47 protein-coding genes and 1 pseudogene are annotated in these 50536 nt (G+C 69.1%); 29 read left to right on the top strand and 19 right to left on the bottom strand.

Annotated elements, in window-relative coordinates; genetic code table 11:
- The first annotated feature begins 181 nt into the window (after positions 1-181).
- On the top strand, positions 182-832 hold the full coding sequence (locus ADK67_RS41875) for a M23 family metallopeptidase (RefSeq protein ID WP_231648620.1): 651 nt from the start codon (positions 182-184) through the stop codon (positions 830-832).
- Here the strand turns inward: ADK67_RS41875 and ADK67_RS41870 are convergent.
- Positions 825-1682 (bottom strand): F510_1955 family glycosylhydrolase, encoded by an 858-nt coding sequence (locus ADK67_RS41870; protein WP_053722150.1) that lies wholly within the window; start codon positions 1680-1682, stop codon positions 825-827. The genes ADK67_RS41875 and ADK67_RS41870 overlap by 8 nt on opposite strands.
- 134 nt (positions 1683-1816) lie before the next feature.
- Complete coding sequence (locus tag ADK67_RS51825; RefSeq protein WP_157621527.1) at positions 1817-2140, bottom strand: hypothetical protein; 324 nt, start codon at positions 2138-2140, stop codon at positions 1817-1819.
- A 205-nt stretch (positions 2141-2345) separates the two neighbouring features.
- Here ADK67_RS51825 and ADK67_RS41865 point away from each other — a divergent pair, with 205 nt between their 5' ends.
- From ADK67_RS41865 to ADK67_RS53105, 3 genes are all read left to right on the top strand, one after another.
- Positions 2346-2660 carry a transposase gene (locus tag ADK67_RS41865; protein ID WP_053722149.1) on the top strand — a complete coding sequence of 105 codons (315 nt, stop codon included), beginning with the start codon at positions 2346-2348 and terminating at the stop codon, positions 2658-2660.
- Positions 2661-2727: 67 nt separating this feature from the next.
- A complete protein-coding gene (locus ADK67_RS53110; protein ID WP_197289881.1) occupies positions 2728-2883 on the top strand; it encodes a transposase in 156 nt (51 codons plus the stop codon).
- A 139-nt stretch (positions 2884-3022) separates the two neighbouring features.
- Entirely contained in the window at positions 3023-3280 is a 258-nt protein-coding gene (locus ADK67_RS53105) for an integrase core domain-containing protein (protein WP_053722148.1), read from the top strand.
- Positions 3281-3618: 338 nt separating this feature from the next.
- Here the strand turns inward: ADK67_RS53105 and ADK67_RS41855 are convergent, their stop codons facing one another.
- Positions 3619-4134: a hypothetical protein gene (locus ADK67_RS41855; protein WP_053722147.1), complete on the bottom strand. Its 516-nt coding sequence runs from the start codon at positions 4132-4134 to the stop codon at positions 3619-3621.
- Positions 4121-4558 (bottom strand): MarR family winged helix-turn-helix transcriptional regulator, encoded by a 438-nt coding sequence (locus ADK67_RS41850; RefSeq protein ID WP_053722146.1) that lies wholly within the window; start codon positions 4556-4558, stop codon positions 4121-4123. Before ADK67_RS41850 ends, ADK67_RS41855 begins: the two co-directional genes overlap by 14 nt.
- 439 nt (positions 4559-4997) lie before the next feature.
- Here ADK67_RS41850 and ADK67_RS41845 point away from each other — a divergent pair, with 439 nt between their 5' ends.
- Positions 4998-5546, top strand: a complete 549-nt coding sequence (locus tag ADK67_RS41845) for a DUF4396 domain-containing protein (RefSeq protein WP_082404651.1) — start codon at positions 4998-5000, stop codon at positions 5544-5546.
- 323 nt (positions 5547-5869) lie between these two features.
- Here the strand turns inward: ADK67_RS41845 and ADK67_RS54315 are convergent, their stop codons facing one another.
- From ADK67_RS54315 to ADK67_RS41830, 3 genes are all read right to left on the bottom strand, one after another.
- Positions 5870-6352: a hypothetical protein gene (locus tag ADK67_RS54315; RefSeq protein ID WP_053722144.1), complete on the bottom strand. Its 483-nt coding sequence runs from the start codon at positions 6350-6352 to the stop codon at positions 5870-5872.
- Between the two features lie 441 nt (positions 6353-6793).
- Positions 6794-8788, bottom strand: a complete 1995-nt coding sequence (locus ADK67_RS41835) for a heavy metal translocating P-type ATPase (protein ID WP_053722143.1) — start codon at positions 8786-8788, stop codon at positions 6794-6796.
- On the bottom strand, positions 8781-9182 hold the full coding sequence (locus ADK67_RS41830; protein ID WP_053722142.1) for an ArsR/SmtB family transcription factor: 402 nt from the start codon (positions 9180-9182) through the stop codon (positions 8781-8783). Before ADK67_RS41830 ends, ADK67_RS41835 begins: the two co-directional genes overlap by 8 nt.
- A gap of 112 nt (positions 9183-9294) precedes the next feature.
- Between ADK67_RS41830 and ADK67_RS41825 the strand changes: the two genes are divergently transcribed.
- The 4 genes from ADK67_RS41825 to ADK67_RS41810 all read left to right on the top strand — a co-directional run bounded on the left by ADK67_RS41825 (position 9295) and on the right by ADK67_RS41810 (position 13399).
- A complete protein-coding gene (locus ADK67_RS41825; RefSeq protein ID WP_157621525.1) occupies positions 9295-9690 on the top strand; it encodes a hypothetical protein in 396 nt (131 codons plus the stop codon).
- Positions 9691-10024: 334 nt separating this feature from the next.
- Positions 10025-10693 carry a DsbA family protein gene (locus ADK67_RS41820; protein WP_053722156.1) on the top strand — a complete coding sequence of 223 codons (669 nt, stop codon included), beginning with the start codon at positions 10025-10027 and terminating at the stop codon, positions 10691-10693.
- On the top strand, positions 10690-11280 hold the full coding sequence (locus ADK67_RS41815) for a vitamin K epoxide reductase family protein (protein WP_053722140.1): 591 nt from the start codon (positions 10690-10692) through the stop codon (positions 11278-11280). The genes ADK67_RS41820 and ADK67_RS41815 overlap by 4 nt, the downstream gene beginning before the upstream one ends.
- Before the next feature lie 106 nt (positions 11281-11386).
- Positions 11387-13399, top strand: coding sequence for an ATP-dependent nuclease (locus tag ADK67_RS41810; protein ID WP_082404645.1), 2013 nt, complete (start codon positions 11387-11389; stop codon positions 13397-13399).
- Positions 13400-14159: 760 nt separating this feature from the next.
- On the opposite strand, the gene ADK67_RS41805 is transcribed toward ADK67_RS41810, so the two are convergent.
- From ADK67_RS41805 to ADK67_RS41775, 8 genes are all read right to left on the bottom strand, one after another.
- Positions 14160-14798, bottom strand: coding sequence for a prenyltransferase/squalene oxidase repeat-containing protein (locus ADK67_RS41805; protein ID WP_053722138.1), 639 nt, complete (start codon positions 14796-14798; stop codon positions 14160-14162).
- A gap of 69 nt (positions 14799-14867) precedes the next feature.
- Positions 14868-15329 carry a hypothetical protein gene (locus ADK67_RS41800; protein WP_053722137.1) on the bottom strand — a complete coding sequence of 154 codons (462 nt, stop codon included), beginning with the start codon at positions 15327-15329 and terminating at the stop codon, positions 14868-14870.
- Positions 15220-16263 carry a terpene synthase family protein gene (locus ADK67_RS41795; RefSeq protein ID WP_053722136.1) on the bottom strand — a complete coding sequence of 348 codons (1044 nt, stop codon included), beginning with the start codon at positions 16261-16263 and terminating at the stop codon, positions 15220-15222. The genes ADK67_RS41800 and ADK67_RS41795 overlap by 110 nt, the downstream gene beginning before the upstream one ends.
- A gap of 216 nt (positions 16264-16479) precedes the next feature.
- Positions 16480-17499 carry an SGNH/GDSL hydrolase family protein gene (locus ADK67_RS41790; RefSeq protein ID WP_197289880.1) on the bottom strand — a complete coding sequence of 340 codons (1020 nt, stop codon included), beginning with the start codon at positions 17497-17499 and terminating at the stop codon, positions 16480-16482.
- A 733-nt stretch (positions 17500-18232) separates the two neighbouring features.
- On the bottom strand, positions 18233-18679 hold the full coding sequence (locus ADK67_RS41785; RefSeq protein WP_157621523.1) for a hypothetical protein: 447 nt from the start codon (positions 18677-18679) through the stop codon (positions 18233-18235).
- A gap of 85 nt (positions 18680-18764) precedes the next feature.
- Entirely contained in the window at positions 18765-19691 is a 927-nt protein-coding gene (locus ADK67_RS41780) for a rhamnogalacturonan acetylesterase (RefSeq protein WP_231648619.1), read from the bottom strand.
- Positions 19655-20227 carry a carbohydrate-binding protein gene (locus ADK67_RS54310; protein WP_231648618.1) on the bottom strand — a complete coding sequence of 191 codons (573 nt, stop codon included), beginning with the start codon at positions 20225-20227 and terminating at the stop codon, positions 19655-19657. The genes ADK67_RS41780 and ADK67_RS54310 overlap by 37 nt, the downstream gene beginning before the upstream one ends.
- A gap of 93 nt (positions 20228-20320) precedes the next feature.
- Entirely contained in the window at positions 20321-21640 is a 1320-nt protein-coding gene (locus ADK67_RS41775) for an RICIN domain-containing protein (RefSeq protein WP_053722134.1), read from the bottom strand.
- 1418 nt (positions 21641-23058) lie between these two features.
- Here ADK67_RS41775 and ADK67_RS41770 point away from each other — a divergent pair.
- From ADK67_RS41770 to ADK67_RS41740, 8 genes are all read left to right on the top strand, one after another.
- Positions 23059-23481, top strand: coding sequence for a glycosyl hydrolase 53 family protein (locus ADK67_RS41770; RefSeq protein ID WP_197289878.1), 423 nt, complete (start codon positions 23059-23061; stop codon positions 23479-23481).
- 40 nt (positions 23482-23521) lie between these two features.
- Positions 23522-25150, top strand: a complete 1629-nt coding sequence (locus tag ADK67_RS41765) for a right-handed parallel beta-helix repeat-containing protein (RefSeq protein WP_082404639.1) — start codon at positions 23522-23524, stop codon at positions 25148-25150.
- An 11-nt stretch (positions 25151-25161) separates the two neighbouring features.
- A complete protein-coding gene (locus ADK67_RS41760; protein ID WP_197289877.1) occupies positions 25162-27363 on the top strand; it encodes a family 43 glycosylhydrolase in 2202 nt (733 codons plus the stop codon).
- Between the two features lie 144 nt (positions 27364-27507).
- Positions 27508-29418, top strand: coding sequence for a glycosyl hydrolase 53 family protein (locus ADK67_RS41755; RefSeq protein WP_053722133.1), 1911 nt, complete (start codon positions 27508-27510; stop codon positions 29416-29418).
- A gap of 599 nt (positions 29419-30017) precedes the next feature.
- Positions 30018-30692 carry a helix-turn-helix domain-containing protein gene (locus tag ADK67_RS41750; protein ID WP_063797909.1) on the top strand — a complete coding sequence of 225 codons (675 nt, stop codon included), beginning with the start codon at positions 30018-30020 and terminating at the stop codon, positions 30690-30692.
- The gene (locus ADK67_RS41745; protein ID WP_053722131.1) at positions 30689-33085 is read left to right on the top strand and encodes a VIT domain-containing protein; all 2397 of its coding nucleotides are present in this window, start codon (positions 30689-30691) and stop codon (positions 33083-33085) included. The genes ADK67_RS41750 and ADK67_RS41745 overlap by 4 nt, the downstream gene beginning before the upstream one ends.
- A 343-nt stretch (positions 33086-33428) precedes the next feature.
- On the top strand, positions 33429-33575 hold the full coding sequence (locus tag ADK67_RS51820; RefSeq protein ID WP_157621521.1) for a hypothetical protein: 147 nt from the start codon (positions 33429-33431) through the stop codon (positions 33573-33575).
- Positions 33576-33580: 5 nt separating this feature from the next.
- Entirely contained in the window at positions 33581-35368 is a 1788-nt protein-coding gene (locus ADK67_RS41740) for a hypothetical protein (protein ID WP_053722130.1), read from the top strand.
- 258 nt (positions 35369-35626) lie between these two features.
- On the opposite strand, the gene ADK67_RS41735 is transcribed toward ADK67_RS41740, so the two are convergent.
- The 3 genes from ADK67_RS41735 to ADK67_RS51810 form a co-directional block, all read right to left on the bottom strand.
- Positions 35627-36673 carry a hypothetical protein gene (locus ADK67_RS41735; protein WP_053722129.1) on the bottom strand — a complete coding sequence of 349 codons (1047 nt, stop codon included), beginning with the start codon at positions 36671-36673 and terminating at the stop codon, positions 35627-35629.
- 72 nt (positions 36674-36745) lie between these two features.
- A complete protein-coding gene (locus tag ADK67_RS51815; protein ID WP_053722128.1) occupies positions 36746-37048 on the bottom strand; it encodes an integrase core domain-containing protein in 303 nt (100 codons plus the stop codon).
- Positions 37049-37172: 124 nt separating this feature from the next.
- Positions 37173-37481 (bottom strand): hypothetical protein, encoded by a 309-nt coding sequence (locus ADK67_RS51810; RefSeq protein WP_197289876.1) that lies wholly within the window; start codon positions 37479-37481, stop codon positions 37173-37175.
- Positions 37482-37759: 278 nt separating this feature from the next.
- Between ADK67_RS51810 and ADK67_RS41720 the strand changes: the two genes are divergently transcribed.
- Together ADK67_RS41720 and ADK67_RS41715 are read left to right on the top strand one after the other, a co-directional pair.
- On the top strand, positions 37760-38275 hold the full coding sequence (locus ADK67_RS41720) for a DUF6326 family protein (RefSeq protein WP_053722152.1): 516 nt from the start codon (positions 37760-37762) through the stop codon (positions 38273-38275).
- 145 nt (positions 38276-38420) lie between these two features.
- A complete protein-coding gene (locus ADK67_RS41715; protein ID WP_053722127.1) occupies positions 38421-38960 on the top strand; it encodes a pyridoxamine 5'-phosphate oxidase family protein in 540 nt (179 codons plus the stop codon).
- A gap of 78 nt (positions 38961-39038) precedes the next feature.
- On the opposite strand, the gene ADK67_RS41710 is transcribed toward ADK67_RS41715, so the two are convergent.
- Positions 39039-40058 (bottom strand): carboxypeptidase-like regulatory domain-containing protein, encoded by a 1020-nt coding sequence (locus ADK67_RS41710; protein ID WP_197289875.1) that lies wholly within the window; start codon positions 40056-40058, stop codon positions 39039-39041.
- An 894-nt stretch (positions 40059-40952) separates the two neighbouring features.
- Between ADK67_RS41710 and ADK67_RS41705 the strand changes: the two are divergent.
- The 10 genes and pseudogenes from ADK67_RS41705 to ADK67_RS51790 all read left to right on the top strand — a co-directional run.
- A pseudogene (locus ADK67_RS41705) lies at positions 40953-42350 on the top strand (family 43 glycosylhydrolase).
- Positions 42351-42616: 266 nt separating this feature from the next.
- Positions 42617-44545 (top strand): alpha-L-fucosidase, encoded by a 1929-nt coding sequence (locus ADK67_RS41695; RefSeq protein ID WP_082404637.1) that lies wholly within the window; start codon positions 42617-42619, stop codon positions 44543-44545.
- A 72-nt stretch (positions 44546-44617) separates the two neighbouring features.
- Complete coding sequence (locus ADK67_RS41690; protein ID WP_053722123.1) at positions 44618-46885, top strand: glycoside hydrolase family 97 catalytic domain-containing protein; 2268 nt, start codon at positions 44618-44620, stop codon at positions 46883-46885.
- A 439-nt stretch (positions 46886-47324) separates the two neighbouring features.
- Entirely contained in the window at positions 47325-47738 is a 414-nt protein-coding gene (locus ADK67_RS41685; RefSeq protein ID WP_157621515.1) for a hypothetical protein, read from the top strand.
- Entirely contained in the window at positions 47708-48190 is a 483-nt protein-coding gene (locus ADK67_RS41680; RefSeq protein WP_053722121.1) for an alpha/beta hydrolase fold domain-containing protein, read from the top strand. The genes ADK67_RS41685 and ADK67_RS41680 overlap by 31 nt, the downstream gene beginning before the upstream one ends.
- Positions 48191-48358: 168 nt before the next feature.
- Positions 48359-48688 carry a hypothetical protein gene (locus ADK67_RS41675; protein WP_157621511.1) on the top strand — a complete coding sequence of 110 codons (330 nt, stop codon included), beginning with the start codon at positions 48359-48361 and terminating at the stop codon, positions 48686-48688.
- A 295-nt stretch (positions 48689-48983) separates the two neighbouring features.
- On the top strand, positions 48984-49187 hold the full coding sequence (locus ADK67_RS51800; RefSeq protein ID WP_157621509.1) for a hypothetical protein: 204 nt from the start codon (positions 48984-48986) through the stop codon (positions 49185-49187).
- On the top strand, positions 49187-49417 hold the full coding sequence (locus ADK67_RS51795; protein WP_157621507.1) for a hypothetical protein: 231 nt from the start codon (positions 49187-49189) through the stop codon (positions 49415-49417). The genes ADK67_RS51800 and ADK67_RS51795 overlap by 1 nt, the downstream gene beginning before the upstream one ends.
- A 513-nt stretch (positions 49418-49930) precedes the next feature.
- Complete coding sequence (locus ADK67_RS41670; RefSeq protein ID WP_053722119.1) at positions 49931-50344, top strand: DUF6973 domain-containing protein; 414 nt, start codon at positions 49931-49933, stop codon at positions 50342-50344.
- A 12-nt stretch (positions 50345-50356) separates the two neighbouring features.
- Positions 50357-50536 (top strand): hypothetical protein (locus ADK67_RS51790; protein WP_157621503.1); only part of this gene is annotated, 180 nt, incomplete at its 3' end.

Genomic DNA, 50536 nt, shown 5'->3' with positions numbered 1-50536 from the left:
GAAGGCACCACAACCATCCTCGTCTGGCAGATGCACGGACCTGCCAGACGCCACTCTTCCACCCAAATATGCCAGAACTAAGCAGCGACACACTACTAGGTAGTTGATAAGGTCTTCTGGTCCCGAGCGGAAGAGGCTGTGCGTGTCCCGTCGCCGAGTGGTCGTCGTAGCGGGTGGAATCGTGATCGGAGCCGCTGCGGCAGCGGTGTTGGACTCGCCGAAGATCCTGTCGCCCACGGATGGGATGGCGTCGGGTGACATCCGCCCGCTGGCGGCGGCGAACTTCACCGGGGCCGGCGGTCAGGCCGCGCCGCCGGGAGTGCTGCTCGTGGCGAAGCCGGCCCAGGACGAGGTCGGCAAGTTGCGCAAGTCCGAGCGGATCGACGACCAGCGGGTCGAAGCGGAACGCCAGGCCCGGCTGGCCGAGGAGGAGGCGCGCCGACCCAAGGTCGTCGCGCCGGTGTGGGGCGTGATCACGTCGAATTACGGGCCGCGTTGGGGCACCACCCACTACGGGCTGGACATCGCCAACCGGATCGGCACGCCCATCTACGCCGCGACGGACGGCGTGGTCCGGGAGGCAGGGGCCGCGAGTGGTTTCGGCTTGTGGGTGAAAATCGAGCGTCCGGACGGCACCACGACCGTCTACGGGCACATCGACAGCTACGCGGTCCGCGTCGGACAGCGGGTCATGGCCGGCGATCTGATCGCAACGGTGGGCAACCGGGGTATCTCGACCGGCCCGCACCTGCACTTCGAGGTGTGGGAGCCCAGCGGCCGCAAGGCCGACCCGCTGGCCTGGTTGCAGACGCACGGCGTGGCGATCAGTTGAGCGCGTGCCGCTGGGTGAACGTGCGTCCGCCATCGGTCGAGCTGTGGATCGCGGTGGTGGTGGCCACGAAGACCCCGGCCGGGCCGTTGGTGGCCAGAGCGGTCGGTTTTCCGGGTACCTGACCCGGACGGATCCAGCTGGCCCCACCGTCCGCACTGACGTTGACTGCGCCATCGGGGGCAACGCCGACGATGCTCGCCTCGGAGGGCCAGTCGACCAATTGAAGGACTGGAGCGCCATGGAGCGGCGTGAAGGTGCGTCCACCGTCGGTGCTGCGCGCGAGTCCCTGCTCGGTGGCGGCCAAGAGGATGTCGGAACTGGTCGGGCTGACCGCGAAGTCGGCCATGGCCACTTGGCCCCGCCGGTCCCAATTTCGCTGGTCGGACGTCACGGCGAGTTGCCCGGTCTGGCTGTCGTAGCCGTAGACCGCGCCGTGCTTGGCCTCCAGCGAGTGGAAGTCGGCCACACCTTCGAGTGACACGGACCGCCAGCTCTTCCCGGCGTCGGTGCTCTCGATGAGACCGAGGTGCGGCACCTTGCCTGCGTCCCTCGGGTCGGGGTGGCCGCTGCCGAGGAAGTGGTTCGGCCCGACGACCGTGAAGCCCATCGTGTCCTGCATGCGGTCACCGACCCGCTCGGCCTTCCCGCCTTCGGGCACGGTGAACAAGCCGTAGTGGCTCGCCGCGTACAGCGTGCCGTCCGCGGGATCCACGCCAAGGCCGTGCACGTGGGCCAACCCGGTCGCCGCAGCGCCGGATGTCGCGGTGGGTTCCTGCGGGTTTGCCTGGCTGCATGCGGTGGCCAGCGCCGCCAGTGCCAGGCAAGCGAGCACCTGGATCCTGCGTCGCATTGGTCCTCCTCGGCAAGTGCGCCACTCGACGCAGTGCAGTGCGCGATCCGTCTGCCGGATCAGGGTACTACTACGCATAGTAGGCGTTATGGGCTCCAGCGCGAGGGTCGCCCCGTCCCCAGGTGACAACCGGTTCAGGTGCTGTGGGAGGAGCCTGGCACGGCGCGCCGATCGCCCGGCGTGCAGCCGCGTAGGCGCCAGCGGACGACCACGGCGGTCGCCAGGACGATCAGTGAAGCCAAGGCCGGCGCAGGTTGGACCGAAGCCCGCACTCCGAGCGCGCCGGACGTGCCCAAGAGTGCGATGACCACCTTGATGCAGATCGGGCATCCGATGGCCGGCGCACCGAGCAGCGAACTTCCCCGCGGGTTGTCCATGACATCGGTCGGCACGCCGACCGCAACGGCGCTGAGTGCTCCGCCGACGAGTGCACGAGGCCAACTCCACAGCCCGACCATGGTCGCACCCCGCCCTCTCGATCTACTAAACATCATAGTAGTAATGTCCTCGGCTTCTTTGTACCGTCCGGCCTGGTTCTGAGAGCCGGCCATCGCCCAACCGAGGAGGTATCTGCCGACGTGATGCCGCGACGAACCGAACGCGGCCTGCGGGTGTGCTTCCCCTCGTAGCGTGGAGACCTGAACCAAGAGGGATGGTTGGGTCGTGGGAGACAAGAGACGCCGGTTCGAGCCGGAGTTCCGTGCGGGCGCGGTGCGGATCGTGGCCGAGACCGGCAAGCCGGTCGCGCAGGTCGCGCGGGATCTGGGGATCAGCGCGTACACCCTGCACAACTGGGTGAAGGCCGACCGACAGGCCGGGCGGGACGACGGGCCCCTGGGCTCCGCCGAGCGCGAGGAGTTGGCGCGGCTGCGGGCCGAGCGGGCGCGGTGGGAGAAGGAACGCGCCGAGTTGGAGATGGAGCGTGATGTCCTCAAGCGCTCGGTGGTCCTGTGGGTGAAGGACTCGATGGACCGGTGATCGTGGCGGAGTTCATCGCGTCCCAGAGGACCGCCTTCGGTGTCCCGCATGCATCGCCTGCCGGGCCTTGGAGGTCTCGCAGTCCTGGTTCTACAAGTGGATCAACCGGAAGCCGACCGGGCGTGATCAACGGCGGGCGCGGCTGGACGAGGAGATCGGCAGGCTGTTCACCGACTCGGGCGGTACCTACGGCAGCCCTCAGATCACCCGCGACCTGCGGTAGGTCGGCTGGGTCATCTCGGAGAACACCGTCGCGGCGCGGATGGCCGAGCTCGGCCTGGCAGGACGACCGCCGAAACGGCGCCGGTCGCTGACCCGACAGGGCAGACGGGCGGCTGCCCGGGACCTCGTGCGCCGCGTCGATGGGCCGGGTCGGATGCGCCCTGGACAACGCCGCGGCCGAGGCGTTCAACAGCACGCTCAAGGTCGAGTTCGTACACCGGCAACACTTCCGGACCCGCGCCGAGGCCCGCATCAAGATCGCGACCTGGATCGCCGACTTCTACAACACCACCCGGAGGCACAGTGCCAACGACTGGCTGGCCCCGATCCCGTTCGAGCACCGGGTGGCACGAGCCCGGACAGCGTCAGCGGCCCAGGTCAGGGCCGAAGTGGCATAACACCGTCTCCACGATTCGAGGGGATTGACATCTGCTCAGGGGTAACGGCAATGCGACCATATCGACTATGTGGCTTAGTAGCCAACTTGGACGTGGTCACCGGATACTTGAGGCACACCCCTGAGCCAGGTGTGACGCCCATGTTGGACACGCCGGGTGCCCCTCGCTCTTCGTCGGCGAGGTGGATCCGCGATACCGAGCTCGCTCCGCCTTCACACGCGGACCGCGATCGGACTGGTGCTCGCGGCACCCAACCCGCTAGGCCTGACCCGCCTGGCCGCCCATGCCGTCGCCGTCCAGGTCTAGATCCGCGCCGTCGACGAACTGTCGTGAATGCGCTAGCTGGTGGCGTGCCGACCGTGGTCGGTGACTTGGGCGTCGAACCAGTGGTGCAGGGCGTCGCGAAGCGTGATGTCGTCGGTGGCGTAGGTGATCCGTGCGCCGTCGGGGATGGTTTCGTAGTCGATGGTGATGCGCCCACCGTGTGTGCGCAGCGTGTCCAAGCCGGGCATTTCGACGCCGTGGATGCTCGCCGGATCGGTGAAGTCGCCGCGGCGGAAGCGCTCCGCCTCCGCAGTCAGGTGTTCGCGGATGAGGCTGATCTGGGTGTTGTCCTGTGCGTCGTCGGCGACCACGGTCTGCACGCCGCCGGTGTCGGCCTTGGAGAACCGGTGGGTGGTGCGTTCAAGGTCGAACGGCATCACGGACGCGCCACGCTCCGCCACCTCGGCCTCTCGGCTGGAACTGCTGGAACCGATCGACGTGGACGAGTCGGTGCAACCGCTGCTCAGCGCGGCGGCGGCGACCACCAAGAGCAGGGCGCGGCGTGCGTGGCGACGGTCAGGACGGTTCAACGGAGGCCTCCGCCAGGATTTGGAGCGCGCGCACCACGGCACCGCGCTGGTCGTCGGGAATGCGGTCGAGGACGGCGGTGAGCCGGTCACGGCGTGCGTCGGCCTGCCTGGCCACCGCGGTCCCGCCACTGTCGGTCAGTACCAGCAGGACGCCGCGACCATCGCCATCGGCGGTCTCCCGCTGCACCCAACCGCGGTTGACGAGATTGGTGACCAGTCGGCTGACGGTGCTCTTCTCCAACCGGAGCCGCCGGGCCAGTTCGACTTGGCGGAGCCGTCCCTCGCGTCCGATCTCCACCATGGCGTGCGCCTCCGACACCGGCAGCGGTTGTCCGCACGGAGTGCTGTCGGGCTGGTGGAGGCCGAAGTTGCGGACGAACCGCATCAGGGCCTCCTGCGCGGCGTCCAGATCCCCGCTCTGCATGGTTCGACCGTACAACCAGATGGTTCGACGGTGCAACCACCTGTCGTCAAATCGAATCGCGCAGATGGTCAAGGCTGGCTTGGTGACGAGGTGCGGCGCGCCGGTCGGTTCGGGGTCGCTGGAGTAAATCCGACCGCGGTGGGCGGGTGGGCTGAAGAACTGACTTGCCTAGTAGATTGGCTGTCGATCAATATGTCGGCCGTGAAGGGCTGGGTGTTCGAGTGGGTCAAGTGGACCGTCTGGTCCGGCACGCGGTATGGATTTCCGACGGGTCCGTGGGCGGTGGGCTGGCGACGTCCGGTCAAGGTGCAGCCGATGACTGGTCCGGTGCCGTGACTCTGGGCTGATGTGGTTGATCACACAGGGTCTGGATGTTCCGGCCGGGCGTGTTAGCCTGCTCTCGCTTACCCCCTGGGGGTATATAATTCGGGGAGTTGACATGCAGCAGGAGCACCACCAGCACAGTCACGAGAGTGATTCCGGGCACCAGCATGGGCATGCGACCCATCAAGGGCACGAGGACCACGAGGGTCATCAGGCTCATGCCGGAGGTGTCAGTTGGGGTATGGCCGCTTCGGCAACCCTGCACTGCTTGACGGGTTGCGCCATCGGTGAAGTGCTGGGGATGGTGATCGGTACGGCGCTGGGCTGGGGCAGCCTCGCCACGATCGCGTTGGCCGTCGCGCTGGCCTTCGTCTTCGGCTACGCGTTGACGATGCGCGGCGTGCTCAAGGCCGGTGTCGGCTTCCGCCAGGCGCTGAAGGTCGCGCTGGCGGCGGACACCGTGTCCATCATCGTCATGGAGGTCATTGACAACGGTGTGATGCTGGTGGTGCCCGGTGCGATGGAAGCGGGCTTGGCCAGCGTGCTGTTCTGGGGTGCGCTCGCGTTCGCTTTCGCGGTTGCCTTCGTCGTCACGGTGCCGGTGAACAAGTGGCTCATCGGCCGTGGCCGCGGACATGCAGTCGTCCACGCCTACCACCACTGAGTCAAGGACGCGTCGGTCGGTCACGGCCGGGTGCAGTACACGGATCCACACTGGTGGCTGGTTGCCGCCACGGGGCATCGACCAGCACCCACAACTCACACCACCATCGCGAACGCAATACCTCTGCATCGGCCCGCTCGGGCGGTCTGCGCCGTTCATCACACGGGATGACGCCTTCGAACGCGGCGATCATGTCCATGCTGAGCTCGTGAGCGCACTCGGGTAGCTCGTCGTCCACGACCTGAAGCTGGTGCACCGTCATCGTGGTCGGCTGGAGGAGCCTGTGGGGTGCCCGAAAGTCGGCCACGTAGTTCGACCTGCGGTTAGGCGGCTGTGGCTTCGTACTCGTTGATGAGGCCGTAGGACCGGTCGGCGACGTATCGACGTGCAGCTCGACTCTGCGATCGGCCGGTCCGGTCGTGGTGGTGCGAGTTGTAGGGCTTGGTGTGGTCGATGGTGGTTGTAGTGGTTCGCGTAGCGCTACAGCGCCGCTCGCAGATGGTGTTCGTTGAGGATGAGCAGGTGGTCGTGACTTCGCGTCGGACGGTCCGGCGAACCGCTCGGCGTGGGCGTTGGCTCGTGGACACCGTGGTGGCATCTTCACCAGCGGCACCGTGGCTGTCCACGCCGACGCGCCAGGACGCGCCCATCGCCTCCTGAGCAGCCACGGTCGCTACGGTGCCGATCGCTGCGATCACGGCACCCGCGATGTTGACGGCGGCCGGCAACGTCAACGGCGCCAGTACGTCGAACATCTGCAGCACCGGGGCGAGCATGCCCACGACGACGGCCGCGATGAACAACACTCCGCCCGTCCACTCGGCCGAGCCGGGACGGCCGCTGATCCCGCGGAAGCCCGACGACCCGGTGCGACGTCGGTGCACCAAGGCTCGCAATCCGAACCCACCGCCAAGAACAGATCATCGGTCACCAGGAGAGTTCGTGGCAGCTGCGAACCGCGTCCTGCGACTCGACCTGCAAGGTGGCGTGTTGGAGGGTGGTACTAGCCGGCCTCTAGGGACTGCGCCTGTTCGAGCACGGCCTGCGGGTCCGCGTCGTCCTCGATGATGAGGTGCGAACTCCGCGAGGGGCCAGTCGACTGTCGGAAGCGCATGGTGCGAGCCGAGTGCTCGGCACCATGCGCTCACTTTCCGACATGCCGCCATTCATTGCAGCGTCGGCACCGACCGGTGAGGGTGCGGCATCAGTTCCCGCATGCTCGTGGGTGAGTGGGAACGGTGTCGACGTCAGCAGGCGTCACAGCATCCGGATCCGCCTTTGGCGGGCGTGGTCGTGAGGGTGAGCGCCTGTGGCACGGCGGGCGTCTCGACCACTACCTCGGGCAGTGGCGTGGACTTGGCGGCTCGGATGGCGTTGGCGATGACCAGCACCTCGGCGGACTCGTGGATGAAGACCACGGTGGCCAAGCCGAGCACGCCGAACGCGGCCAGCGGGATGAGCACGCCGATGATGGCCAGCGACAGGCCCACGTTCTGCAGCATCACCTTGCGGGCGTGGCGGGCGTGGGCGAGCACCTGGGGCAGGTGGCGGAGGTCTTCGCCCATCAACGCGACGTCGGCGGTTTCGATGGCCACGTCGGTGCCCATAGCGCCCATGGCGATGCCGACGTCGGCGGTGGCCAGGGCGGGTGCGTCGTTGACGCCGTCGCCGACCATGGCGATGCCGCGGCCGTTGCGCAGGCGGGTGACCAGGGACGCCTTGTCCTCGGGCAGCAGTTCGGCGTGGACCTCGGTGATGCCGGCGCGGGTGGCCAGGGCGGTGGCGGTGCGGGTGTTGTCGCCGGTGAGCATCGCGGTGCCGATGTTCAGCTCATGCAATCGGCTGATCACCTCGCCGGCTTCGGGGCGCAGTTCGTCGCGGACCGCGATCGCGCCGAGCAGGATGTCGTCCCGCTCGACCAGCACGACGGTGGCACCGGCCGCTTGGAGCCGCTCGACCTCGCCGCCGAGAGGACCGGGGTCGACCCAGCCGGGCTTGCCCAGGCGCAGGGAAGTGCCGTCACGCTGTCCACGCAGGCCGTGGCCTGGGACGGCGGTAACGTCCTCCGCGGGGCTCACCTCACCTGTTGCGGCGAGGACGGCGCGGGCCAGTGAGTGCTCGCTGCGTGCTTCGAGCGAGGCCGCGGCGTCCAGGACGTCGTCGCGTGAGCCGCCCTCGACGGCGATGACGGCGACGACCTGAGGGGTGTTCCGGGTCAGGGTGCCGGTCTTGTCCAACGCGACGGTGCCGATGCGGCCGAGTTCTTCCAGCGCCGCGCCGCCCTTGATCAGCGCGCCCTGGCGACTGGCCGCACCGACGGCGGCCACCACGGTCAGCGGCACCGAGATCGCCAGCGCGCACGGGGAGGCCGCGACGAGCACCACCAGCGCCCGCTCCAACCACAGCATCGGGTCGCCGAGCAGCGCGCCGAACCCGGCGATGGCCACCGCGAGAACCATGATCGCGGGGACGAGGGGGCGGGCGATGCGGTCGGCCAGGCGCTGCCCAGTTCCCTTGCGCTCCTGAGCCTCCTCGACGATGTGGACGATGCGGGCCAACGAGGAGTCCGCCGCCAAGGCGGTCACCTCGACCTCGATCGCGCCACCGCCGTTGATGGCCCCGGCGTGCACGACGGCGCCGACACCGGCCTCGACCGGGACCGACTCGCCCGTGATGGCCGACAGGTCCAGGCTGGTGTGCCCGGCGCGGATCACACCGTCCGTGGCCGCGCGTTCCCCGGGCCGCAGGACCATGCGGTCGCCGAGCACCAGCTCGTTCGGCGACACGCGCACCTCGGTGCCGTCGCGCAGCACGGTCGCGGTAGGTGGCACCAGGCCGAGCAGCGCGCGCAGGCCGCGACGGGTGCGGGCGATGGCGTAGTGCTCCAGGCCCTCGGCGATGGAGAACAGCACGCCCAGCATCGCCGCCTCGGTGATCTCGCCGAGGGCGACCGCGCCGATCGCGGCGATGGTCATCAGCGTGCCCACGCCCACCCTGCGGCGCAGCACGTTGCGCAGCGCGCCGGGCACGAACGTCGCGGCACCGACAACCGCGGATGCCAGCTGGAGCCAGGTGCCGATCCGCTCCGCGCCCGTCAGTCCGATGAGCCAACCCGCGACGAGCAGTGCGGCCGCGCCGGCGGCGAACTGGAGCTCTCGGACCTGCCACAACCGCTGTGGGCCGTGGTCTGCCTCGGCCTCGGTCGGCTGCTCCTCCTGGGGACCGCAGCACGCGTCAGACATGGCTTCTGCCCTTCACATCGACCTTGTCGCGCTCGACGGGCACTTCGTTGTCACCCAACACCGCGATGACCAGGGAACGGCCGCGTTCGGTCAACGAGTGCATGACCATGCGGCGGTCCCGTCGGGCCGTCACGAGACCGGCCGTGCGCAGCAGCCGCAGGTGGTGCGACACCAGGTTCTGTGCCTGCCCGACCACCCACGCCATGTCGCACACGCACAGCTCGGTGCCCGACAGCAGGGCCGCGGCGATGGTCAACCGGGTCGGGTCGCCCAACGCGCGGGCCGCAACGGCTGCCTGTTCGACCGCGGGCAGCTCGGGCAGGCCGGCTCGGATCTCTTCCGCGTGGGGCAGGTCCAAGCACAGCAGATCGCAGGTGTCACGCTCATCGCTCACATCAACAAACTAATACCTGTTGATATGGCCGGCAAGACTCATATCAACATCCGTTGATGTCACGGCCCGCCAGGTTCACAGCAGCACGACAGGCGGTGGCTAACCTGGGAGCGTGTCGACGACGGGCCCGGAGACCCCTGCGCGAGTGAAGCTCGTGCGGTTCCTGGCCGTGCTCGTCGCCGTCATCGGGATCGTGCTGCTGCAGAACTCGGCGTGCGCGGCCGGCTTCCCGCCTGCGGAGTGCTGCCCCACCGGAGCAGCCACCTCCGTCGTGGACGCCCACCCGGACGAACCGCTGGACGGCCTCCGCACGGAGGAGGCTCCCGCGCATCGCGGCGGCGCGATCGGCGCCTGCCTGATGCTGCTCGTGGCCGCCCTGCTGGCGGTTCTTGGTCTGCGCCGCCCACTCGCGCTGCTGTACGCGGCGGTGCGACTGCACGCCGTCTCGCTGCCCCGGGTGCACCTCCCAGCGCCCCGCCTGGCACAGCTCTGCATATTGCGCACATAGGAGCGACTCGTACGTCCAGGGCGGCAGCCCTGGCACGTGGTCGCGCCTGACGGAGCTGCGCGCAGCAGCCGTGCCTTCCCATCCCGACGCATACCGGGCGAGCGAAGTGTCGCCGCTGATCCACGCTGCCGAGCCGCACCTCCACAGGAGTGGGACATCAGTCCCTGCCACGTCGTGGTCGTGCTCGGAACCTGGCTCACCATCACCGAGCTGCCGGCGCGGCCTGCCTGCCACCGGTCCCTCCGGCGGGAAGCGGTCGCGCTCCCGCTCAGCCCATTTCCGCAGGCCATCACCCCCATACCGACTTGCCACAGCAACCGAAGTGGAACTGAAGATGACGAAGAACGCGAAGGTCTCACTGGTCGTGATCGCCGTCGTGGTCGCGGTCGTCGCAGCGTTCGCGCTGCTCAACCGCCCCGACGACACGCCACCTGCCACGGCGGGTGGGCAGCCGGATGTCGGTACGTCCGCCCAGCTGGTGCGCCCGGACAGTCACCGGTTGTCCGGGACCGCCGATGCCAAGGTCACCGTCGTGGAGTTCCTGGACCTGGAGTGCGAGGCGTGTCGGGCGGCGTTCCCCGGCGTCGAGAAGCTGAGGGCGGAGTACGGCGACCGCGTGTCGTTCGTGATGCGGTACTTCCCGATCCCCAGCCACCGCAACGCCGAACTCGCCGCCCGCGCGGTGGAGGCCGCGGGCAGGCAGGGCAAGCTCGAACTGATGTACCGGGCGATGTACGAGACGCAACCGACCTGGGGCGAGAAGCAGGAGCCCCAGCGGGAGGCGTTCGTCGGGTTCGCCCAAGCCCTCGGTCTGGACGTGACCAAGTTCGAGACAGACCTCGACGACCCGGCCGTACGGGAACGCGTGCGCAAGGACTGGGACGACGGGGTCGCGCTCAACGTGCGGGGAACCCCGACGTTCTTCGTCAACGGCACCATGTTCCAGGGCAACCCCACCTACGAGGCGCTCAAGGCCGTGATCGACCGGGAACTCACCAAGTGAACCCGACGGCCTTCACGACCCGACTGCTCCCCTGGGTGCTCACCGCCGGGGGAGCAGTCGGCCTGGTCGCCGCATTCGTGCTCACCGTCGAGAAGACCACCCTGCTGAAGAACCCCGACTACATTCCCACGTGCAGCATCGACCCGATCCTCAGCTGCGGTTCGATCATGCGCACCGCCCAAGCCGAGGTGTTCGGGTTCCCCAACCCGCTGCTGGGGATCGTCGGCTTCGCCATCGTGGTCACCATCGGCGTCGTGGTCCTCGCGGGCGGCTCACTGCCTCGCTGGTTCTGGCTCGGGCTCCAGGCCGGGACGCTCCTCGGCGTCGTCTTCGTGCACTGGCTGATCTACCAGAGCCTCTACGTCATCGGCGCACTCTGCCCCTACTGCATGATCGTATGGGCCGTAACGATCCCTGTGTTCTGGTACATCACCGTGCACAACCTCGGCGAGGGACATCTCCCCGCACCACGACGGCTCGCAGCTCTCGCGACCGGCTACCACGGCGTCATCCTCACCGTCTGGTACGCGGCGATCGTGCTACTGGTCCTGCAGGCCTTCTGGAGCTACTGGTTGAGTTTGCTCTGACCAAGGGCGGTACCGGGTGCGAGGGATCGGATCCGGTACCACCGCGCTGCAGCGATCCCTCCGACGCGAAAGCCTCCGATGATTCGATCCCCCTTCACTCTTTCGGGTGAAGGGGGATCGATCGTGTAGCGAAGATCGCGTTCCCGTCGATGTGATCCACAACGTGCCGGGCGTGATCATCTGCCCGGCTGTCTGCTGTGACGAGAGTTGGGAATCGCCCGCGGTGAGGATCGCCAGAGTTCGGATCAAGAACTTCCGCTGTCTGGAGGACGTCGAGGTCCACTTCGACGACGTGACGACGTTGATCGGTCCGAATGGCGTGGGCAAGTCGACTGTTCTGCGAGCGCTGGACTGGTTCTTCAACGGTGCCAAGGCATCCGATCTCGTCGACGACGACCGCACCCACGGCACCGACGGCAAGGTGTCGGTGGAGGTGGAGTTCGACCGTCTCACCGAGACTGATCGGGACAGGCTGGGCAAGCACGTCACGGTGGAGTCCGACCGGTGCGTGATCTGGAAGATCCGGGACGTGGACGGCTCGGAGATGATGAGCGGCAACGCGCGGACTTTTCCCGGTTTCGATGCCGTCCGCAAGGCGCCGAGTGCCACCGAGATGAAGCGGCTCTACCAGGAGCTCCGTGCCACCGACCCGGCTTTGGAACTGCCTGCGTGGAGGAGTAAGGACGCCTGCGAGCAGGCGCTGAAGACGTGGGAGCTGGAGAACTCGAACAGGCTGGAGGACTCGGCGGTGACCGTGACCAACCTGTTCGGCTTCGCCGGGCAGGCGGTGATGTCAGGTCTGTTCGACTACGTCTTCGTGAGCGCCGACATGCGTGCGAGCGAGGAGTCGCGGGACGGTCGCACTGCCCTGATCGGCAGGATCTTGGAGCGGACCGTGGACCGGTCGGCGGCCGACGAGGACATCCGCGAACTGACGGCGTCGGTGGAGGCGCGCCAGGAGGAGATTTTCGACCGCAACTTCAGGCAGCAGCTGGAGGACCTGTCCGCCGCACTGTCCACGTCGGTGAGCCAGTTCACGGTGGGCAGGACCGTGGTGGTGCAGGCGGCCAAGCAGGAGATCAAACCGCCGCGCACGCAGTTCACCCTGTCGGTGATGGACTCCAAGATCGGTACTCCGGTGGAGAAGCAGGGGCACGGCTTTCAGCGCACGTTGCTGGTCTCCGCCCTGCATCTGCTTGCCGATCGCGGCATGGCGAGCAGGGGAGAGGGCGCCATCTGCCTGGCCATCGAGGAACCCGAGCTGTTCCAGCACCCCGTCCAGGCCCGCGCGTTCGCTTCAGTGCTGCGCAAGCTCGCCGATGACTCGAGTCAGAACATCCAGATCGCGTACGCCACCCACAGCCCTTACTTCGTTGACGCGGGCAACTTCGACCAGGTGCGGCGCATCACCAGGGAGGCGCGAGCCGCGGACGGACACGCACCCAAGGTGTCGGTGCGGTCCACGTCGATCGCGGAGGTGGAGAAGCGACTGTCCGGCTACCACCACAACGTCAGTTCCCAACTCGACGCCGTCGCCGCCACCAAGCTCTCCGAGGCCTTGTTCTCCAACGCCGCCGTGCTGGTCGAAGGCACCAGCGACAAGGCCGTGCTGGAAGGCCTGGCAGAGAAGTCGACCGTGACCTCCCTGCTCGGCAGCGGGATCACCGTCGTGGACATGGGCGGCAAGTACGGCGTCATGCTAGGGCACGCCGTCCTGGCTGAGCTGGGCGTCCCCTGCTACGCCATGTTCGACGGTGACAAGGACAACAGCGCACGAATGCGCCGTAACGGGCGCTCGGAGCAGGACGTCACCACGCAGGCCCGCAAGGACGCGGCCGACAACCGCAAGATGCTGGCGTACCTGGAGGCCGACGAGGAGGAGGACTTCCCCGAGACCGCCGCACACGCGCGTTACGCCGTGCTCGAAGACACCCTCGAACCCTTGCTCGAAGAGCAGTGGGCCGGCTGGGTGGACCAGCTCGACCAGGTCGTCGAAGCCGGGCTGGCGACGGGCAACAAGAAGAACGCCCTGCTCTACCTCATCGCCGCCCGTCGCATCGGGTCACCAGCCCCGAAGTTCCTCGAGGAGGTTCTGCACCGCGTACACCGGCTGGTCTGACGCCGCCGGCCCTACGGATGATCACCACCGTTCTCCGAGCTGATGCACCGTGGCGACATCCCGGGTGTCAAGGGGTGGTTGGGCGAGCTGGATGGTCGTGACGTGTCGTGACCGGCCGCGCGGCAACCCGCCGACGCTCCGACCGACCATGCCTCCCGAACCCGGCACTACCGCCGGTCGAATTCCCGGAACTGCCACGAAAGGCCCCGGTGGCGCGGCACGGAACCCGTGCGAGGTCGGAGGAGGGGCATACGCGGGGTGGACCTACGACGGGCGCGAGATCAGCCCGCGCCTGAGGAAGTGCGACTTCGACGACCCTGACCAGCTCTGGTACTTCGACGAGCAGTCGTAGTCGTTGCCGTTCCCGCCGCCCGGTCCTCGGCCGTGGACCGCACCCCGCGAACCGTCGTCGGGCTCTATCCGCGGTGGCAGTGGTCTCCGCAGGCGCCGCCGCTCGGCCCGTCATCTCCGGCCGTTCACCTCGGCACACCGCCCGGTTCGGTGGTCCGTCAGGTCCGTCGAGGGGCGGTTGTTGCGCGGCGCAGTGCGGTGAGGGTGTGCAGGTCGGTGAGTACCGGGTAGTCGAACGGCAGCGGCCTGGGCCCGACCTGGTCGGGGGGTGAGGTGAAGCCGCCGTCGTCGTCCTGCCGTGCGGTGAGGTAGGCGAGGGCGCGCAGCGTGGTGCCGGGGGCGCCGTGCCCGATGGCCGAGAGTGCTGTGCGGTGGACAGCACGTCGCTGGGTTGGTCCTCGGTGTGGCCCTAGCCGCCGTCGGGGTGCTGCGTGGCGACCAGCCGGGCGATCGCACGGCCGACCGCGGCGGCGGCCCGGTGGTCGGCGGCGAGTTCGGGCACGGCGTGCAGGGCGTCGAGGACTCGCTGGATGGCGCTGGACTCGCTGATGGTCCAGCTGCGTTCGAAGGTGCCGTCGGGGAGTTGGGCGGCCAGCACGAAGTCCACCGCGCGGGCCAGCGGGCCGCGGTGGTGTTCCCGCTCCGGCGCCAGGGCCAGGATCGCGCCCGCGGTCATGTCCAGGTCCGGGGCGTCGCCGCGCACCCAGGTCGGGAAGCCGCCGTCGACGCCGGCCATCGCGGTGTGGTAGCTGGTGGCGTTCGCCAGCACGGTGTCGTACCGGTCGGGTGCGACGTGCAGGAATTCCATGCACCTGGTGGTGGTGTCCACGTCGGTTTGGTGCATGCCGGTGGCGAACGGCCAGCCGCCGTCGGGTGCTTGCCAGGAGGCGACGAACGCGGCCATCCGTCGGGTGAGCGGCGCGAGGTCCGGGTGGTGGACGAACTCCAGCCCGGCCACGGCGGTCAGCCACAGGTCCTGGCTGTCCAGGAACGGCATCCCGCCGTCGTCGTTGAGCGCGAGGGTGAACCGCAGCAGCCCGTCGGTCACGGCCCGGTCCTTCGGGCGGTAGGTGTGCACGGCGTGCAGGCCGAGCAGGTGGGTGGTGGCGCTGGCTTCCTACAGCAGCCTGTTGCGACTGCCGCGCAGCAGGTCGACCGGTCGGTCGCGTTCGGGGCCGGAGACCGCGTGCGGGCGTCCGTTGGCGTGGGCGTGGATGATCCTGGTGGCCAGCAGGTGCACGTCGGTGAAGGTGGTGATGCCGTCCGGTGGCACGGCCGGCGGTGTGTCCCGGTGATCGAGTGGCGCGCCGCAGAGCAGGTGCAGCACGGTGCGCAGCATGACCTTCTTCAGCCGGCCCCGGCCCGCGGTGCCCCGGCTGACCGTCGCGGGCAGGGCGGCGGCGCGGTCGCCCGCGTGAGGTGCGGTGTCCTGAGGGGCCAGGCACGCGTCGATCAGGAGGGCGTCGACGTCATCGGCGTCGGATCGCCGCTGCCGCAGGAAGTCCGTAAGCTGCTGCTGTTGGCGTGGGTGGGAGTTGTTGCCGCGCAGCAGGGCCAGCAGCAGCGCCGATTCCGGCACGCGGCTGCCGCACCGGTCGTCCACCGCGCCCGTGCCGCGCACCGCGACCGCCAAGCGCCGTGTCAGTGGCGTGATGCCGCGCTGGCCGGTGCCAGGCAGCGCCGGGCGCGTTGCGGTGCGTCTCGCCCTGCCAGGCCAGCGCGCTGTCCCGAACGTGGCGCAGTAGTGCGATCCGGTCGGGGTCGCCGGTGGCGGCGTCGAAGTCGTCCATGCGCCGGGCCAGCATCGCCCGTGCTTTCGCGGCGGCCTCGGGCAGGTCGCAGCCGTGCTCGCGGGCCAGCACGCCGACGAGGTTCTCGGTGCCCTCGGCCAGTTCCCGCTTGGCGGAGGCGATGTCGTTGGCCCACGCGATGATGTCGGCGGTGATGTCCCGCAGGTCGTCCAGGGCCGTGTGCTCGGGCAGCGCGCGTTCGACCACGGCGATCGTCGGCAAGGCGGTGATGGTGTGCCTGCGCAGCACGAGGTAGTCCGCCAGTCCCAACCGTCGGCCGGTGGCGCGTAGCTCGGCTTCGGTGTGGGTGGCGTCGGCGAACTGCCGGTAGAGCCGCACGAACCGGGATGCCCAGCCGGGCGCGGCGGACGCCAGGGTGCGCGGCCACAGCTCCGCCAGCGCCCCCACGGCGGGATGTGCGCGCGGCACGTCGGTGTGCTCCAGCACGCCGATCAGCTGGTCGAGCAGTTCCCGTACCTGCTTTGGTCCGGCCTGCTCGTGGTCGATGCCGTCGTCGACGAACGCGATGAACGCACTCCACTGCGCGAGCAGACCCAGGTCGAAGCGATCGGCCTCCGGCGCCAACCAACCGGCCATCCGGCCGTGACCCATCCTGGCCAACCGGTGCTCACCGTCACCGCCGGTGGCCAGGCCGACGCGGGTGCCCCACTCTCGCACCTGCCGTTCAGCGGCATCCCACTCGGCGTTGCACGTGTGCGGCACACAGGAGATCGTCCAGCCGACGGAGCGCGGTGGTCGATCGCTCGTCCGTGTGAAGATCCCCCGAGCCGTGCACTGCTCGGGATGTTCGGGTGAAGGTCCAGCTTTGCGTGACGGCGGGGCGCAATTCGGCGGCCCTGTGTGGGCCAGTGGGTCCGCGCCGCATACGCCGCCGCTCCGGCGCGGAGGTGGTCGAAGAACCGGTGGGGATCGGTGGGCTCACGCGCTGAGGATGTGCTGGATGGCGGTGGCGACGTGGTGGGCTTGGATGTCGCGTCCGCGGGTGTTGGGGTGCAGGAGCCAGGGCAGCGGCACGCCGAGGAGTTTGACCTGGGATGTCTCGAACAGGCCGCCGATGCCGCGGTCGTCGCCGTCGCAGGCGGTGTTGTCGCCGGTGACCGCGTAGAGGTCGACGAACACCGCTCCGGCCTCGTCGGCCTTGACGCGCATCAGGTCGTTGAGGCGTTCCTGGACGCTGTCGAACACGGGCAGGGCGTCGGTCGGGATGTCGGCTAGGGGCTTGTACTTTCGCCCTGGTGCGGGGATCTCGCACTTGACGAAGTTGTCGGGCACGATGCGCGGGTAGCCGACCAGCACGGCCTTGGCGGCCGGTGAACGCTCGACGATATTGCCGAACAACGTCTGCAGATCGTCTTCGACCGTCTTGAACCGGGAGTCGAGCCACTGCCTGCCGTCGCCGGTGGTGAAGAAGGCAGCGCAGTGCTCGGCGGGGTCGCCGGGGTCGACCGGGTCGCCGGGTAGCACCGGGTCCAGGTTGCGGAAGGTCTGGGAGCATTGCTGGAGGATCTGGACGAAGCCGAGGGTGTTGCCGCTGAGGGTGCCGACGACCAGCCTGGTTTCGCTGCCCAGGGCCTCCTGTTGGGGCGGCTTGCTCTTGCCCTTCGGCAAGAGTTGCGTGGTCCAGAAGTGCTCGAGGAGCGCGGCGCCGCAGGACCGGTCGGAGGCGACGTCGAGCGTGGTGCCCCGCTCGGCGAGTTCCCGGGCCGCCACCGCCGGGTAGTTCTCCTCGGACCGGAAGCAGTAGTACTCGTTCAGGTCCCAGGCTCCGAAGATGGGGGCGATGCCGAAGTTGGCGGCGTAGGAGTCGCCGAAGAACACCGTCGACACCGGCTCCGCCCGCGCCGGCTCCTGAGCGGTGGCCGGCGCGGTGGCCGCCGTGCACACCATCACGGCCACCACCGCCACAAGCAGGCCGCGTCCCCGTTTCGTCGTTGTCACCACTGCAATCCCCTTACAAGTCCGTTCAGCGCCGCTGCCGCCTACCCGGACCACAGCGGCGGTCGCCTGCCCGGCGACCTGCGAACGAACGTAGGCATGACCGAGGCCTGACCGCTGGAGGAGAGAGCGCACTCCACCCGACCGTGCGCCACCCACCCACCAGCGGGGCTTCCGCCCCGACGACCGCGGCCATGCTGTGAGAACGTCAGGACGGCTGAGCAGATTCCCTCCGCCGGAAGGGTCGTTGAGCAGTCGGGACGCACGTTGGGTGTGGCGGGCGGTCGGTTCGCGAGCAGCGTGATTGGGCGGGTTCACACGGTCGAGCGATCGACCACCGTGCCGGCCGACGGATGAATCACCGTCGTGCCGCGCACCTGCCGCCCCCGACTGGGACTACGCCGAACGGCAGGTGCGCGCTTGGAGCGCTGCCGTCGGCTTGACGACCGACGGCGGACGGGCCCAGGCCTACCTGACCGCGCAACAGCAGGACCACGGTGGCTTCACTTCGCGACCCGAGCAGGTCGGACCCTGCCACCGCCCTTCGACTACCCCGTGCTCACCGACCTCCACGCACTGACCACACTGCGCCACGCCGGGAACGCCCTACCCGTCCCGCTTCGCGGACGCGCCCGGTCGATCGGCGGGGTCGGCGACCTGGCACGGTAACCGCGACCATCACGATCTGGAGCGTGTGACCCGTTGTGCCGTGACCGGCGCCCTGCCGGCTCGACGATCAGCGCGACAGACCAACTCGGGACCGGACCAGGTCCATCGCCTTCGTGAAGGTGGCCAGTCCGAGGTCGAGCACCCAGACCTCGTCCTTGAAGTGTTCGAAACCCAATTGCGACCACAGCCGGCCGAGCTTCGCAACGGCGAGGTCACGCTCGGCGGCGGAAATCTCATCCACCACCTTGCCCTTCGCGGTGCGACGCTCCGCCGGCGCCGCCCGCAGGACCACCAGTCGGCGGCCGGCGGCCAGGCGCTCGATCATCATCCCCACGCACAGCGTGCCGAGACCGTAACCGCGCCACGCGGGTTCGAGTCGGACCGTGTCGATGACCAGCATTCCGGAGCCGCGCGCGACGAACAGCCAACCCCTCCGCTCGACCCGTGTGCGACCGGAGGCGCCTGCCCGCAGCGATGGCGGCGGCGCACCGACCGGAACCGACACCGATGTCATCGTCCGTTCTCCTTGCTGACATGAACCGGAAGCCGGGCCGGATCGCGAGTGGGAAGCACGATTCCGCAGAGGGTGTCCGGCTGGGTCAGCGCAGGTAGCCGACCAGGGGCAGGTTGCGTTCGCGGACTCCTTGGACGACCAGCTCAGCCATCTTTCCCGCGCCGTACTCGGAGAAGTGCGTGTTGTCGTTGACGCCGTCGACCGCTTGGCGCAGGTAGAGCTGGGCGGAGTTGGTCGGGCCCATCGATTCCACGAGCGCTTCGCTCTTGGCGGTCAGGTCGATCACCGGGACGTTGAGCGTGGAGCCGAGGTTGCGCATCTCGGCCGGGAGGTTGACGCCCAGGCCGTTGACGTGCAGGGCGGTGGAGTTGAGCTGGTTGCCACTGAACTGCCGCCGCACCGGTGGCGTGACGAGGACGGGGACGCCGCCCCTCTCGCGCACCTGGTTGACCATCGAGGTGAGGTTGCCGCGGAAGGCGGACGCCGACGTGGACTTGTCGTTGTGCCCGAACTGGATCAGCACCAGGTCGTTCCGCTTGATCAGCGGCTTCACCGTGGGGAACAGCGCCGAGTTGTTCAGGAAGCTGCCCGAGCTCTCGCCGGAGTCGCCGTAGTTCGCGACGACCGCGCCGGCGGACACGTGCGTGGGCAGGAGCTGTCCCCAACCGGTGTACGGGGCGGCGAACTGGTCGCACGTGGTGGAGTCGCCGGCCAGGTACACGGCCAGCGGGGCGGTCGCGGGCTGGACGGTCAGGCCGGAGAGCTTGGGTGCCGTGCCGGCGAAGGTGATGGTCAGCCCGGGGGTGCCCGTGCCGCCCTGGCCGGTCGGCTGGCCCTCGGGCTGGCGCACGTTGATCGTGAAGACGTGCTGGGTGATCGTGCCGGCCGCGGTGTCGGTGGCGGCCAGGACGCGTCGCCGGGCTTCGACCGACATCGAGGTGTTGCCGGCGGAGGCGCGGTCGCCGATCCACGCGGTCACCGCGTAGTTGCCGGGGCGACGTTGAACTGGCACTTGATCGGCGAGGTGCCGGTGCACTCCGCGGGCCGGCCGGGCGGTGTGGTGCCGCCGACTTCCAGCTCGACGTAGTCCACATTGGGCAGACCACTGGCGCTCGTCGGGTTGAGCCGGACGGTGTTGCTGCCCGAACTCACCGGCACGGACAGGGTTCTCGTCGCCCAGGTGTTCCACGAGCCCGCAGGCTCGAAGGACACCGCCTGGGCCGTGACGCCGTTGACGACCACGTCGGCGGGACGTGCGCCGGAGCCGCCGTTGGCGAACCGGACGCTGAGCGTCGCCGTCCCCGCCGACGAGGCGTCGACCGTGAACTGGACTCCCGCGCCGACCGCGGCGCGCCCGTCGCAGAACCCGCCGCCGGAGTAGCCGGAGTGGTCCGTCGCGATCGTGCCGTCACAGGTGGCGGGTGCGGTTTCGGCCTCGTAGCGGGTGGGCGCGGCGGACGCGACCGGGGACATGACGACAACGGTGCCGGGCACGATCGAGGCCAGGCCGGTGAGGAGCAGCGCGACGCGCTGCCTGCGTGATAGCACGATGAACTCCAATGCTGTGGTCGGATCACAGGAAGGCGTCGCGGGGCTCGGCCGGCTCCCACCGGGCAGGGCCTGCCGAGCCCCGGCACGTGGTCAGACGGCGCGGCGGGTGAAGCGCTGGTTGGGGCTGGTGGCGTTGTAGGTGTAGAGGGCGATGCGGGCACCGTCGGCGGTGGAGTAGTTCCAGACGTCCATGGCCAGGCCGGAGGCGCGGTTGACGAGGCTGACGACGCCGCCGCCGTGGTCGACGACGCGCCACTGCTGGGCGGTGGCGGTGGAGTCGGCTTGTTGGACGACGTCGGCGCCGTTGGTGGTGCCGGTGGGCTGGAGGTACAGGCCGCTGTGGCGTGCCTTGATGCGGACGTGGCCGTCGGCGGCGGTGACGAACTCGAAGTGTTGGCTGGTGTTGGTGGTGATGGTCCGTTGGACCAGGGCTGCGCCGGCGGTGGTGGAGGCGGCGTTGATCTCGGCGGCCTTGCCGCTGTGCTGGGCGATGAGCGTGTAGGTGCCGGGCACGGTGGGGGTGGTGCCGAGTTGGGCTTCCCACCGGGTGTTGGCGCCGGACGCGTCGGTGGGGAGGCGGTCGCGGGCGGCGGTGTCGCCGTACATGGTCCAGCGGGCCCAGTCGACGACCGTCCTCGGGAAGCGCTGGTCGCTCCAGAAGCTGGTGTGGCTGCCGCCGACGAACGTCAGGAAGGCCTTGGGCCAGGTCATCTCGTTGTAGGCCTGTCGGGCGGAGGAGTACTGGGTGGTGGTGTCGCGGTCGCCGTGGACGAACAGGACCTTGGCGTTGACCGAGGAGGACGGGTTGCCCATGTCGACGCACGACTGCGGGTTGGCGGAGATGATCCGGCTGTCCGGCCACGAGGTGAGCAGGCCGTGGGTGACCATGCCGCCCAGGGAGTGGCCGGAGACGCCGACGCCGATCGAGGTGTCGATGTGCCCGGCGAGCGGGCCGCTCGTGTTGAGGGCGAGGGTGTTGGTGATGATCTGGGAGACGTCCTTGGACGTGTTGCCGTTGTTGACGTCGGTGAAGTTGTGGTTGAAGTGCGGCGCGGGGACGATGAAGCCCGCCGATGCCAGCGCCCGGATGATGAACAGGGAGTTCTGCGGGCTGCTGCCGTAGCCGTGGGTCATGTTGTAGACGGGGAAGACGCCGTTGGCGACGGGGGCGTCGGTGATCGGGTTGCCGCCGGCGGCGCCGGTGGCGGGGTAGTAGACGTAGGTGGTGCAGGGGCGGCTGCCGCGGGTCCAGTTGTACCGGCGCACGCCGACCGCGAACGGCGTGGTCGGCGCCGTGGCGAGGGACCCGGCGGGGGTGGCGGTTGCCTGACCGGCGCCGAGCAGGCCTAGGCCGAGGCCCGCCGCTCCGGCCGCGCTGACGCTGAGGAACGTCCGGCGTTGCATGGTCATCGTTGACTCCTTGCGTGCAGGGATGATCGAGGGCGGCTCCTGCCGGCCGGGAAGGCGGCAGGAACGCGGTGTCACGGGGTGCGAAGCTCGCGTGGGGCGGCTGGTCGTAGGCGGCGTTCTGCCACGCCACGCCACGGTCGGCCGGCACTGGCGGTCCGGCATCGGCGGGGTGCGGCTGATGCTCGCCGAGCCGTAGGCGATCTCGCCACCACGGCCGGAGCCGAAAGTTCAGTGGCGCGTGAGCTGACCGCCGCCGGCGTCCCGTGAACCGTCCACATAGGCCGTTGCGGCCCAGGTCGGTCCGTTGGTCGGCCGCCACTTCAGCACGATTTCGTACCGGCCGTCACCGGCGGACAACCTCCAACTGAGGAAATCGCGCTTCGCGGTGTGGACGCTGATGAGCCCGCGGTCACGACCAGCAGTGCACGTATCAACGTTGATCTGTGCATGGCAGAGTTCCGTTCGTCGGAGTGTGCTTCCCACGGCGGCGGACTGTGGACGGCGGCGGCGGACAGGGTCAGAGGCCCTGTGAACGTGCACAGTAACTGGCCTCATCACGTATGTAAACACGCCAACTTCGTTGATATTGCTGGACAACAGCGCCGTATACCGCTGTGCACGTTCCCATGCATGCGTCCATTCGGGCCAGCGTTGCCGTGGCGAACGGCAGCATCCGTCGAATGTTCGACGGCGCGGCGCCGCAGATCCACCCCGATGTGCGTTGATCGATCCACGTCCCTCGATCCGATCCCGGGGGCACGAAGTGTCCTGGTGGCCGCAGGAGCTGGTGTCCAACGCTGTCGGACCGCAGGCGGCCGTTGTAACCGTTTACTCGTGGGTAGCCGGGGCCAAGCGGGCCGCCCTGTGGCAACACCCTGTGGTCACAAGGCTTGTAGCTCGGAGCGCTGTTGACAGAGGCGGGCGATCCCCTAAGCTGAGCCCGGGAAGTGCAAACGTTTTAACCGCAGGTGGTCGGTCCGCTGACGCAGTGCACCGGGTGGGTCTGGTGCACCGGAAGCCGTGGTCGCCCCACCCGCGTCCTGGGCCGTGCCGATGGGCTGCCTGGTCAGGTCTTCGAGTTGGATCGGCCCGGATCCGGCGGTGCACGCGGACAGAACCTGCTCGTAAGGAGGCGAAGCTGACTTTGTTGGAGAAACCGACGCTCGGCTTGTCCTTGCCGGGCCGGGCTTTCGCCTAGCCGGTCCTTCTGTCGGCTGGGTTCACGTCGCGGTTCGTTCCTTCCCCGCGCTGCCGCTCGTTGCTGTCGGTTGCGCCGCAACAGCATGCCCCCGCGTCGCAATTCTTGCGCTGGCACAACAAACGCCGTGCAGAGCGCGACCCCGACCCCGACCGTGCACGCGCACAGTCCCGCCGCCGCGCCCCTGCTCACACTCGATCAAAGGAGATCGAATGACCGCGTGTCCAAACAGGTCTTCCCGACCACTCCGGTGATGGTGCACCTCGCCCAGCCGCAGAAGATGGACAGCATCCAGAACTTCTTCAACGCCTATCGCGGCAACGGCGGCAGGTGGGACATCACCGGGCTGTCCTCGTACGCCCAGGGCAGCAACGTCGCCCCTGTGCTGGGCAACATGAGGACCATCCAGTCCAACTACGGCAAGCCCGTGATGCACGTCGAGTACGGCGGTCCGCGCGACAAGGCCACCCAGGTGCGCGACGGGCTGCGGAAGTTCATCACCGGCCAGAAGGGCTTCGGCGGCCTCGGCACGTTCTTCTGGGAGCCCGAGGGCTACTCGCCGTTCACCGGCTACGCCAGCACCGCGTGGGACTCGAGCACCCGGCGGCCGACCGCCGCCATGGACGGCTTCCTCAACGTGTGAACGTTCGCCGACGTTCATCAGGCATCCCTAGGAGACCCTCGTGCACCTCACATCGCGGTGGCGTGCGCTTCACGTCGTCACCGCCTCCGCAGTCCTCGCCCTGAGCGCCGCGATCGTGCCCGGCACGGCCGCGGCGGCGGGGAACACCTACTACGTCTCACCCAACGGCAACGACAGTGCCGCGGGGACCCAGGCCGCCCCGTGGGCGTCCATCGCCCGCGCGCAGTCCGCCGCCACACCGGGTGACACGGTCTACTTCCGGGGAGGCACCTACCCCTACACGCGGGCGAACTCGGCCTGTGCCAGTCGGACGGCCCGGGTCGACGCGATCACCCTGAACAAGAGCGGCACCTCGGGCAACCCCATCCGCTACTGGGCCCACCCGGGCGAGAAGCCGGTCTTCACCTTCTCGGCCATGCGGGACGACTGCCGGATCAAGGGCTTCAACGTCACCGGCAGCCACCTCCACCTCAAAGGGCTGGAAGTCACCGGCGTGCCCCAGAACAACAACCTCAACGCCGAGTCCTGGGGGATCTGGATCTCTGGCAGCAACAACACGTTCGAGCTGGTCAACACCCACCACCACATGGGAACCGGCCTGTTCATCAACGGTGGCGGCGGCAACCTCGTCGTCAACACGGATTCGCACGACAACTACGACCTGCGCAGCTCGGACGGGCCCGGCGAGAACGCCGACGGGTTCGGTGCGCACTACACGCCCGCAGGTCGGCCCGCGAACGTGTTCCGCGGCTCCCCCGCGTGGTGGAACGCCGATGACGGTTACGACCTCATCTCCACCTACTCGCCCGTGATCATCGAGAACTCCTGGGCTTGGCGCAACGGGTACGTGCCGGGGACGACGACGCCGTCCGGCAACGGAGCAGGCTTCAAGGTGGGTGGCTTCGGCGCCGAGTACGACACCGGCGCGGTGAAGCACACCGTCCGCTTCTCGGTGGCGTTCCTCAACAAGGCGCAGGGTTTCTACTCCAACCACCACCCGGTGGCCAACGACTACTTCAACAACACCGGCTACGGGAACCACCCCAACTTCGACATGAGGGGAATCAACTCGAGCGGCGCGTCCGTCGGCCGGGGGAACCTGCGCAACAACATCGCCTACAACGGCACCGCGACGGCGAACATGACCGGGACGAGCGCCTCGCACAACTCCTGGAACCTGGGCCTGCCCCTGTCGGACGCGCAGTTCCAGAGCGTGTCGACATCCGGCTGGGACGCCCCGCGCCAGCAGGACGGCAGCCTGCCCGTGCTGCCCCACCTCCGGCTCGCCGCCAACAGCACCCTGATCGACAAAGGCACCAGCGTCGGCCTGCCCTACCACGGGTCGGCACCGGACCTCGGCGCTTTCGAGCAGTCCGGCGCTGCGCAACCGGCGTCGCGCTACGAGGTCGAGACCGCGCCGGCGGTGTGCCAGGGGACCATTGACTCGAACCAGGCCGGCTTCTCCGGCACCGGGTTCTGCACCGCGCGACCGGCGACCCTCGTCGTCAACGGGTCGACGGTGGCCACGGTCTCGTTCGAGTCCACCGGCAGCTGGACGACGTGGTCCACCAAGACCCTCACCACCTCCCTGAACGCCGGCGACAACACCATCCGACTGGACCCGACCACGGCGGACGGCCTGCCCAACATCGATTACCTCTCCCTGTGAAAGGCACCAAGATGACCACCACATCGCGCACGCCCTTGAAACGGCGCGTCCTGACCGCGGCCGCACTGCTGTTCGCGTCGGTGCTGACACCGCAGTCGATGGCCGCGGCGCAGCCCTTAGCCGAAACCGCTCCGCCCGCCGCGGTCGCTCCGGCCGCCCAGGACGCCCCGGGCATCGAGGACGCGGCGGACGATCCCCACGGTCTCAAGAAGACGGTCGCGGACTACCGGACGCGCGTCCCGGCCAAGTACACCACCGACTCCTGGAAGTCCTTCGCCAAGGCGCTGACCACGGCGGACGACGTGGCGAAGAACCCCTCGGCGGGCGCTGCGGAGGCCGCCGCGGCGAAGACTGCCCTGGTCACCGCCGCCGGCGATCTGGAGGCCGCGGACGAGGGCACGTTCCAGACCATCACCAACAACACGTTCTGGAACGACACCGCCGGCAACCCCATCTACTCGCAGGGCGGCGGTGTCTTCAAGTTCGGCGACACCTACTACTGGTACGGCGTGCACTACCGCGGCGCGGAGAGCTACCGGGCCAACCCGACGCGCAAGTACGACGGCGAGGTCTCGTTCGTGTCGATCCCGGTGTACTCGTCCAGGGACCTGGTGAACTGGAAGTTCGAGAACCGGGTCGCGACGCGCTCGACCGCGATCGACAACGGCAACACCATGGCTTCGACGGGGTGGGTCGGGCGGCTCGGGGTCGCGTACAACGAGAACACCGGCAAGTACGTGCTCGCCACCCAGGCCTACGTCGGAGGCGCGCACGGGGTGCTGCTCCTCCAGGGCAACACCCCCACCAGCAACTTCACCTACGGCTACTTCCAGGGTCAGGTCGTCAACTCGCCGACGACCGGCACCGGCGACCAGACCGTCTTCACCGACGAGGACGGCAAGGACTACCTGATCTTCTCCAACCGCGAGGGACGTTCCCGCGGCTTCGTGTCCAAGTTCCGGGAGTCCGACTCGCTGCGGATCGAGCCGGGCGTGGAGATCCGCCGGGGCGACGGCCGCGAGGGCAACGCCATGTTCAAGCTCGACGGCAAGTACTACCACGCCGCCTCGGCCCTGCACGGCTGGAACACCTCGGTCAACTACGTCAACGAGTCGACCGGCGGCAACATCCAGGGTTCGTACTCGAGTGAGTTCGTTCTTCCCGGCACCGAGATGGACTACAGCCACGTGACCCAGACCGGGTTCTTCGTCACCGTGAAGGGGACCAAGCAGAACACGGTGATCTACGCGGGCGACCGCTGGGCCGACTTCGCCTGGAACGGCATCGGCTACAACCAGTGGGTGCCGATCACCAAGACCGGCGCACGGCCCCAGTTCCACTCGGTCAGCCAGTGGCAGTTCAACGTCACGACCGGTGAGTGGCGCGTCGGGCCGGCGAACAACTACATCCTCAACCCCGACATCCAGGCCGACCGCGTCATCGTCTCCGGTGTACGGGGATGGCGGAACCTCGGCGGTTCGGTGACCAACGTCAACGGTGGTGTGAACGGGTCCCGCTTCGCCCTCCAGGTGAGCAACAGCGGCGGCGTCGAGCAGCGGATCGAATCGGTGCCCGCAGGCACCTACACCCTGTCCTCGCACGCCCGGGGCAGTGCCGGACAGGTCGTGATCACGGGCGCTAACGGCAGCCAACGCACCCTCAGCATCCCGTCGTCGAGCGGCTGGGCCAAGCGCGAGCTCACCGGCATCGCGCTACCCGGCGGAGCCGCCACCGTCACCGTGCGGGCGTCGGGTTCGGGCGGCGTCATCGTCGACCAGTTGGCGCTCGTCAGGACCGACGGAGGGACGCCCGCAGGGCAGCGCTACGAAGCGGAGACGGCACCGGCCGTGTGCCAGGGCACGATCGACTCCAACCAGGCCGGCTTCTCCGGCACCGGGTTCTGCAACGGCACCGCCGCCGTGGGCGCCTACGCCCAGTTCACCGTCAACGCGACGACAGCCGGCACGGCGACGCTCGGCATCCGCTTCGCCAACGGTGCCGGCAGCGGCGCCGCGCGACCCGCGAACGTCGTCGTCAACGGGTCCACGGTCGGCACGGTCTCGTTCGAGTCCACCGGCGCGTGGACGACCTGGTCCACCAAGTCCCTCACCGCCTCGCTGAACGCGGGCAGCAACACCATCCGCCTCGAACCCACTGCGGCCGACGGCCTGCCCAACGTCGACCACCTCGACGTCGGAGTGGTGACCGGCTGACCATCCACCGAGCATCGGCGCGGGCATCCAGGGCAACCGGGATGCCCGCGCCGATGGCGTGCGACGAGTCGATTGCCTCTCCGCTGAGCATCCGCCCGGGAGGGCGGACGGAATCCCGTTGTGAAACACCGTCAGGAGAAGGACATGAGCAACAGACGCCTGACCCGCGACCTCGCGGGTCTGACGACACTGGCCACCCTGGTGTCCGCTGGGCTGGTGGCGGGTACCGCGCCGGCCGGCGCGATCTTCGGCACCGCGGACATCAAGCCGATCGAGAGCAACATCGCCGCCAAGCCCTGGGCCTCGGCGACGGCGGGCAGCGGCTCGTCGACCGCCGGGCTGGCCGTCGACGGCGACCTGACGACCGCCTGGTACCCGGATCGCGCCGGGTCCCGGCAGTGGCTCACCGTGGACCTCGGGGGCACGTACGACAACCTGCGCAAGGTCAAGGTGGTGTTCCCGGAGCGCGGCGTGGCCCACCGGTACGTCGTCGAGGCGTCGACGGACGGCCGCCGGTGGAAGACGCTGGCCGACAGGTCGCACAACCGGGCCGTGGCGCGGGGAGAGGTGCACCTGTTCACCCGGCCGGCTACGCGGTTCGTCCGGCTGACGTTCACCGGTGCGCCCGGCCGTGCCCGTGCCGGTGTCAGCGAGCTCCAGGTCTTCAACTACCTGCGTGACGACCTCGTCCTCGGCGCCGACCTGTCCTGGGTGGACGACCACCAGTCCCGGGAGTACTGGGTCAACCCCCTGTCCCCCGACAAGGGCGCCGGGCCGCACCAGCTCGACGTGGTCAAGGATCGCGGCATGCAGTACGCGCGGCTGCGGGTGTTCAACGAGCCGCGCAGCGAGAGCACCGGTGAGCTGAACGCGGTGCCCCGCCAGGGTCCGCAGCGGACGCTGACCTCCGCGCAGTGGATCAAGCAGCGGAACATGGGCCTCGGCATCGACTACCACTACGCGGACTCGTGGGCGGATCCGAGCAAGCAGCCGAAGCCGCTCGCCTGGGCCGGGCTGGAGTTCGACGAGCTGAACCGGGCGGTGTACGACTTCACCGCCGACCACCTGCGCCGGCTGATCCGGCAGGGCACCACGCCGGACAAGGTCGCCGTCGGCAACGAGATCATCAACGGGTTCCTGTACGGCAGCGAGGCGGCGCTCATCGGCACGACCAGCCCGCCGTACTTCGTCGACCACGCCGACGTCTACCAGGCCAAGCCCGGCGGCGGCCTGCTGTGGAAGTACTGGGGTTCGACCGACCCGGCCGAGCAGCGGCTCTACGACCAGGCGTGGGACCGGTTCACGACCCTGGCCGCAGCCGGCATCAAGGCCGTCCGCGACGCCTCACCGACGTCGAAGGTCGAGGTCCACGTGATCGTCGGCACGGACCGGCTCGCCAAGACCATGGAGTTCTGGCACCAGTACCTCACCAGGGTGAAGGCCAAGGGCCAGAACCCCGACGTGCTGGCCATCTCGTACTACCCGGAGTGGCACGGCACACCCGAGGCACTGGACCACAACCTGCACACCATCGCCACCACCTACCCCGACTACGAGATCGACATCGCCGAGACCTCCTACCCCGCCTCGGGCGGCGACGGCACGCCGATGCCCAACTCGCCCTTCCCCCGGACGATCCAAGGGCAGGCGGATGCCATCCAGCGGGTCTTCCAGGCCGCCAACGACGTGGTCGACAACCGGGGCGCCGGCGTGCTGGTCTGGGAGCCGGCCGGCTGGCAGACGATGTTCCGCGCGGTGCCCGGACTGGCGAACACCTGGGAGCCGCACGCGTCCATCGACGTCTTCAACGCCAGCCGCGCCAAGCACATTCTCCAGGACACCGTGCACACCGCCACCGCGGTGCGCACCACCCCGAAGCTGCCCTCCTCCGTGCAGCTGCTCACCACCGCCAACAACAAGATCACCAACGTCCCCGTCCGCTGGCAACCGCTGCCACCCGGCGCGACCGACACACCGGGCGAGGTGACGGTCACCGGCACGACCGACGCAGGACAGGTCACGGCGGTCATCGACGTCGTACCCGGACGCGGCTGATCCGACGGGGTCGACTCGACCACCTCTTGATCCGACCACGGCCGACTGTCGGGCGGACCGTCCACCGGTCCGCCCGACAGTCGCTTCCGCTGCGGCCGGATACGACCTGCCGGCCGTTGCATCCGACCATGCTTCTAGCAGGTGGAGTTGGTTTGGGTGAGCAGCGCGAGCCGCCACGGCAGGGTGCTGTAGTTGCCGGTGTCGACGGACGGGTCGCGGCCTTGGTAGAGGTCGGCGAACCAGCGCGGCGACCACCGCGCGATCGGTCCAGTCCAGCCGCGGGTGGGGGGTTGGTCCGGCGCAGCACGGCGACCTCGTGCCGCAGCACCAGCAGCTCGACGTCCTTGGCCGCGGAGGACCGGCCGAGGAGCGCCGGCCAGTCACCGAGTCAGACGAAGATCAGGTACAGCAGTCGTGACGCCACACCTCACGATCGTGCCCTGGAGGTCCAGCGTGCGCGATCGTCGCAGCTCAGCATCCCAGTGCAGAGTTCTGACACCCCACAGGCACTCGCCGACAGCAGGGACGTCGTCGCGGCCAACCGAACCGGGAGGTGAAGCTGACACTGTCACATTGACAGTGTCGGTTATAGTCGTGTCGTGAGCGACGAGGAGCTGTGGACGATCGGGCAGCTGCCGGACCGGGTCGCCGCGCTGCTCGCCGACGACTACGGGGGCCAGCGGAGCGGCCGGGTGCGGGAGTTGCCGAACGGGCGTGCCATCCGGTGGTACACGACCATCGGGTTGGTGGATCGGCCGGTGGCGTACCGGGGACGCACCGCGCTGTACGGGCGGCGGCACCTGCTCCAGGTGGTCGCGGTCAAGAAGTTGCAGGCGGCGGGGCACTCGCTGGCGGAGATCCAGGCGGTGGTGGTGGGCGCGGACGACGGCAGGCTCGCCGAGCTGGCCGGGGTGACCCGGCAGGTCGAGCCGGCTGGACGAGCCGAACCCGTGGAACCGTCGGAGGACGGTGCCGCGTCGTCCCGCAGCGGGGCCTTCTGGCGCGACCGGCCCGCGTCGTCGCCACCCGCGCCACCCGCAGCGGTGCCGCCGGCCGCTCCCGCACCACTGGTGGCCTCCGCACCCCCCGCCGCCGGCGTCGCCCGGGTCGTGCCCGGTCTGCGCCTGGGACCCGGCGTCACCCTCGTGCTCCACGCCGCCGACCGCGTCCCCGACGCGGCCGAACTCGCCGCCATCGAAACCGCCGCGGCACCCCTGCTCGACCTGCTCGCCCGCACGGGTCTGGCCCCGACCACTGGAGAGGACAACGGATGAGCACCCGCATCGCAGTCGTGGGAGACGTCGGGGCCACCCGGCCCACCGAGGACGACGGCCTGGGCTGCCTGCGCACCGAGCGTGGCAACCTCCCGCTGGAAGCCGTCGACGTCCACGCGACCATCACCGGGCTGGCCTCGCGCACCACCATCACGCAGACCTTCCACAACCCGCACCCCGACCCCCTCGAAGCGACCTACGTCTTCCCGCTGCCCGCCCGTGCCGCGGTGACCGCGCTGCGCGTGGAGGCCGACGGCCGCGTGGTGGAGGGCGTGCTCAAGGAACGCGCGGCCGCGCGGGCCGACTACGACCAGGCCGTCTCCGACGGCAAGCGTGCCGCCATCGCCGAGGAGGAGCGGCCGGGCGTGTTCACCACGCGCGTCGGCAACATCGTGCCCGGCGAGCGGATCACCGTGCGCCTCACGCTCGTGGGGGTGCTCGCCTACGAGGACGACACCGCCGAGTACCGCCTGCCGCTGGTCGTCGCACCCCGCTACGTCCCCGGCGCCCCGCTGCCCGGCGATCAGGTCGGCGACGGCGTGGCTCGCGACACCGACGCGGTGCCCGACGCCTCCCGCATCAGCCCGCCGGTGCTGCTGCCCGGTTTCCCCAACCCGGTCCGCCTGTCCCTGGTGGTGGACGTCGACCTGGCCGGGCTGCCACCCGTCGAACCCTCGGCCAGCCTGCACGCCACCGTCACCGAGGAGACCGCCGGCGGGTTCCGCGTCCGGGTCGAGCCGGGCGCGCGCGTAGACCGCGACTTCCTGCTGCGCTTGCGCTTCGCCGACGCCGACGTGGTCCGCACATCGTTGGCCGTGCGCCCGGACGAGGGCGGCGAGGGCGGCACGTTCGCGCTGACCGTGCTGCCCCCGGCCGCCGGCGGACGGCTGCCGAGCCGGGACGTGGTGCTCGTGCTGGACCGGTCGGGCTCGATGCACGGTTGGAAGGTGGTCGCGGCGCGCCGGGCCGCGAGCCGCGTGGTCGACTCGCTGCGCGCGGACGACCGGTTCGCCGTGCTGGCGTTCGACGACCGGCTGGACAGCCCGGACGAGCTGCCCGCCGGCCTGGTCGCGGCGACCGACCGCAACCGCTACCGCGCGGTGGAGTTCCTGGCCGGCCTGGAGGCCCGGGGTGGCACCGAGATGCTGAACCCCCTCCAGCGCGCGGCCGGGCTGCTCGGCGCGGAGGGCGATCGGGAACGCGTGCTGGTGCTGGTGACCGACGGCCAGGTGGGCGACGAGGACCGGTTGCTGCGCGAGGTCGCCACGAGCCTGGCGGGCGTGCGGGTGCACACCGTCGGCATCGACCGCGCGGTCAACGCGGCGTTCCTGCAACGACTCGCGGGCTCGACCGGCCGCTGCGAGCTGGTCGAGTCGGAGGACCGGCTGGACGAGGCCATGCGCGACATCCACCACCGCATCGGCGCGCCCGTGCTGACCGGCCTGGCGGTGCGGGCCGACGGCCTGGCCGTGGAGGAGGGCTCGCTGGCCCCCGCGCCGCTGCCCGACCTGTTCCCCGGCGTCCCGGTCGTGGTCACCGGCAGGTACGCGGGCGAGCCGTCGGGCGCGGTGGAGGTCACCGGCTCGGGTGGGTGGCGGCAGCGGGTGGCGGCGGTGGCGAGCGACAACGCCGGGCTGGCCGCGCTGTGGGCCAGGGCTCGGGTGCGCGACCTGGAGGACCGCTACGTCGTGGGCGCGGGCGACCTCGACGCCCTGGAGCGGCAGATCGTGAGGACATCGCTGGACCACGGCGTGCTGTCCCGGTTCACCGCGTTCGTCGCGGTGGATGAACGGGTCGTCAACGAGGGCGGTCGGGTGCGGCGGGTGACGCAGCCGGTCGAACTGCCCGACGGCTGGTCCTCCGTCCCCGCTTTCGCCGGCGGAGGCGGCTACGGCGCGGCTCCGGCCGGGATGCCGGTGGCCGCTGCGCCGAGGGCGGCCATGCCGTTCGCCCCCGCACCGGCCTCGGCCGCACCTCGCGTGCGGAAGACGCGTGCCCGTGCCGGTCTCGAAGCGGCCGTGGCGAGCAGCGCGGACCTGGCGGCACCGAAGCCCGCCGCACCCGCGCCGCCCGTCCCCGCGCCGGCGGAGTTCGCCGCGGAGGCGTTGACCGGGCTGCGCGAAGCGCGAGAGCCGGCCGCTGCCCTGCTCGAGCGCCTGCACCAGGCCATCGGCCGGCACCTCCCGTCGTGGCGGGCCGCGGGCGCGCCCGCCGAGGCGCTGCGGACGCTGTCGGAACTGGCCGCGGAACTCGCCGTGCCCACCGCCGATCCCGCCGAGGTCGACCGCCGCCTGCGGCACGCGATCGCGACGCTGGAGGCCCTGGCCGAACCCCGGTCAGACCAATCCCGGCCGGTTGAACCCCACCGGCGCAAGCCGTTCTGGAAGCGGTGACCTCCCGTTCCCGGGGCGGAGCACGCCTCCCCGCCCTGGGAACGGTCCACCGGAGACGACGACGCTGCCTGTTGTCGCGGCGCGGTACCGACCCGTCACGCGGTCAGGCACCCGAGGGCATCGGCCGCGAAGTCGCGCCGTAGGTCGGGGACACCAGCCGATCACCCGAACCGGCGAGCGCCCCTCGTCCACGTGCGGCAGTACAGCTACCGGGCCTTCACCGACGCCTGCCAGAACGCCAAGGTGACCGTACCCATGGGCGCGGTCGGAGTTGCTCCCGGACGGCGCGCTCGTTCGCCGCGCCCTATGGACTGCGGCCAAGGCGGCACGGAGGATGGGGCGCATGCCACCGCCGACGCCCGACCTCGTGGTGCACGACGAAGCGTCGTGGCACCACCTCGCCGTCCACTCGGGTGATCACGCCCTCCCGTCCTCCCGGGTCGGATCGGTCACGCGCCTCGCCGCCGCCTCCCGCGACCGGGCGGGGTGAGAACCGTGACCGTCGTGGCGGACCCGGGGCAGCACCGCCGGCAGCGGGTGCGGCTGACACCGCAGCGCACGATCCAGGTACCCGTCACCGGCTCGCGGGAGGCCGAGGGGCCGCTCACCCTCGGTCAGGTCAACATCGCGCAGTGGCTGAGCCAGGTCTCCGACCACTTCTACTCGGTGCTCTGCGTCGAGCTCCCGGTGCCGGCCGTCGCCTCGGTGGACGACGTGGTCGAGACCATCGCGGTGCTGGGCGCGCGGCACGAGGCGCTGCGCACCTCCTACGACCTCGGCGAGGAGAAGCGGCAGTTGGTCGCGGCGTCCGGCACGCTCCCGCTCGAGGTCTGCGTGCTCGGTCAGGGCCGGTGGGGTCCGCGCGACCGCACGTCGGTGGCCGGGACGCTCCTCCGCCTGCTGCGCGACAACCCCGACCCGGATCGGCCCGCGATGCGGGTCGTGGTCGCGGTCTCTCCCGACGAGGACGGCAGGGTCATCGCGTGCGCGGGCGCGTTCTCGCACATGGCGGTCGACCACGGCGCGATCGAGGTCCTGCGGCGAGAGTTCGCCGAACTGGTCGGCGACACCTCCCGCCGGCACGTCGGCACACCCCGCCACCAGCCACTGGACCAGGCGCGACTGGAGGCGACCCCCGCCGAGCGGCGCCGGGCGCGGGCGGCGCAGGTCTACCTCCAGCGCCAGACCTCGAAGATCCCCCGCCTGCTCTACCACATGCCCGACACCAGCCCCGGCGGCGATCCGCTGGCCGTGGAGCTGTCCTCACCGGCCGCCGCCACGGCGGTGCGCCGGGTGGCGGCCCGCACCCGCGCCAGCCGGCAGAGCGTCGTGCTGGCCGCGATCTGCGCCGTGCTGGCCCACCGCACCGGCGACGAGGAGATCGTGCTGCCCCTGATGTCGGGCAACCGCTTCGACCGCCACCTGCTCGACTACGTCGGCTCGCTGGCCCAGGGCACGATCGCCTCCGTCGGCGTCGCCGGGCGCGACTTCGACGCGCTGGTCGCGCACACGTGGACCACGGTCCTGGAGGCCAGCAGGCACGCCCGGTACGACGCGGCCGAACGAGCCCGGCTGGACGAGCGGATAGCCCACGAACGCGGCCTGCTGTTCCGCTACGAACCGCTGTTCAACAACCTCGCCCCCGAGCCCGGTCCCGGTACCTCGCCCGGCGTCTTGCCCGGCACCGACGAACTCCGGGCCGCACTCGCCCACACCGAGCTGCGCTGGCGTCCGGTGCAGCGCAACGCGAAACCGGTCCGCTTCAACCTCAACCAACTCGACGAGCGGCTGGTGCTCGACCTGTGGGTCGAGGACGACGGCGTGGTCCCGCGTCAGGAAGCGGAGTCACTGCTGCTGGCGTTCGAACGCGTCCTGGTGGCCGCGGCACACGAAGACCTGACCACCGCGCGGATGCACGACCTCATCGGGCTGCCGACAGCCGAGCGCTCGGCGAACTGGCTGCTGCTCGACTCGTGCCGGGTCGACCTGCGCCAGGTCCAGTCCCTCTTGGACGACGCCCTGGCCCCGGCCGTCACCCGGGTCTTCGCCGAAGCCAACGGTCACCCCTTGGTGGCCTACGTGACCATCACGGACCACGTCAGCACCCCTGAACAGGCCCACGCCCGCTGCATGGCCGCACTTCCCGACCACCCGGCGGTCCTCACCCCACGCCACTACGTCCTGTGCCCCACCGCCCCGACCGACCCGGCGGACCTCGCCTCCTGGCCCGCACCCCGCCACACCGGCACGGGACGCGCACCCGCACCGACGGTCGAGCTCTGAACGCTGGGCTCGGGTGGCCGCAGGCGATCGCGCGGTCAACTGCCTGGGTCCGCCTGTCCCGCTCGTTGTCACCTTCGGGTCGGCCGAGTGCTGGGAGCTGGAGGCGGCTGCGATCGGGCTGACGCGCGCCATCGGGGCCGATCTGCTGCCGCAGCACCGGGAGCAGCGCGAGGGCCGCACCACCGCGGTCTGGCGCGGCGGAGTTCGTGCCGATTCACCGCGGACGGCTTGTCATCGGGGTGTCAGAGTCGGGGGGCTTCAGCCAAGTCTCGTGGTCCTCAGGACGGGCGCTGTCGCCAGCGTCTCGGCGAGAACCGTTGCGAAATCGGAGGGCACCTCGGCGCCCTCCGGCGGTAGTGGCTCCCCGCGCACAGCCTGGCAGAGCGAATACTGTGCATGAGCCACGTAAGCGTCGGGTTCCTCGAGCGAGGTCAGGGCCAGCGCGGCTCGATACCGGCGAGCGAGCTCGGCATCCGGCATCACCTCGCCGAGCACCTCGGACGACTTGTCCTCCGCGGCGTTCTCCGCCAGGCTGGTCAGCCGCTGGAGCATCAACGCGGCGACCCTGCGTTCCGCCGACGGTTGCGCGAGCTGATCGGTGATCTCCCGGACGTCATCCGGGTCGTACAGATTCACGCCCTGGTTGACCCCGTGCATGGCCCCGACACGGGGTATGAGGAAGTGACTGCGGACGCCGAGATGGTCGATGAGCGCGCCCACGGCCTCGACCGGCACACCCCACTCGGCGGCGACCCTGGCATACGGCCACCACTGGTCCCTCGTCGGATGGAGCCGGTCGACGGTCCGCGTGCGTTCGACCTCGACGCCCACGAGCACGTCCCGAAGCCACTCTGCGAGGTTCGCCGTGTCGTCCACCCTCGGGCAGTTGATCTCCCCGGTCGCGGTGTGGAAGACGACGTCGACCCCGTTCGGTTTTCCCATCTTCACGCGGTGGAGCACGGTGACCCGTCGCACTTCCCCCATCGGCACCCGAGTTTCCCCGAAAATCCGCTTGACCAGAAGAAACTCCGGAGCCTCCCGTGGGCGCAGCGCGACCCAGTGGACCGAGCCGAACTCGTGGACGACCAGGAACACCGACAGCACCAGCCCGAGCACGACCAGCATGCCCGCCAGCACAAGCACCGTGTACCAGACGGCCGTAGCCCCGAAGAATCCCCACACGGCAAGCGCCAGCACCATCGTGAACGGAGCCGTTATCACCGCCGGCATGACGAGCCCGGCCGCCACGCTGCCGCCCAGAGGCGTCGCCGACACGATCCCGGGTATCGCCGGTGACACGTCCATCGGTACAGCCTGCCCCGTTCGCCACACCGAAGCGACAGCCAGCCGGACCAACCCTGTGCCGCTCGAAAGTCATCACTGCTGGCCAAGCGACCTGTCTGTACTCGTTGATGAGGCCGCCGAGGATGCGGGTGCGGCGCGGTCTGCGGGTGTCGAGGTCGTGTACTGCGGCGGGGTGCTGCCGGGCTTCGGGTGGTAGTTGGTCGCGGGCCTGGTGGGGTCGGTGTGGTTGTAGTGGTCTTCGTAGTTCTTGAGGACTTGTCGTGCGTGGGATCCGCCGGTGATCAGGATGCGGTCGAGGAGTTCGCGTCTGATGGTGCCGATGACCCGTTCGCAGTGGACGTTCATCCGGGGTGCCTGCGGCGCGCTCTTGATCACGCGCAGGTCGTCCGCTCTGGAAGATGGCGTCGAACGTCTGGCTGTACTTGTCGTCGCGGTCACGGAGCAGGAAGCGCAGGGACTCCGTCCGGTGTCCGAGGTCGGAGGCGAGGTTCCTGGCCTGCTACGTGGTCCATGCCTGTGTCGGGTGGGTGGTGACGCCGGTGATGTGCAGGCGACGGGTGCCGTGTTCGAGGAACGCCAGTGCGTACAGGCGCCTGCCGAGCACGGTGTCGCGGTGGAGGAAGTCCGCCGCGACGATGCCCTGGGCCGGGGCGGTGAGTAACTCCCGCCAGGCCGGGCCACCACGGCGTGGTGCCGGGTCGATGCCCCACCGGAACAGGGCGTAGGCCAGGATCAGCGCCGGGCCGAGGACCGCGAGCACGGCGAGTAGCAGCAGCGGGCGTGGCGCCAGGTCCTGGCGTAGCACCACTTCCACCAGGGAACAGCAGATCAGTACGGCGACCAAGGCCCAGTCCCGTGGCCTCCGGCCCGGGGCGTTCGTGGGTCGAGGTTCGGCCCACGGCGAGCGGAGTGCGTTGGTGGCCATCCGATCAGCCTAGGCAGCCCGCGTGCTCGGTGTATCCGCCGAAAGTACAAGAGCTCGGCTGTGCCAACGGCCAGGTCGAAGCAGTCTCCGGGGCTGATGTGCCCGCCGTCGGCATCCGTGAAGGTGGAAGCACCCACCCGATCAAGCCAAGGAGCATCGTGATGAGAACGCGCACCCCACTGGAGAATCCGCCGTCCCAGAGCACGCTGGAAGATCTGCGCATGCCTGTGCAGGCCAAGCTCGCAGCAGCATGGGCCAGCTTCATGTTCCTCTACATCTACGTCGACTACCTCGCCCTGTACAAGCCCGGCTTCCTCGACGACATCCTGGCCGGCATCGTCCACGAGTTCGACGCCGGCCCGACCTTCGTCGCCATCGCGCTCACGCTCATGGCCATCCCGATCCTCATGATCCTGCTCTCCGCGACACTGCCCGCCCGTGTCAACCGCACCACCAACCTCGTCATCGCAACGCTCTACATCCCCGTCACGGTGTTCAACGCGGTAGGGGAGTCTTGGACCTACTCGTACTTCTACGGCCTCTCCATCGGACTCGAGGTGCTGCTCCTGGCCTTCATCCTGCGCTCCGCCTGGACCTGGCCACGCCGCACCGCATCACCGGCGACCCTGGCAGCCGGCCTCGACAGCGAGCCACTCCGCAGGCCGCAGGACGCGTGACTGCCCGCCCGGCGCCCGACCATCCTTCGCCAAGCGCTACAGCGACACCACCGCCGCGCGCTCCCTCAGCTTCCGACTCGCCCACGCCCGGTCGGCGATTGCGCACTGAGCCGACACTGTCGGTGGGAGCTGATTAACTGGCCGAGTGTTCGAAACTCCCGACGAGCTCCACAGCCTCCAAGTCCTGCTCGACACGTCTTTGGCCGGCTCCAGCAGCCACCTCAAATCGATCATCCGGCCAGGTGAAAGCACCTTGGACGCGGAGCAGGTCGTCAGAGTCTGCCAAGGCATGTGCACCCTGGCCATCGCCACAGTCACCCGGCGCGGTGAGCCACGCATCAGCGGCGCCGACGGGCATTTCCTGCACGGCCGCTGGATCGTCGGCACCCACCGCCAGGCCGCTAAAGCCCGTCATCTCGCGGCGCGGCCCGGCATCAGCGCGACGTTCATGCGCGGCGAGCAGCTCGGCATCTTCACGCACGGGCACGCCGTTCCGCTGAACCCCGAGGGGACGAGCAGCGACCCGACTTGGCCGGCAATCCGCGACTACCTCGTCAACCACTACGACGGCGACAGCGACGACCCGTTCTGGGACGAGAACGTCTGGTATCGCATCGACCCCAGCTGGATGGTCGCCTACAGCACCGACCCCGTCGGGCTGCTCGACCAACAACCGTCAGGCTGAAGAGAAACCCGCGCGGGTCCACCTCAGGCCGTCACTCCGGCGCGATGACGATCAGGATCCCCAGGTACGGCTGAAGTATTAGAAGCCCGGCCCGCCGTATGGGTCGTCGCTGCGCTGCTGGTTGCCGCCCTGAGTGGGCCCGCTGTACGGGCCGGGGAACCCGTCGGCCGTCGGTTTCGTGTACAGCACCGCAGTCGGTGCGTCGCTCATGTCCGCCCCGGCCGGCACCGCCAGCTGAGTCGCCGCGTGCGGAGCCGGCCCGTCCGGCCTGTTCCGGCGGCGGTTCACGATCAGGGCCAGTGCGCCGAGGCCGGCGGCGACCAGCAGGCCGCCCAGGATGAACGGCAACGAACCGCTGCCCTCGTCGCTGCCGGCTTCCAGGGCGGGGAGTGGCGCTGCGGCTGCGCTGATCTGCGACTCGGGAGTCTCGTCCGCTGCCGTCGTTGCAGTGGGCGACGGCAGCGTCTCGGACGGGGCGGCTACGGCGGCCAAGGTCAGTTCCACGCTCGCGGTTTCACCTGCGGAGCCCCGTGCGGTCGCGCGGGTGGCGCGATAGCCGTCCAGGGCCGCGTCGACCGTGATCTGGCCCTCGGCGATCGGCTTGCCAGCACCTGACTTGATCGAGAACCGGCCGTTCTGGTCGCTGGTCGTGCGGTACTCGTGCCCGGCGCTGTCCTGGACGGTCAGAGCCACGCCGCCGATCGCCTTGCCGCTGGGGTCGCGGACCCAGCCAGACACCCCGGCCACCTCGGGCGACGGCTTGTCCACCTCGGGCGACGGCGTATCCGCATCGGGTTGCGTTGCGCCCGCGCCGTGGATGTAGACCATCCTGTAGTCGGAGCTGTTCTGCCCGCCGAGCCGCACGGCGACCGAGATGTTGACACCGAGGGTCTCGCCCGCGTTCACCTCGGGCGCGACGACGGTGGCCTGGAAGTCCTGGCTCTGGCCGGGTTTGAGGTTCGGCTCCGCCCGACACCCGGTGGTGCATTGCAGGCCGCCACCGACCACCACGATGGCCGTGTCCGCCCCACTCCCGTTGTTCGTGACGCGGAACTGAACGTGAACCTTGTCGCCCGGCTTCACGTTCTCGGCTGACACGCTCAGGATGCTGATGGGTGCCGGGGCGCCTGCCAAGGGTGTCGCGGACACCGCGAACGTTCCCCCGGTCAGTGCAATCAACATGGCGGCCCGGGCCCATCGGACACGTGAGCGCGGCGTCACTTCTGACCACCTTCTCCCCAAGGTAGGCGACATCAGCCGATGACACCGCAGGACACTATGCCCTATCAGGGGTTGCGTGACTCGCGCGCACCTGCCGGCCCCTCGCAAGATGACCTCGCACTCCGCACTGCGTGATTGCGGCCTCGTTCCAGAGCATCTTCGCGTGAGTTCTGGTGACCACTCTGGAACCGATACCCGATCCGGTGGCGGGGCTCCTTCGGCGGCGGGTCCGCAGCTCGGCACCAGGTGCAGAGTTCTGGCTCCCACACGCGTACCGCTAGCTGCCCGCCCACGTCGACCGGATCAACAGCGCGCGAGGTAGTTGGGCTTCACCTGTTACCACAGGTAACGGCGGGCGCACCCATTGACGTCCTAGTTGCCGCCATGTTTCCATATAGCCACCCGCCCTACGTTAGCGCTAACAATCGGGCGTCTACCGCGTCGTATCCCGCGTGGTGGATGTCCGCGATGGCCGCGAACCGACCCTCTATCGACCAAGGCTGCTACTGCAAGGACGCAGGGGAGTAGGCAGGCATGGTGCCAGCGAGTTTCGTTGTCGACCCGACCAAGCCTGTGGCCCGTGGCGGGCGGTCCTGCGCATCGTGGTCTTACTGCGGTCCCTCCGAAGGCCGTCTTTCGGCGCAGGATGTTAGCGCTCACTTTTGTGCCTCTGCGGACGCGAGCTACGCCGTCGCCCGCAGATGACCGCGCAGCCGGTGGTGAAGCACCGGCACGCTCCACCGCCCCGCTCACCGCAGATCGGAGCACTCCATGAACCGACGAGTACGCGCTCTCGCCGTCTCGTCCCTCGTCGTCGCCTCGACCCTCGCCCTGCCCGTCATCCCGGCGGCCGCGGACACGTTGCCCACCGGGGCGCGGTCGCTGGAGTCGGTGAACTACCCGGGTCGGTTCGTCCGGCACGCCGACTACCTGGGTCGGCTCGACGCGGTGACGTCCGGCAGTTCGGCGCTGACCAAGTCGGACGCCACGTTCACCGTGGTCAACGGGTTGGCGTCGTCGTCGTGCTACTCGTTCCAGGCGGCCAACGGGATGTTCCTGCGGCACTACGACCGGCGCGTGCGCCTGGAGGCCAACACGGGCACGCCGACGTTCCGCGGTGACGCGACGTTCTGCGCCGTCGCCGGTTCGGTGGCGGGCTCGGTGTCGCTGGTGTCGTTCAACTTCCCGGACCGGCGGCTGCGGCACAAGAACTTCGAGCTGTGGGTGGAGACGTACGAGGACACCGCGCGGTTCCACGCCGACAGCTCGTTCAAGCTGACCGCGCCGTGGACCCCGAAGACCACCAAGGGACCGGTCATCCCCGGCCTGTTCGCCGATCCGCACATCACCAATTTCAACGGCCGGTACTACCTGTACCCCACGACGGACGGCTACGCGAGCTGGTCCGGTACTTACTACAAGGCGTTCTCCTCGACCGACCTGGTCAACTGGACCGACCACGGCGTGATCCTGGACCACGGGCCGGACGTGTCGTGGGCGGACAACTCGGCGTGGGCCCCGGCGGTCGTCGCCAAGAACGGGCGTTACTACCTGTACTTCAGCGGCGGCTCGGCCTCCGGTGACACGAGGAAGCAACTCGGCGTCGCCGTGTCCGACTCGCCCACCGGCCCGTTCCACGACGCCCTGGGCAAGCCGCTGGTCCGGGCGGGCGCGTACCCGGGGCAGGCCATCGACCCGATGGTGTTCACCGACGATGACGGCCAGTCGTACCTGTACTAGGGCCAGGGCACCGCCAACGTGGTGCCGCTGAACGGCGACATGACCTCGTTCGACCCGGCGCGGGTGCGCGCGATCACGCCGACCGGCTACAACGAGGGTTCGTTCGTGTTCAAGCGCAACGGCACGTACTACTTCATGTGGTCGGAGAACGACACCCGCGACGAGAACTACCAGGTCGCCTACGCCACCGGCCCGTCACCGCTCGGACCGTGGACCAAGCGCGGTGTCGTGCTCCAGAAGCGGCTGGAGCTCGGCATCAAGGGCACCGGCCACCACTCGGTGGTCCAGGCGCCCGGCACCGACACCTGGCACATCGCCTACCACCGGTTCGCCGTGCCCGGTGGGGACGGCACCAACCGCGAGGTCACCGTCGACCGCATGACGCTCAACGTCGACGGCACCATCGCCCCGATCGTCCCCACCCTCTGACCGGAGGAGGAACACCGTGCGACGAACGCTGTCGCGGATCGGCGCGGTCCGGCACTACGCCTACCAGTTGAAGCTCGACCCGATCACCACCACGACGGCCCGCAACGACGCCACCTTCCGCCTGACCGGCTGACCGGCTGCACAGCCGGGAGAGCATGGGCGATCGGAACTGTCCGAACAGGATCGAATCAGGCGCGATGCCGGCGACAACGCTTGGCGTCGACTGGACGATGTCGCACTGTGGCGGCGTCGGGACGGGAGTGTCGATGACGACATCAGGACTATCTCGCCGGGGTTTCCTGGCGGCCACCGGCATCGCGGCGACCGCGGTCGCGGTGCCGGGGCTGATGGGGCGTTCGCCGCTGGCTTTCGCGGCGGACACCCAGACCGACCTGTCGAGCCTGGTCGACCTCCGGTTCGGCATGTTCAACCACTTCAACCTCGGCACGTTCACCGACGAGGAGTGGGCGGCGGGCGGGCAGAGCCCGTCGAGGTTCGCGCCGCCCTCGGTGGACTGCGCGCAGTGGGCGGCAGCCGCTGCCGCCGCGAAGATGAGCTACGGCGTGCTCACCACCAAGCACCACGACGGCTTCTCCCTGTGGCCCACGGCGTTCGGCACCCAGAACGTGGCTTACTCGGGCTACAAGCAGGATGTCGTGCGCCAGTACGTCGACGCGTTCCGCGCCCGGGGTCTGCGGGTCGGGCTGTACTACTCGATCTGGGACCGCACGCACACGATCGAGGCGTACGGCGGTCACGTCGGCGACCCGAACCAGTCCATCGAGCCGCGCGACATGACCGTGGTGCTGGGCCAGATCCGCGAGCTGCTGACGAACTACGGCACGATCGACCTGTTCGTCACCGACGGCTACGCCTGGCAGATGGGCCAGCAGCAGATTTCCTACCAGGAGGTCCGCAACCTGGTGAAGTCGCTGCAACCGGACTGCGTGATGGTCGACCACGGCGGCCTGGCGCAGCCCTGGCTGGGCGACGCGATCTACTTCGAGGCCCCGCTGGGCATCCGGGCCCCGGAGGGGAACACGTTCGCGGGCATGCAGGGCGAGACGATCAGTCGCGGCTGGTTCTGGCACCCGCACACGGCCACCGAGGCGCCGCGCAGCCGTGACGCCATCCTGGCCGACCTCGGGGACCTGGAGCCCAAGTACACCTCGTACCTGTTGAACTGCCCGCCCAACCGCGACGGCAGGCTCGACACCAACATCGTCAACCGGCTCGCGGAGGTCGGCGCGGCCTGGAGCCCGAACACCTCGCGTCCGCCGCTGCCGGCCCAGCCGCTGCGGGTCGAGTGGCCGGTCAACGCGGTGGCGGCCTACGCGTCGTCCTACAACCCCGGCGAGTTCGCCTACCACGCGATCGACAACCGCAGCGACCGCGACGTCGAGACCTGCTGGTCGACCTGGGGCGGGGCGCGCACGCTGCCGCAGACGATCACGATCGACCTCGGCGGGGTGTGGAGCAACGTCTCCACGCTCGAATACCTGCCCAAGCAGTGGAACCGCACCAACGCCACCGACGGCGACATCACCGCGGCCACCATCGCCACCAGCACCGACGGCGTCGCCTTCACCACGGTGGCCACCGTGAACTGGGCCGCGAACCCGCGGCTCAAGCTCGCCGAGTGGACCAACCGGGACGTGGGCTTCGTGCGCATCACCGTCACGGCCGCCACCGGCGGCTACGTCAACGTCAACGGAGTGCACGTCGGGGGCCGGAGCGTTCGCCCGCAACTGGTCTCGCGCTTCCCGCCGGCCAACACGGTCTACCGCATCCAGTCCCGCACCAGCGGCAAGGTGCTCGACGTGCGGGACTTCGGCACGGCGAACAACACCCCGGTGCAGCAGTGGCCGTGGCTGAACCACGCGTGCCAGAAGTGGACCTTCATCTCCACCGGCGACGGGTACTTCAAGATCCGCGACCAGAACAGCGGCAAGCTGCTGGAGGTCGGTGGCCTGTCCCGGGTCAACGGCGGCACCATGAACATCTGGGGCGACGCGAACGTCCACCAGCAGCACTGGGCCGTCACACCGGTCGGTGGCGGCTACTTCACCCTCACCAACCGGCTCAGCCAGCGGGTGCTCGAGGTGCCCGGCGGGTCCACCGCGGACGGCACGGTCCTGGACCAGTGGGACCACAACGGCGCCGGCCACCAGCACTGGCAGCTGATCCGATCCTGACGGACCGGTCCGTTGTCGATCGGCCTTCACCCAGTTGTGCACAACCTCTCCTGCAACCACCCGGAAGGACACATGAAACTCCTCCGATTAAGCGGGATTCGAGTCGCCGGCACGGCCGTCGCCGTGCTCGCCGGCATGGGCTCGGTCACTGCGGTGCCCGCATCCGCCGCCGCGCCGGGGAGCTGGACCTCGGTCCAGCCCGGTGTTGCCCAGACCGGCTGTGACGGCGTGCGCGCCACCGTGGCGATGGACGCGAACGGCGCCCTCTCGCTCGGCGCGACCTGGAACTGCCGCCAAGCCCTGACACCCGCCCCGATCGGGCTGGTCACCAGCCAGGTCGACTTCACCACCGGACTGGAGTTCGTCGGTCGCACGGATGCCCCCGTCTCGTACACCTACGAGGTCACGGCGGGCAAGTCCCGGGTCCGGACGCGGTCCGCGACCGAGACGAGACTGGTGTTCGCGAAGGGCTCCGCGCGGATGACCGTGCACGTCCGCACGTCCGCGGATGGCATGGCGCTGCGCTACGAACTGCCGTCGGGTGCGACGGTGCTGAGAGAGGCGACGTCGTTCGAACTGCCGACCGACGCCCAGCTGTCCCGGCAGGTGTTCAGCGCCGATCACGAGAGGGGCTATGTGACCTCCGCGGTCGCCGACGTCCCGACGGGCTCCTACGACATGGGCATGTTCGCCCAGCAGACCAACGGCGCGCGGGTGCTGCTCGCCGAGTCCGGCGTCGACGGCGGCTATTCGGGTGGCTGGTTCACCCACACCCAGGGCACCGGCCGGTTCACCGTCGCGCTGGCCGACGCCCAGATCGTGCGATCCGGCGCGTTCACCACGGCGTGGCGCACCGCCGTCATCGGCAGCACGGCGACGATCGTGGAGTCCACGCTGGTCGACGACGTCGCGCCCCCGTCGAAGATCTCCGACACCTCGTGGATCAAGCCGGGTGTCGCCGCGTGGCCGTGGCTGGACGGCATGCACGACACCCAGCGCGACCTGACCAAGCTCAAGCAGTGGGCCGACTACGCCTCCTCGCAGGGCTGGCCCTACCTGCTCGTGGACGACGGGTGGAAGGCCAACCAGGCGATCATCCCCGAGCTCGTGACCTACGCCCGGGATCGCGGCGTGCGGATCATGCTCTGGTACCACTGGCAGGACCTGGACACCGCCGCCGAGCGGGACGCGGAGTTCACCAAGATCACCGGGTGGGGCGCCGTCGGCGTCAAGATGGACTTCATGGGTTCCGAGACCCGGGCCCGTCAGCAGTGGTACGACGCGGCCCTGGCCGACACCGCCCGGTACAGGCTGATGGTCGACCTGCACGGCTCGCGCCTGTCCGTCGGTGTCCACCGCACCTGGCCGCACGTGCTGACCAACGAGGCCGTCCGGGGCGAGGAGTACCCCGGCGGCCGGGACATCGGGCACGTGGCCGCGCTCCCGTTCACCCGCGGCGCACTGGGCCCGGCCGACTACTCGCCGATGAGCTTCCAGCAGCGCAACCCGAACAGCGACGCCGCCGAACTCGCCCTCGGCGTACTCCTGGAAAGCGGCATCATGCTGCCGGGCAGCCGCATCCCGGACTACCAGGCGCGGCCCGAGGCGCAGCGGTGGATGCGCATGCTGCCGACCGTGTGGGACGAGACGAAGCACGTCTCGGGCGACCCGCTCACCGGAGGGGTCATCGCGCGCCGCAACGGCGACCGGTGGTTCGTCGGCGCGCTCAGGCGCGGCGGCGCCACCACCATCGGCTACCCGACCGCGTTCCTCGGCTCGGGCACCTGGCACGCGGAGATCACCACCGACGGCTCCGACGGCCTGACCCGCACCGGCAAGGTCATCCAGGCCGGTGACACGCTGAGCATCCCGGTGGTCGCCAACGGCGGTCACGTGGTGAGGCTGACCAGGGTCCCGGTCGTCCCGACCGGGAACCGCACGGTGACCGTCGCCGGCAGCAGCCACGTGCTCGACGTGAAGGGCCGAAGCCTCTCGGACGACGCCGAGATCATCCGCTGGCCCAGCACCGGCGGCACCAACCAGCGCTTCGCGTTCGTGCCCCTCGGCGACGGCTACACGCGGATCGTCAACCAGGCGAGCGGCAAGGACGTCGTCATCCGGTGGGGATCCCGCGACGCGGGCGCGAAGGCCATCCAGTACCCGTACGAAGCCAACGCGACCACCAACGACGAATGGCTGGCGGAAGACGCGGGCAACGGCCGCATCCGGCTCCTCAACCGCCACAGCGGCCTCTACCTCACCGCGGGCAACGCCCAGGGCGACCAGTTGGAGCAACGCCCGTTCGACGGCGCCGACCACCAGATGTTCACCGTCTCCTGATGCCGTTGAACGAGACAGCCATTTAGCAGTGCATCACCGGGGCCGTGGTCGAGGGCCACGGCCCCGGTGGCGGCGATGGTGACCACGGCGTTCGCCCCGTCGAGCCCTGGACGAGATCCTCGGGCGCTTTCAGGTTCTCGTCGGCCTGCTTGAGATCCCGGTCTTCAACGTTCGTCGCCTGTTGACGCACAACAACGCCAAATGGAATGTGGAGCTTGACTGTAGGTCCAGATAGGACACACTTGGCTCCGTGACCGGTGACCGGGTGCCGGGCTTATGACGGCGGCTGGGGCCGCGCTGACAAGGTCTGAATGCCCTGCGACGAGGACGTCGACGCGTTCCACACCAGAGTGCTGCCGCACGTCGCGTCGCGTCGGCCTGGCTGCCCGTGTTCAACTTCTGGGCTGAGCGTTCCCAGTGATGCTGAAGGAAGTCATCGGTGAGTTTGGCCCTCCGCATGGCCACCCGCGCGGTAGTGGCCGCGTTGCGCATGCCCGACTGGGTGATTCGCGCGATCGTCGGCGCGCCCGTCGAGGTCGAGGGGGCACAGATGAGCCCGACGGCCCAGTTGCTGATCACGCTGGAGCGGTTCGTGCCGAGGGCCGACCCCCAGGCGGTGCCCGACCTGGTGGTGGTCCGCAGGGATTTCGACATCGTGTCGTCGGTGCTGCTCGCCGGTGTCGGGCGTGACGTGCAGGTGCACGATACCGTCGTGGCCGGCGCGCACGGCCCGGTCCCGGCGCGGGTGTACAGCCCGCCCGGTGCGCCGGCGATGCGGTCGGGGTCGGTGGCGACAGCGCGGGCGGAGCGCTCTCTGCCGCCGTGGCGCAGCGGTGTGTCGACGACGCGGTGACGAAGCCGGCCTTCAACCTGATGCTCTACCCGGCCGTCGACGGGATGAGTGAACACCGGTCACGGCAGCTCTTCGGGCGCGGTTACTTCTTCGACAGCGACATGGTCGACTGGTATCGGTCCTGCTACTCACCGGACCACGTGCGGCTGTTCGAGCCGTACGCCTCGCCGTTGCGCGCTCCCGATTGCCGCGGGCTGCCGCCGACCTGCGTGGTCACGGCGGGTTTCGACCCGTTCCGGGACGAGGGGATCGAGTACGCGGACCAGCTGAGGGCCGTCGCGGTGCAGGTGACCCACCTGCACCGCGAGGGGTTGGTGCACGGGTTCGCTTCGTTCCTGGCCTGCGACAGACACGCTCGGCGAGCGATGCTGGACGTCGCGGCGGAACTGCGTCGCATGGCTGCTGTTGCCGCGGCCAATACCGGCCCGGAAGCGGCGTCCAACGGCGTTTGATCGGCTTCGGAGCATGCACATCCGCGTGGTCGAAGGGGGGATCTGACCGGCCCCGGCCAGGGGACGTGTCGGCAGGCCTCGCCGCCAGCCGCGCAAGCCGCACACGGACAACGCTCGCTTCTGCCGACGTACATACGCGTTGTGGTCCCCAACGGTAACGTGATCCTCATGCAACCGGTGCCGGCCAAGGGCGACGACTGCCATCTCCCTGCCACCGCCGTCTGCTGGCTCACCGACGAACCGCAGCCGGGCTTGATCCTGGTGGAGTTGACCGATGTCCGAGGAAGGCCGTACCAGTTGGTCGGCAAGGTCTCCTACTTCGATGACGGCTCAGACCTGACCCCGGATGCGACCTACCCGCGACCTGTCGTCGTCGCCTGCACGATCGACGACGTCCACCACGACATCGCCACGGTCAGCACAGGATGGTTGAGCGACCGTCACGGCGAACCCTTCGTGTTCGACGTCCCGCTGACCGTCCTCAAGCCGATCGGCTGAACCGGCGAAGCACTCGGCCGGCAAGCGCCGTGAACGACCGGCTCTGGCGATGAGAAGTCGTTGCCGGGTGTTGGTGAGTCGAGTGGATGCTGTGGGATCCCAATGTGCGCGGCGAGGTGGTATCAGCGGTCGCGGGCGTCGTCCGTCACACCCCGCCCCGGGTCGGCCGAATGGCTTCCACTCCTCTCACCGCGGAGGTCAAGAACGCACTGCGCGCCGAAGCGCGCGACATCTGGCAGAACGTCAGCGGCCGACGCGCCATCTGGGACAAACTCGAGGTGCACCACAGGGTTCCGTGGAGTGGGCACATCTCTTTCCGGGCAATCCCAACCGCATTGCTAACGTGGTCGATATGAAGCAACAGGCCTGTGGGATTGTGATGGAGTCATGGCGGGTGTGGAAGGTCGGTCTGGGCGGTCGGATGCCCCGGCCGGCTGAAATTCTCGGTCAGGCGCTTGCGGCGGGCAAGCGGTATGGTGTCAACATGGTGTTTCCGTAATGAGTGGCCAGGACTCGATTATGGCCGAAATTCTGACCCTGCTGAACCAAGTGTGGAAACCTCCGGAGCAGGGCGGACCGGTGGGTGCCGGCGTGGCGCAACTCATCGCGCTGCGTGATTCCCTGGGCTTCGACCTGCCACGTGAACTACAATACTGGCTCGTGCAGTGTAATTGTCTAATCGCCGGAGATGGTCATGGAAATACCTATGTGCTCGACGTCGGTCGGTAGTGCATCGATGCCGACGCAGTATTCTTCATCGACTCGATGGAAAGTGTCGGTACTCCGGCGTACATTGTTGCATCTGGAGTTCTGAGCTTCCTCCGCTTCCTGCTGGGGCGAGAGGCCGGCGAAGTAGGCTGGCCTTTCCGTCGCGAATTTGTCGTCGCCAGGGATGCTGTTGTCCTGACGGTCATCGACTCGCGGCTGTTGCCTTGGTCCGAAAGTTCGACATCGTGAGTCAAATACCGCTAGTGAACATATTGGTCCTGGTGTGCCGGTATCAAGTGTCGGCAGTCCTGTTGCGTGACCGGCTGCGGATTCTGCAGGATAGGGAAGCGGCTGGTCCTATCGACGTCGCTCGACTTGGCCGCAGGCGGCGCTTGACTGGAATGCCTACTCAAGCCACCGGGTGGGACACGGAGTCACTCAAGATTCCCGTCCAACTCGCGGAACACCTCATCGACCGCGTCGGCGACATCACGAAGGAAGCGGTTCTGATCAGGTACGGCGCCGACGGTCGGGATGGGCGCTCCTCGGTCGGGGCAGCTGGACGTGTTCCGCCATGCTTACTGGATCGCGTTGATCGCCCGGCGGTTCGGCTGGGAGTTCTCCTTCGACTTCACGACTGCCCATGAGATGAAGTCCAGCGGTACGCCGCTCCAGGAGGCCATGGAGCTGTACAGCGACCGGATGGGGCGCGTCATCGCCACCTACATGGACGCCGACCATCTCGCCGACGCGGTCTACCAGGCCGTGAGTTCAGGGATGCGGGTGGGGATCGGCGACAAATTCGAGTTGGAACACAGCGACGATGTACCGTTCCGGCCTGCTGAGACTTGCGACGAGAGCAAGGAGCCTGGGTATGACCTGCCGGGTGGTCCGCCCGAGTCGTTGCCGTGCGCGTTGTCCGATGGTGGCTACTGGGTTGTCCGATGAGGAGAGGGACGCGTGAGGCTCACACTGCGATTGACCATGCTGCTGGCGCTAATGGCGTCGTTGTGCGTCGCGTGCAGCGGGGAGAAGGAGGAACCGCTGAAGCGCAACCCCGCGTTGATCGCCGCGGTGGAGGATTTCCTGGCTTCCGACCTCGAGCGGAAGCCGTTCAAGGAGTTCACCGACTGGGAGTGG

The sequence above is a fragment of the Saccharothrix sp. NRRL B-16348 genome, from assembly GCF_001280085.1.
GTDB lineage: Bacteria > Actinomycetota > Actinomycetes > Mycobacteriales > Pseudonocardiaceae > Actinosynnema.
The sequence above is the reverse complement of the archived record's forward strand: the minus strand, read 5'-3'. Positions and strand labels throughout refer to the sequence as shown.

Coding starts and splice junctions, on each gene's coding strand:
- ADK67_RS41870 (WP_053722150.1), bottom strand. CDS start 1,682: ATGCGACGCAGGATCCAGGTGCTCGCTTGCCTGGCACTGGCGGCGCTG.
- ADK67_RS51825 (WP_157621527.1), bottom strand. CDS start 2,140: ATGGTCGGGCTGTGGAGTTGGCCTCGTGCACTCGTCGGCGGAGCACTC.
- ADK67_RS53105 (WP_053722148.1), top strand. CDS start 3,023: ATGGGCCGGGTCGGATGCGCCCTGGACAACGCCGCGGCCGAGGCGTTC.
- ADK67_RS41850 (WP_053722146.1), bottom strand. CDS start 4,558: ATGCAGAGCGGGGATCTGGACGCCGCGCAGGAGGCCCTGATGCGGTTC.
- ADK67_RS41845 (WP_082404651.1), top strand. CDS start 4,998: ATGCAGCAGGAGCACCACCAGCACAGTCACGAGAGTGATTCCGGGCAC.
- ADK67_RS41835 (WP_053722143.1), bottom strand. CDS start 8,788: ATGTCTGACGCGTGCTGCGGTCCCCAGGAGGAGCAGCCGACCGAGGCC.
- ADK67_RS41820 (WP_053722156.1), top strand. CDS start 10,025: ATGACGAAGAACGCGAAGGTCTCACTGGTCGTGATCGCCGTCGTGGTC.
- ADK67_RS41785 (WP_157621523.1), bottom strand. CDS start 18,679: ATGACATCGGTGTCGGTTCCGGTCGGTGCGCCGCCGCCATCGCTGCGG.
- ADK67_RS41775 (WP_053722134.1), bottom strand. CDS start 21,640: ATGACCATGCAACGCCGGACGTTCCTCAGCGTCAGCGCGGCCGGAGCG.
- ADK67_RS41760 (WP_197289877.1), top strand. CDS start 25,162: ATGACCACCACATCGCGCACGCCCTTGAAACGGCGCGTCCTGACCGCG.
- ADK67_RS41755 (WP_053722133.1), top strand. CDS start 27,508: ATGAGCAACAGACGCCTGACCCGCGACCTCGCGGGTCTGACGACACTG.
- ADK67_RS41745 (WP_053722131.1), top strand. CDS start 30,689: ATGAGCACCCGCATCGCAGTCGTGGGAGACGTCGGGGCCACCCGGCCC.
- ADK67_RS51820 (WP_157621521.1), top strand. CDS start 33,429: ATGCCACCGCCGACGCCCGACCTCGTGGTGCACGACGAAGCGTCGTGG.
- ADK67_RS41735 (WP_053722129.1), bottom strand. CDS start 36,673: ATGGACGTGTCACCGGCGATACCCGGGATCGTGTCGGCGACGCCTCTG.
- ADK67_RS41720 (WP_053722152.1), top strand. CDS start 37,760: ATGAGAACGCGCACCCCACTGGAGAATCCGCCGTCCCAGAGCACGCTG.
- ADK67_RS41695 (WP_082404637.1), top strand. CDS start 42,617: ATGACGACATCAGGACTATCTCGCCGGGGTTTCCTGGCGGCCACCGGC.
- ADK67_RS41690 (WP_053722123.1), top strand. CDS start 44,618: ATGAAACTCCTCCGATTAAGCGGGATTCGAGTCGCCGGCACGGCCGTC.
- ADK67_RS41675 (WP_157621511.1), top strand. CDS start 48,359: ATGCAACCGGTGCCGGCCAAGGGCGACGACTGCCATCTCCCTGCCACC.
- ADK67_RS51795 (WP_157621507.1), top strand. CDS start 49,187: ATGAGTGGCCAGGACTCGATTATGGCCGAAATTCTGACCCTGCTGAAC.
- ADK67_RS41670 (WP_053722119.1), top strand. CDS start 49,931: ATGGGCGCTCCTCGGTCGGGGCAGCTGGACGTGTTCCGCCATGCTTAC.